General features: G+C 71.8%; 34 protein-coding genes. 5 read left to right on the top strand and 29 right to left on the bottom strand.

Features of this window, described 5'->3' with window-relative positions; genetic code table 11:
* Positions 1-27: 27 nt before the first annotated feature.
* The 5 genes from ACFVW8_RS21540 to ACFVW8_RS21520 form a co-directional block, all read right to left on the bottom strand.
* On the bottom strand, positions 28-1,533 hold the full coding sequence (locus ACFVW8_RS21540) for an MFS transporter (RefSeq protein ID WP_389692322.1): 1,506 nt from the start codon (positions 1,531-1,533) through the stop codon (positions 28-30).
* 202 nt (positions 1,534-1,735) lie between these two features.
* Positions 1,736-2,902, bottom strand: a complete 1,167-nt coding sequence (gene hsaA, locus ACFVW8_RS21535) for a 3-hydroxy-9,10-secoandrosta-1,3,5(10)-triene-9,17-dione monooxygenase oxygenase subunit (protein WP_389692320.1) — start codon at positions 2,900-2,902, stop codon at positions 1,736-1,738.
* 31 nt (positions 2,903-2,933) lie between these two features.
* Positions 2,934-4,517 (bottom strand): FadD3 family acyl-CoA ligase, encoded by a 1,584-nt coding sequence (locus ACFVW8_RS21530; RefSeq protein WP_389692318.1) that lies wholly within the window; start codon positions 4,515-4,517, stop codon positions 2,934-2,936.
* A 64-nt stretch (positions 4,518-4,581) separates the two neighbouring features.
* Complete coding sequence (locus tag ACFVW8_RS21525; RefSeq protein WP_389692316.1) at positions 4,582-5,376, bottom strand: SDR family NAD(P)-dependent oxidoreductase; 795 nt, start codon at positions 5,374-5,376, stop codon at positions 4,582-4,584.
* A gap of 106 nt (positions 5,377-5,482) precedes the next feature.
* Positions 5,483-7,048, bottom strand: a complete 1,566-nt coding sequence (locus ACFVW8_RS21520; RefSeq protein ID WP_389692314.1) for an FAD-dependent oxidoreductase — start codon at positions 7,046-7,048, stop codon at positions 5,483-5,485.
* 175 nt (positions 7,049-7,223) lie between these two features.
* On the opposite strand from ACFVW8_RS21520, the gene ACFVW8_RS21515 reads away from it, so the two are divergent.
* On the top strand, positions 7,224-7,835 hold the full coding sequence (locus tag ACFVW8_RS21515) for a TetR family transcriptional regulator (protein WP_389692312.1): 612 nt from the start codon (positions 7,224-7,226) through the stop codon (positions 7,833-7,835).
* Positions 7,836-7,863: 28 nt separating this feature from the next.
* Here the strand turns inward: ACFVW8_RS21515 and ACFVW8_RS21510 are convergent, their stop codons facing one another.
* From ACFVW8_RS21510 to ACFVW8_RS21440, 15 genes are all read right to left on the bottom strand, one after another.
* On the bottom strand, positions 7,864-8,805 hold the full coding sequence (locus tag ACFVW8_RS21510) for a 3-oxoacyl-ACP reductase (protein WP_389692310.1): 942 nt from the start codon (positions 8,803-8,805) through the stop codon (positions 7,864-7,866).
* Positions 8,806-8,975: 170 nt separating this feature from the next.
* Positions 8,976-9,764, bottom strand: coding sequence for a 2-keto-4-pentenoate hydratase (locus ACFVW8_RS21505; protein ID WP_389692308.1), 789 nt, complete (start codon positions 9,762-9,764; stop codon positions 8,976-8,978).
* Positions 9,757-10,629, bottom strand: coding sequence for a MaoC/PaaZ C-terminal domain-containing protein (locus ACFVW8_RS21500; protein WP_389692307.1), 873 nt, complete (start codon positions 10,627-10,629; stop codon positions 9,757-9,759). Before ACFVW8_RS21500 ends, ACFVW8_RS21505 begins: the two co-directional genes overlap by 8 nt.
* Complete coding sequence (locus ACFVW8_RS21495) at positions 10,626-11,807, bottom strand: lipid-transfer protein (protein ID WP_389692305.1); 1,182 nt, start codon at positions 11,805-11,807, stop codon at positions 10,626-10,628. The genes ACFVW8_RS21500 and ACFVW8_RS21495 overlap by 4 nt, the downstream gene beginning before the upstream one ends.
* The gene (locus ACFVW8_RS21490) at positions 11,804-12,250 is read right to left on the bottom strand and encodes a MaoC family dehydratase (protein WP_389692303.1); all 447 of its coding nucleotides are present in this window, start codon (positions 12,248-12,250) and stop codon (positions 11,804-11,806) included. Before ACFVW8_RS21490 ends, ACFVW8_RS21495 begins: the two co-directional genes overlap by 4 nt.
* Positions 12,247-13,365, bottom strand: a complete 1,119-nt coding sequence (locus ACFVW8_RS21485) for an acyl-CoA dehydrogenase family protein (RefSeq protein ID WP_389692301.1) — start codon at positions 13,363-13,365, stop codon at positions 12,247-12,249. The genes ACFVW8_RS21490 and ACFVW8_RS21485 overlap by 4 nt, the downstream gene beginning before the upstream one ends.
* Positions 13,365-14,360 (bottom strand): bifunctional MaoC family dehydratase N-terminal/OB-fold nucleic acid binding domain-containing protein, encoded by a 996-nt coding sequence (locus ACFVW8_RS21480; RefSeq protein WP_389692299.1) that lies wholly within the window; start codon positions 14,358-14,360, stop codon positions 13,365-13,367. Before ACFVW8_RS21480 ends, ACFVW8_RS21485 begins: the two co-directional genes overlap by 1 nt.
* Positions 14,357-15,523 (bottom strand): acyl-CoA dehydrogenase family protein, encoded by a 1,167-nt coding sequence (locus ACFVW8_RS21475; RefSeq protein ID WP_389692297.1) that lies wholly within the window; start codon positions 15,521-15,523, stop codon positions 14,357-14,359. The genes ACFVW8_RS21480 and ACFVW8_RS21475 overlap by 4 nt, the downstream gene beginning before the upstream one ends.
* Before the next feature lie 43 nt (positions 15,524-15,566).
* A complete protein-coding gene (locus ACFVW8_RS21470) occupies positions 15,567-17,222 on the bottom strand; it encodes an AMP-binding protein (RefSeq protein ID WP_389692295.1) in 1,656 nt (551 codons plus the stop codon).
* A gap of 210 nt (positions 17,223-17,432) precedes the next feature.
* Positions 17,433-18,194, bottom strand: a complete 762-nt coding sequence (locus tag ACFVW8_RS21465; protein WP_389692293.1) for an SDR family NAD(P)-dependent oxidoreductase — start codon at positions 18,192-18,194, stop codon at positions 17,433-17,435.
* Between the two features lie 14 nt (positions 18,195-18,208).
* Positions 18,209-18,856, bottom strand: a complete 648-nt coding sequence (locus tag ACFVW8_RS21460) for a PaaI family thioesterase (RefSeq protein ID WP_389692291.1) — start codon at positions 18,854-18,856, stop codon at positions 18,209-18,211.
* Positions 18,853-19,743: a MaoC/PaaZ C-terminal domain-containing protein gene (locus ACFVW8_RS21455; protein WP_389692289.1), complete on the bottom strand. Its 891-nt coding sequence runs from the start codon at positions 19,741-19,743 to the stop codon at positions 18,853-18,855. Before ACFVW8_RS21455 ends, ACFVW8_RS21460 begins: the two co-directional genes overlap by 4 nt.
* A gap of 2 nt (positions 19,744-19,745) precedes the next feature.
* Complete coding sequence (locus ACFVW8_RS21450; protein ID WP_389692287.1) at positions 19,746-21,932, bottom strand: acyl-CoA dehydrogenase; 2,187 nt, start codon at positions 21,930-21,932, stop codon at positions 19,746-19,748.
* A gap of 10 nt (positions 21,933-21,942) precedes the next feature.
* Complete coding sequence (locus ACFVW8_RS21445; RefSeq protein ID WP_389692285.1) at positions 21,943-23,103, bottom strand: steroid 3-ketoacyl-CoA thiolase; 1,161 nt, start codon at positions 23,101-23,103, stop codon at positions 21,943-21,945.
* A 118-nt stretch (positions 23,104-23,221) separates the two neighbouring features.
* Positions 23,222-23,965, bottom strand: a complete 744-nt coding sequence (locus ACFVW8_RS21440) for an SDR family NAD(P)-dependent oxidoreductase (RefSeq protein WP_389692283.1) — start codon at positions 23,963-23,965, stop codon at positions 23,222-23,224.
* 215 nt (positions 23,966-24,180) lie between these two features.
* Here ACFVW8_RS21440 and ACFVW8_RS21435 point away from each other — a divergent pair, with 215 nt between their 5' ends.
* Both ACFVW8_RS21435 and ACFVW8_RS21430 read left to right on the top strand, forming a co-directional pair.
* On the top strand, positions 24,181-25,341 hold the full coding sequence (locus ACFVW8_RS21435) for a Rieske 2Fe-2S domain-containing protein (RefSeq protein WP_389692281.1): 1,161 nt from the start codon (positions 24,181-24,183) through the stop codon (positions 25,339-25,341).
* A 35-nt stretch (positions 25,342-25,376) separates the two neighbouring features.
* Complete coding sequence (locus ACFVW8_RS21430; RefSeq protein WP_389692279.1) at positions 25,377-25,631, top strand: ferredoxin; 255 nt, start codon at positions 25,377-25,379, stop codon at positions 25,629-25,631.
* Between the two features lie 52 nt (positions 25,632-25,683).
* Here ACFVW8_RS21430 and ACFVW8_RS21425 read toward each other — a convergent pair whose 3' ends face one another.
* The 8 genes from ACFVW8_RS21425 to ACFVW8_RS21390 all read right to left on the bottom strand — a co-directional run bounded on the left by ACFVW8_RS21425 (position 25,684) and on the right by ACFVW8_RS21390 (position 34,997).
* The gene (locus tag ACFVW8_RS21425) at positions 25,684-27,165 is read right to left on the bottom strand and encodes an FAD-dependent oxidoreductase (RefSeq protein ID WP_389692277.1); all 1,482 of its coding nucleotides are present in this window, start codon (positions 27,163-27,165) and stop codon (positions 25,684-25,686) included.
* Complete coding sequence (locus ACFVW8_RS21420; protein ID WP_389692275.1) at positions 27,162-28,094, bottom strand: VOC family protein; 933 nt, start codon at positions 28,092-28,094, stop codon at positions 27,162-27,164. The genes ACFVW8_RS21425 and ACFVW8_RS21420 overlap by 4 nt, the downstream gene beginning before the upstream one ends.
* A gap of 55 nt (positions 28,095-28,149) precedes the next feature.
* Positions 28,150-29,334: an acyl-CoA dehydrogenase family protein gene (locus tag ACFVW8_RS21415; protein WP_389692273.1), complete on the bottom strand. Its 1,185-nt coding sequence runs from the start codon at positions 29,332-29,334 to the stop codon at positions 28,150-28,152.
* 8 nt (positions 29,335-29,342) lie between these two features.
* Complete coding sequence (gene dmpG, locus ACFVW8_RS21410) at positions 29,343-30,401, bottom strand: 4-hydroxy-2-oxovalerate aldolase (protein WP_389692271.1); 1,059 nt, start codon at positions 30,399-30,401, stop codon at positions 29,343-29,345.
* A 28-nt stretch (positions 30,402-30,429) separates the two neighbouring features.
* Positions 30,430-31,284, bottom strand: a complete 855-nt coding sequence (locus tag ACFVW8_RS21405) for an acetaldehyde dehydrogenase (acetylating) (RefSeq protein WP_389692324.1) — start codon at positions 31,282-31,284, stop codon at positions 30,430-30,432.
* A gap of 109 nt (positions 31,285-31,393) precedes the next feature.
* Positions 31,394-32,431 (bottom strand): 2Fe-2S iron-sulfur cluster-binding protein, encoded by a 1,038-nt coding sequence (locus ACFVW8_RS21400; protein ID WP_389692269.1) that lies wholly within the window; start codon positions 32,429-32,431, stop codon positions 31,394-31,396.
* Positions 32,428-34,134 (bottom strand): FAD-binding protein, encoded by a 1,707-nt coding sequence (locus tag ACFVW8_RS21395; protein WP_389692267.1) that lies wholly within the window; start codon positions 34,132-34,134, stop codon positions 32,428-32,430. The genes ACFVW8_RS21400 and ACFVW8_RS21395 overlap by 4 nt, the downstream gene beginning before the upstream one ends.
* On the bottom strand, positions 34,131-34,997 hold the full coding sequence (locus ACFVW8_RS21390; RefSeq protein WP_389692265.1) for an alpha/beta fold hydrolase: 867 nt from the start codon (positions 34,995-34,997) through the stop codon (positions 34,131-34,133). The genes ACFVW8_RS21395 and ACFVW8_RS21390 overlap by 4 nt, the downstream gene beginning before the upstream one ends.
* Positions 34,998-35,315: 318 nt before the next feature.
* Here ACFVW8_RS21390 and ACFVW8_RS21385 point away from each other — a divergent pair, with 318 nt between their 5' ends.
* A complete protein-coding gene (locus tag ACFVW8_RS21385; RefSeq protein WP_389692263.1) occupies positions 35,316-35,879 on the top strand; it encodes a flavin reductase family protein in 564 nt (187 codons plus the stop codon).
* A gap of 81 nt (positions 35,880-35,960) precedes the next feature.
* Here ACFVW8_RS21385 and ACFVW8_RS21380 read toward each other — a convergent pair whose 3' ends face one another.
* Positions 35,961-36,851, bottom strand: coding sequence for an IclR family transcriptional regulator (locus tag ACFVW8_RS21380; RefSeq protein ID WP_389692261.1), 891 nt, complete (start codon positions 36,849-36,851; stop codon positions 35,961-35,963).
* A 348-nt stretch (positions 36,852-37,199) separates the two neighbouring features.
* Here ACFVW8_RS21380 and ACFVW8_RS21375 point away from each other — a divergent pair, with 348 nt between their 5' ends.
* Positions 37,200-40,574 (top strand): pyruvate carboxylase, encoded by a 3,375-nt coding sequence (locus ACFVW8_RS21375; protein WP_389692259.1) that lies wholly within the window; start codon positions 37,200-37,202, stop codon positions 40,572-40,574.
* The last annotated feature ends 37 nt before the right edge of the window (positions 40,575-40,611 follow it).

Raw genomic sequence — 40,611 nt, 5'->3', positions numbered from 1 at the left:
CGCCGTACGGCGGGACGCCCGGCCGCCTCAGACGGCCGATCCCTTCACCGGGACGTCCGACCCGTCGCGGGCGGCCTCGGTCGCCCCGTCCTCGACGAGCCCTCCCCTGGCGGGCTCGCGGCCGTGCTTCATGCGCAGGGCGATCAGCAGACCGACCACGCCGACGATCGCGGCGACCACGTAGGCCTGGCTGTACGCGGCATCACCGAAGACGGCCGACGGCGAGCCGGACGGCGTCTCCCGGACATGCGCGGCCATGATCTCGCCGGTGATGGTGACGCTCAGTCCCGCGGCCAGCATCCCGATCATGCCGGCGACACTGTTGCCCGCGCCTCCCAGCCGTTCGGGCAGGGCGTCCTGCACCAGGTTGGAATTGGAGGAGTGGAGGAACCCGACCGCGCAACCGGCCGCGCAGCTCAGGAGGCCCACCTGCCACTGCACGGTGAGCAGCGTCGACGCGACGAGCATCACGCCCACGTACAGGACCCCGGACGTCATCAGGACCCGCCGGGCGCCGACCCGCTTCGCCAGGTAGCCGCCGAGAGGGCCCATGATCATGCCCATCAGCCCCATCGGCGCGGTCCACACCGCGAGCTCCAGCGCCGAGAGTCCGGAGCCGTAGGTGTTGCCCGGGACCTGCTCCGCCCGGAGCAGAATCGGGTTCATGTACGAGTGAGCGGTCATCATGTACGAGATCAGCCCGAACGCGAGCACGGTGCACACGAACGGCGCACCGGTCAGCACGCGTATGTCGACGAGCGGTTCGCTCACCCGGAGTTCCCGGATCGCGAAGGCCACCAGCAGTGCGACGCCGAGGCCCAAGAGCCCGAGCGTGGTACCCGAGGTCCAGCCCCAGCCGCTGCCCTCCCCGATGACGTAGATGATGACGGTGAGGGAGATGCCGAACAGCGCCGCGCCGGGGAGGTCCATCGAGGACTTCGTCCGCACAGCGCTCTCCGGCACCAGCCAGGCGTTCAGCGGCAGCAGCACACCCACGTAGATGATCATGAACCAGAACACGCTGCGGAAGCCGAAGGCGTCGATCAGCCAGCCGGCCGCGAAGGGACCCACGACCGCCCCCATCCCGACCCCGGTGGCGAGCGAGCCGAGCGCGATCGGGACGTACCTGCGCGGGATGACGTCGCGCACCAGGGCGTAGGAGATGCTCACCACGCCGACCAGGCCGCCCTGCAGGATCCGCCCGAGGATCAGCAGCGCGTAGACGTCCGTCGTCGCGCAGATGATGCCGCCCAGGATGAAGAGGCCGCCGAGGACCAGGATCGCCCTCTTCTTCCCGTACCGGTCGGCCACCTTGCCCGCCACCGGCAGGACCACCGCACCGGCGAGCGAGACCGACGACACCACCGCGGCGACGTTCGCCGTGCCGAAGTGCGTCGCGATCGCAGGCATCGCCGGGTACACCATCAAGATCTCGAACGTGGCGATCTCGGACAGCATGATGATCAACGCGCACACCACGATGATGCGCCTTGTGGGAAACACGCCCTTGGAAGGCGTCAAATCGAGTGCCATGCCAACCCCTGTCTTGACGGAAGAAGCAGACGACCGCGTGGGCCGCCGGGGACTGTCGGCGCGCTGTTCCTCGTACACCCTGCGCACACCGGGCGGGACACGGCTCCACGCATGGATACAGCCGGGACGGCATCCGGTTCGGGCAGAAGGGCCGTCGGTGGCCTCGCCGCACTCACGACATCGAGTTCCCCGCCGGGGCGCCTCAGACCAGGTTGTCCTCGACCGTCAGGCCGAAGGCACCGCGCCCGTACATGGCGAGGGCGCGTTCCACGTCGTTGGCGACGTGGACACTCCCCGCGTGGGCATCGCGCCAGGCGCGCTCGACGGGATTGCCGCGCCGCAGCGCGTTGCCGCCGGCGGTCTTGAAGAGGAGATCGATCGCGGCGACGGCCCGTTCGGTCCCCCGGACCTGGTCGCGGCGCGTACGCAGCCGCAGTTCCATGGGGATCTCCTTTCCGGCGACGGCGAGTTCGGACAGCTCGCGCATGTTCCGGTCCATCTGGAGCACGGTCGCGTCGATGTCGGAGGCGGCGCGCGCGATGGCGACCTGGGCGAACGGGTCCTCGGCGAAGCTGCCGCCGCCCAGGCTGAGCCGCACCCGCTCCTTCATGCGCGACACGTACGACGCATAGCCGCCGGAGACGGCCCCGAGCACCGGCGCGGTGACGGCACTGGTGAAGATCGCGCCGAACGGCAGCCGGTACAGGGGACCCGGGTTGACCTGCTGTCCCGGCACCTTCAGCTGCGCCTGCTCGTAGTTGCGGAGCACCCGGTGGGCCGGCACGAACGCGGACTCGATGACGATGTCGTTGCTGGCGGTTCCGCGCAGCCCGACCACGTCCCACATGTCCTCGATGCGGTAGTCGGTCCGGGGCACCAGGACGGTGAGGAAGTCCACCGGCCGTCCCTGCGCACCGACGACGAGTGCGCCGAGCAGTGCCCATGTGGCGTGCTCGCAGCCCGAGGAGAAGCTCCACCGGCCGGTGAGCTCGTAGCCCCCGTCGACGGGGGTGAGCCGGCCCACCGGGGCGTACGACGAGGAGATGCGGGTGTCCGGGTCGTCGCCCCACACGTCCTGCTGTGCCTGTTCGGGGAACAGGCCCAACTGCCAGGGGTGGACGCCCAGCACGGACGCCACCCAGCCCGTGGAGCAGCACACCGCGGAGATCTCCCGCACGACCCTGTAGAAGTCGACGGGGTCACCCTCCAGGCCCCCGAACCGGGCCGGTTGGAGCATCCGGAAGACACCGGCCCCCGCCAGCTCACGCACCGTGGCATCCGGGATGCGCCGCGCCTCGTCGGCGGCGGCCGCCCGCTTGCCGATGGCCGGCAGCAGACCGCGCACCGACTCCAGAACCTCGTTGTCCATCTGTGTCCGTACCTCCATGCCCCGGTCGGGCTCAGATCGTTCGCAGGGCGGACTTGTCCACCTTGCCGGTGGCGTTGCGCGGCAGTGTTCCGAGGACCACGACCTGGCGCGGGACCTTGAAGTTGGCCAGCCGCTCACGACAGTGGCCGATGAGTGCCTCGGGGTCGGGATCGGCGCCCGGACGCGGCGTGACGTAGGCGCGCCCGACCTCTCCGAGCCGTGCGTCGGGGATGCCCACCACGACGGACTCGGCTACGGCCTCGTGTCCGGCCAGCACCTGTTCGACCTCGGCCGGGTAGACGTTGAATCCGCCGACCACGAACATGTCCTTGAGCCGGCCGGTGATGACCAGGTTGCCGTGGGCGTCGAGATGGCCGACGTCCCCGGTGGCCAGCCACCCGTCCGCGTCGACGGCCTCGGAGTTCGCTGCCGGGTCGTCCATGTAGCCGAGCATCACGTTGTAGCCGCGTACCAGGATCTCGCCGTCCTGTCCGGTCGGCAGCGAGGCTCCGCCGGGCCCGCCCACCCGTACCTCGACACCGTCGATGGGGCGGCCCGAGGTCAGGGCGACGGTCTCGTCGTCGTCGGCGGTGGAGCACGCGGACACGGTGCCGCAGCTCTCGGTCAGTCCGTAGGCGGTGAGCACCTCGGGAAAGAGTTCGGCGCGCATCCGTCGGACCAGGGCGACCGGCACGACAGCTGATCCGGTGACCGCGAGCCGCAGGGAGGTCAGGTCGAAACGGTCCCGGCCGGGTGCGTCCAGCAGTTCGGTGTAGATCGTGGGCGGGCCTGGCAGGACGGTGATCCGTTCGGCCTCGACCGTGTGAAGCACCCGCTGTACGTCGAAGACCGGGTGCAGGATCATGGCCGCGCCCCGCAGCAGGCAGGCGAGTACCCCCGCCTTGTAGCCGAAGCAGTGGAACAGCGGATTGATGATCAGATAGCGGTCGTCGCCGGTCACACCGGTCCGGCTGCTCCAGGCCCGGTAGGTGGTGAGGTTTTGCCGGTGCGTGCTCAGAGCGCCCTTGGGGCGGCCGGTGGTGCCCGAGGTGAAGAGCAGGTCCGAGGGGTCGTCGGGATGCACGGCGGCAGCGCGGGCGGTGGCTTCCGCGTCGGGCACGTGAGCACCGTGCTGGAGGAATTCCTCCCAGGGCAGGCTCCCGGAGGAGGAGGTGGCGTCGAAGGTCACCACCCGCTCCAGCGGGGCCGGGGGGAGCGCCGCCCCTGCCTCGTCCCCGGTGGCCAGCATGGCGAGGTAGTCCTTGCCCAGGAAGCCGTTCTCGACGAACAACAGCCGTGCGCCACTGCGTTCCAGGAGCCAGCGCGCTTCGGCGCCCTTGTAGCGGGTGTTGACGGGAACGAGCACCGCACCTGCCGAGGTGGCGGCGAGCGCGGCGACCACCCAGTGGTGACTGTTGGGTGCCCACAGGGCGATCCGGTCGCCGGGCCGCGTGCCGAGGGCGATCAACGACTTCGCTGCCGAGTGGACCCGGTCGCGCAGCTGCGTCCAGGTCAGCCGGACGTCACCGTCCACGACCGCCTCCCGGTCGGGATGCCGGCCGGCGGCGAGACCGAGGGCGCCGGGGATCGTGAGGGGGTGCTCTGTCTCGCTCATCTGCTCTCCGGAAGAGTGCGGGCTGCGCTCAACACGCGCACGGTGGACGGCTGTCGATGCGGCGTCAGGAGGACGGCGGCAGCATCTTCCTGGACGCCTCGTGGGCGCCGAGGACCAGGTCGGCGCGGGGGAAACCACTGCGCTTCTCCGCAGCCGCCGCATTGCCGCCGGCGACCAGAACGGGGCCGTCGGCGAGGTGTTCCAGCCCCTCCCGGGCGACATCGTCCGGCTCCGCGACCCGAAGTCCGGGCAGGTCCATGCGCAGCCCGGCGCGCTCCATGGCGGGGGTCCGGGTCACGCCGAGGACGAGCTCCAGGACGTGCACTCCGTGCGGCCGGAGTTCCAGCCACAGCCCCTCGGCGAAGACCCGGCTGAAGGCCTTGGCCGCCGAGTAGACGCTGATCTGCGCCTGTCCGAGGTATCCGGAGAGCGAGCCGACGAGCATGATGCCGCCCCGGCCGCGTTCCTTCATCAGGGCGCCGAAGTGACGGGTGAGGGCGAGTTGCGCGGTGATGTTGAGATCCAGGACGCCCTGGACACGCGTCAGGTCGCCGGACACGAACTCGTGGCCGTAGCTGTTTGCTCCCGCGTTGAAGATCAGCAGGCCGACTTCGAGTCCGTCGGTGACCGCACGGACGGAGTCCAGGGCCCCGGGGTCGAGCAGGTCGAGTTCGAGTGTGCGGACCTCGACGCCCTTGGCGCGTACCTTCTCGGCGGTCTCGTTCAGGGGGCCCGGCTTGCGGGCGATGAGGAGCAGGTTGATCCCGGCGTCGGCGAGCTGGTGGGCGAACGAGGCGCCGACTCCCTCGGAACCTCCGGCGACGACCGCCCAGGGTCCATACGCGTTCTTGTCGATCATCGAGTACCTCTCTTGTCCTGGCCGCCGCGGTGCCGCGACCGTAGAGCGCTCCTGCGAGGGCACGTCCCGGGCATCCCACTGGCCGGGATGCCCGGGGCCGAACCGGTCAGCCGGCGTCGGCGGGCTGACCGGCCATGTGCCGGACGGCGAGTGAGGCGAAGACCATGGCGGTGCCTATGGGGACGCCGGGACCGGGGTACACGCGGCCGGTGAAGGACGCGCCGGTGTTCCCGGCGGCGTACAGACCGGTCAGCGGGCGGCCCTGCGTGTCCACGACGCGGGCGTCGGTGTCCGTGCGCAGGCCGCCCTTGGTGCCGAGGTCGGAGAGGACGAGGCGGGCCGCGTAGTACGGCGGCCGGTCGAGCGGGACCAGGCACGGGTTGGGCCCGGGGGCGCCCGTCCGGTCGGCGAAGAACAGGTCGTACGGGTCCTCGCCGCGGTGGTGGTCCTCGTCGGTGCCACCGGCCGCGAAGCCGTTGAAGCGGCCGACGGTCTCCGCGAGAGTGTCGGCCGGCACGCCGATGAGCCGCGCGAGCTCCGGGAGTGAGTCCGCCCGTACCCAGGTGCCGGCGGCCAGGCCGTCCGCGGGGTCGACGGGAGGAACCGTGATGGCGGGCAGGGCGCCGCCCCCGCGCGAGTCGAACACCAGGTGGATGGGCGAGTCCGCTCGCTGGGCGGCGGCGATAGCACGCCCCATGCGGTCGTACGGCAGTGACTCGTTGGCGAACCGGCGCCCGGAGCCGTCCACCATCAGGCCGCCGCGCAGCCCCAGGGTGAACGCGGCCGAACCGTCCGGCAGTTCGGTCCCCGGGCACCACCAGGCCTCGTCCATGAGGCCGGTGCCGGCACCGGCCTCGACAGCGGCACGCAGCAGTTCACCGGTGTTGGTACCGCGCGGCGCCATGCTCCAGGCCACGCTGCCGGGCACCCCGTGCTCGGCGCGCAGGGGGCCGTCGCCCTCGAAGCCGCCCGCTGCCAGCAGCACCCCGCGCCGGGCCCGCACCCGGACCGTGCCGTGCGGGGTCTGTGCCTCGACGCCGGTGATCCGGCCGTCCTCGGTGACGAGTCCGGTGACGTGGTGCTCGGTGCGGATGTGCGCGTTGCCGGTGCGGGTGGCCGCGAGGAGCAGGCGGCCGATCAGGGCGCGGCCCGCGGTCAGCGGTGCGCCGGCGGGGTGGCCCTGACCCGCGCGGTCCCGGTCGACCGCCGGACGCACCAGGGGCAGGAGCTCGCCGAGCAGCTCCGGCTCCAGGTCCAGCGGGACGAACGAGCGGCCGGCGTCCATGCGGCCGGGGGCAGCGACGTAGTCGGGGAAGGCGCGCCACTCGAACTCGATCGCCGGGTCGCCTTCGAGCCGGGCCACCAGTTCCGGTGCGTGCCGCAGGAAGGCGTCCCTGCGGGGCGCTTCGGCGTCGCCGGTGAGAGCTCGCAGATAGGCGTCGGCCGCTTCGGTGGAGTCGCCGAGCCCGGCGCGTTCCTGCACCTGGGTGCCGGGCAGCCAGCAGGCGGCTCCGGAGTAGGCGGAGGTGCCGCCGAGCAACGCCGTCCGTTCCAGTACGACGGTGTCCAGGCCGTCGTCCGCGGCCATCAGGGCCCCGGTCATCGCTCCCGCCCCGGATCCGACGACGATCACGTCGTGGGTGGCGTCCCAGTCCTGCCGGCCGTCCCGCATGTGTGGCCCCTCCTGCCGCTCGGTGGTGTGCGGCCTCAGCAGACCCTTCCCGGGCGAGTGCCGGCGGGGCCGGTCCCGCTGAGTGGTACGGCGGGACGAGCGCGCCTGACGCGGGGCCGGGCCCGGCGTATTGTCTGTGCAGCTGTAGACGCCACCGAGCTGCGGGAGAGAGAGCGTGCCCAGAATCGCCGAGGCCAGGGCCGGGGCCGAGCCCAGTTCCCCCCGGCAGCGCGCACGCCGTCAGAGCATCCTGAAGGTGGCGGCGGACGCCGCCGCCTCGACAGGTCTTGAGCGGGTGCAGATGCAGGAGGTCGCCAAGTCCGCAGGCGTGGCGATCGCCACCCTGTACCGGTACTTCCCGTCGAAGACCCATCTGTTCACCGCTTTGATGGCCGACCAGATCGAGGGGTTCGCGGCACGGGTGCCCGAGCGTCCGGCGGGCACTTCGCCCGAGGACGCCGTGTTCGAGACGCTGGGCAGCGCCACACGCAATCTGCTGCGCCGGCCGGCCCTCGCCACGGCGATGATCCAGTCGGCGAACGCCGCCCGCGCCTCCACCGTCCCCGACCTGGCGCGGATCGACTCGGGCTTCCTCGACCTGCTGCTGCGGGCCTGGGGTGTGCAGGAGGCCACGGACCACCACATCACCCGTCTGCGGCTGCTGATCCTGCTCTGGTACGGCGTGCTGCAGTCGCGGCTCAACGAGCGGCTCACGCCTCAGGAGGCGGATGCCGACCTGCGGTTGGCCTGCCACCTGCTGCTCGCCCCGGGGCCGGACGCCGGCTGAGCCTTCGCCGGCCGGGGCTGCGCATCGTTCACCGAGCCTGCTGCGTACCCGTCGTGTCGAGTCCGGCGATGCTGTAGGCGGCGTAGGTCCGGTGCGGGTCACGGCCGCGGAAGTACGTCGTCAGCTGCTCGTCGAGCTCGGCCGGGGTGAAGGTGCCGTCGGCGGCGGTGAACTTCTGTTCCACGGTGGGCGGGGCGAGCAGGGCGACCATGTCGCCGTACACGACGAAGACCTGCCCGTTGATCTCGTCGGCGGCCGGTGAGGCCAGGTGCCCGACGAGGGTGGCGACGCGCTCCGGGGCCATGATGTCCAGGCCGCCCGGCGCGGTCGCGCCCTCGCCGAAGGCTTCGGCGGTCATGGCGGTGCGGGCTCGGGGGCAGATCGCGTTGGCGCGTACGCCGTAGCGGGCCAGGCCCTGCGAGGTGGCCAGGGTCAGCGCGGTGATGCCGGCCTTGGCGGCTGAGTAGTTCGGCTGGCCGGGGGCCCCGAAGAGGAAGGCCTCCGACGAGGTGTTGATCACGCGGCCGTAGACCGGGGCACCGGACGTCTTGCTCGCTGCGCGCCAGTGCACGGCCGCGGCGCGGGAGACCGCGGCGTGCCCCTTGAGGTGGATGCGCAGGACGTCGTCCCAGTCGGGCTCGGTGAGGTTGAACAGCATCTTGTCGCGGAGGACGCCCGCGTTGTTGACGACGATGTCCAGGCTGCCGAAGCTCTCCACGGCGGCCTGGACCAGCCGGTCGCCCATGGACCAGTCGCCGACGTCACCGGTCACCGCGACCGCTCCCGTACCGAGGGCCTTGATCTCGGCGGCCACGTCGTCGGCCGCCGGGCCGATGTCGTTGACCACCACGTCGGCGCCGAGCGCCGCGAGTGCCAGTGCCTCGGCGCGGCCGAGCCCCGCCCCCGCACCGGTGACGACGGCGGTGCGCCCCTGAAGGGTCTTCACCGAGGGGGTGTGCGTCGCGCTCATGCTGCCTCATTCCGTGTTCCGTCGATCCGCTGGATATGCGGGCGCACCCCGGGAATCCACCGCCGGGGTGCGCCACACACGAAACTAGTATTGATTTCAGTTCTTGGCCGGGTGGTGTCCCGTTGAGTGGACGAAGCCTTGTCCGGTTGAGTGGATGAAGGCTTGTCCGTTCAGTGGACGAAGCCGACGGAGACGGACCCGAGCCCCTCGAACTCGGCCCGGTAGCTCTCCCCCGGCTTCACGTCGACCGCCTTCGTGCACGACCCCGGCAGGATCACGTGTCCGGCCTCCAGCCGCACCCCGAAGGACGCGACCTTGCGGGCCAGCCAGGCGACGGCCTCGGTGGGATCGCCGAGCACCGCGCTGGTGTTGCCCCGGGCGATCTCCTCGCCCTCCCGGTACAGGACGGCCTCGATGTCGGCCGGGTTCAGATCGCCCGGCCGCACCCGGGCGGAGCCGAGGATCACCCCGGCGGACGAGGCGTTGTCGGCGATGGTGTCGGCGAGGCCGATCCGCCAGTCCAAGATCCGGCTGTCGATGAGTTCGAGGCTCGGGACGATGTACTCGGTGGCCGCGAGGACATCCTCGGTGGTGCACCCCTCCCCCGGCAGGCTCCGGCCGAGTACGTAGCCGATCTCGACCTCGATCCGCGGGTAGCAGTAGCGGCCGGCCTCGACCGGGGTCTCCTGGGGCAGCACCATGTCGGAGAGCAGATGGCCGTAGTCCGGCTCGTCGACGCCCATCATCTGCTGCATGACCTTCGAGGACAGGCCGACCTTGTGCCCGCGGACGGTGCGGCCCTCCGCCAGTTGCCGGCGGATGTTGATCAGCTGGATCTCGTAGGCGTCGGCCGCGCCGATGGCCGGCCAGGTGGTGGCGAGCGGCTCCACCGGGCTGCGGTCGCTCTGGGCGGCCCACAGCACCGCGGCGGCCTCGGCGCGCTGGGCAGCATCAAGCATCGGGAGTCTCCGTCCGGTCGGGGGTGGTGGTACGGAAGCGGGCCCGGCCGCCGGTGAGCACCGCGCGGCCGTCCTCCGCCGTCGCCTCGAAGCGCACGGCACGGCCGCCGGGGGTGTCGTAGCCCGGGCTGTCGTGGCCAGGAGTGTCGTCCCAGCCGGTCAGGCCGAGCCGGTCGCCGGGGAACGCCGGTGCCGCGAACCGGGCATCCAGTTCCGCCAGTTCGGCCGGGTGCGCGCCGAGCGCGTCGGCCAGCGGCAGCAGGCTCGCGGCGAGCGTGCACAGCCCGTGCAGGAACGGCCGGTCCATCCCGGCGGCGTTCGCCGCTTCCGGGTCGATGTGCATGGCGTGCCGGTCGCCGAGCAGCCGGTAGAAGGCCGCCTGCCGGGCGTGCGTGGCCACGGTCAGGGCGTGTTCGGCCGGCCGGCCCGGGCGTCGCGGGGCGGACGCGCCGCGTTCGCCGCCGAAGCCCCCGCAGCCGGGCGCGAAGATCGACCAGGTGGCCGTGAAGTGCGTACAGGACACCTCGACGTCGAAGACGGCGGCGGCGCCCTTGTCCCGGACGGCGGAGACCCGCGCTGTGGTGTCCAGTTCACCGGACGGCCCCAACGGGCGGTGTACGAGGAGGCGTTGACTGCCGTGCACCGCTGTGGTGGTGTCGAAGGCGCCGAGCGCGCCGAGGGCGTCGGGCGCCCACTGGGCCAGGGTCAGCCCGAAGGTGGGCAGCACCCGCAGCCGCTCCTCGTACACGAGGTCGAGCCGGTCGGCGGGGGCGCCGACCGCTAGCGCGTAAAGGATCGCGTCCCGCTCGGTCCAGGAGACGGTACGGGTGCCGAGTCCGCGGCCCTCCCACGGGGATGCGGTCATCGGTCGGCTCCCAGGATCAGTCCGCTGGTGGGCACTCCGGTGCCGGCCGTGACCATGACGTGGTCGGCCCTGTCCGGCTGGTTCACCGAGGTGCCGCGGACCAGCCTGACCCCCTCGGCGATGCCGTTCATGCCGTGCAGATACGCCTCACCGAGCTGCCCGCCGTGGGTGTTGAAGGGCAGCCGGCCACCGAGCTCCAGGTGGCCGTCGGCGATGAAGTCCTTGGCCTCGCCGGGCTTGCAGAAGCCCAGTTCCTCCAGTTGCGGGAGGACCAGCGGGGTGAAGTGGTCGTAGAGCACGGCCGCGTCGATGTCGTCGGGGCCGAGTCCGCTCTGCGCGTACAGCTGCCGTCCCACCACACCCATTTCCGGGATACCGGTGATCGTCGGACGGTAGTAGCTGGTCATCATGTGCTGGTCGGCCGCGAGCCCCTGGGCCGCCGAGCGGATGACGGCGGGCGGGTGCGGCAGGTAGCGGGCGCGTTCGGCGGAGACGATCACCAGGGCCTGGCCGCCGTCGGTCTCCTGGCAGCAGTCCAGCAACCGCAGCGGTTCGGCGATCCAGCGGGAGTCGCGGTGGTCGTCGAGCGTGATGGGGCGGCCGTGGAACCATGCGGCCGGGTTGTTCGCCGCGTGCTTGCGGTCCACCACGGCCACGCGACCGAAGTCGTCGGTGGTGGCGCCGTACTCGTGCAGATAGCGGCGGGCGAACATGGCCACCCACTGAGCGGGCGTGCTCAGCCCGAAGGGCGTCATCCAGGCATACGCCGCCCGGTCGGCGGTCGTGTCCATGGGGCGGGCGGCCTGCCCGAGCCCGTAGCGCTCGCCGGAGCGCTCGTTGAACGCCCGGTAGCAGACGACCACATCGGCGACCCCGGTCGCCACGGCCATGGCGGCCTGCTGCACGGTGGCGCAGCCGGCTCCACCGCCGTACCCGATGCGGGAGAAGAACGTGAGGTCGCCCATTCCGGTGTTGCGGGCGACATGGTTCTCGGCATTGGTCTCCGCGGTGAAGGTGACCAGCCCGTCCACGTCGGACGGTCGCAGACCCGCGTCCGCGAGGGCGGCGAGCACGGCCTCGCAGGCGAGCTGGAGTTCGCTGCGCCCTGAGTTCTTGGAGAACTCGGTGGCTCCGATGCCGGCCACGGCCGCGGCCCCGGACAGCGCGACGGCGCTCATCGCTCCTCCCCCGGCAGCTGCACCGAGACGCTCCCGGTGACATGGGCACCGAGGCTGTTGGCACCCCGGACCGTGATCTCGACGCGGCGGTCCGCGTCCGACTTCGCCGTCACCGTGCCGGTGAGCACCATCGTGTCGCCGGGGTGGTTGGGTACGCCGAGCCTGATCCGGATGGCCTTGACGACACAGGCGGGTCCGGCCCAGCCGGTGACGTACCGGTCGACGAGGCCGTTGCTGGTCAGGATGTTCATGAAGATGTCCTTGGAGCCGCGTTCCCGGGCCAGTTCGGGGTCGTGGTGGACGTCCTGGTAGTCCCGGCTCGCGAGGGCGGTGGCGACGATCAGGGTGCGGGTGACCGGGATCGGCAGCTCGGGGAGTACGTCGCCGACGGCCACGGAGTCATAGGTGCGGGACAGCGGGAGGGTGCCGGGCGCCGTGGTCATGAGGCCACCGCCGGGCCGGTCAGCAGGGCCCCGAGGCGTTCCAGGTCCGCGCCCGCACCGCCCAGGGTGGTGGAGATCTGCTTGCCCCACAGGAAGTGGCGGTGCACCGGATAGTCGGTGTCGACGCCGATGCCCCCGTGCACGTGCTGGACCCGGTGCACGGTGTTCAGGCCCCCTTCGGTGGCCCACCACTTGGCGACCGTCGCGGCCCGGTCGGCGCTTCCTGCGTCGAAGGGCTCCGCCAGGGCGTCCACGGCCTGCCAGAGGGTGACCCGCATCGCCTCGATGTCGATGTAGCAGTCGGCGAGCTGGTGCTGAACGGCCTGGAAGGTGGCGAGGGGGCGGCCGAACTGCTCGCGCTCGCGCAGGTGCCCGGCCGCGTGGGCGAGCGCCCCGTCCGCCACACCGGTCTGGACGGCGGCCAGAGCGACGAAGGCGGTGCGCACGAGGTGCGCGGCGGCGCCGTCGCCCGGTGTGCCGACGGGCTCGGCCGGGGCGTCGTGCAGGGTGAGGTGGGCACTCATGTCGTGGCTGGTGGTCTCCGCGTACTCCCAGCTCACGCCCGAGGCGCCCGAGGCGACGAGGAAGAGGCCGGGCCCCGACTCGGTCGCGGCGGTCACGAGGACGTGCCCGGCTCCGGCGGGCGCGGGCACCACAGCCTTGACCCCGCTGACGCGCCATCCCGGACCGTCAGCGACCGCGAGCGTGCGGGGCGCCAGGGGCTCGGCGGGACCGAACTCCTCCAGGGCGACGGTCAGCCGCCCGGAGCCGTCCGTCAGGCCGGGCAGCAGCCGCGACCGCTGCGCCCCGCTGCCGTGCCCGGCCACGGTGAGCGCGCCGGTCAGCGCCGGCCACAGCGGCACTGGGGCCACGCGCCGGCCCTGTTCCTCCAGAAGGACGCAGAGCCCGGCCATGCCGAGGCCCGCCCCGCCGTCCTGTTCGGGCAGGACGGCGGCGAGCAGCCCGGCCGTGGCGAGGTCCGCCCACAGCTGTTCGTCGACGCGGCTCGCCGAGGTCTCGACCTCACGCAGCCGCTCGGAGGTGACGCGGTCGGTGAGGATCTCGCGGGCCAGGTCACGGACCGCTTCGAGCTCTTCTCCCAGGGAGAAATCCATCAGGGCGCCTCCGTCGGGGCGGGCCGGAACACCGGCAGGGTCAGTTCGGGGTCGGCGTCGAGCCAGTCGAGGACCACGGCCATGCCGATGGTCACGTCGTCGGGGGCGACACCGGTCAGGTTGGTGACGATCCGGGTGCCTTCGGCGAGTTCGACGACGGCGACCAGGTACGGCGATTCGAAGGCCGGGTGCCGAGGGTGGTGGTTCACGACGAAGCTGTACACCTGGCCGTGGCCGGCGGCCTCGACGGTGTCCCACTCCAGCGAGCCGCACTCGGGGCAGCACGGCCCCGGTGGGTGACGCAGCAGGGAGCAGGAGGCGCAGCGCTGGATGAGCAGCCGGTGCTGCCCCGCCCCCTCGAAGAAGAAGGCGTTGTCGCGGTTGACGGCAGGGCGCGGGCGGAGGGCGGGGGCGGGAGCCTTTGCCGGTGCGGCAGCCGCCGTTGGTGCCTTTTCGGGCGCGGGCCGGAATCTCAGGGTGCGCCACCGCTGGGTGGCGACCGTCTCGCCCTGCCCGTCGGTGTAGGTCTTGAGTGTGGTGACGAACCGTCCGGTCCCCAGGCCCGTCTTCTTCTCCGCCGAGACCGACTCGACGCTCTCGTGAACGGCTATGTGGTCGCCCGGGACCAGCTCCCGCAGGAAGGTGAACTCCGAGTCGGTCGCCACCACGGAGGTGTAGCCGCCCTCGTCGAGCAGCGCGACGAGCTCGTCGTAGCCGGTCGCGCCGCCCTCCGGCGGGGCGACCGTGGCCGCGTATCCGCGCATCGTCCACGCCTGGACCATCGACGCGGGCGCCACCACCCCCTCGCGGCCGGTGGCGCGGGCGGCTTCGGCGTCGGTGTACACCGGGTTGGTGTCCCCCATCGCCTCGGCCCAGTGCCGGATCATCGGCTGGTTGACGGGGTCCTGCGCCGGGGTGGGGTCCCGCAGTGCGCGCCCGGTGAAGGCCTGGAGCCGTTCCTCGTAACCCGGTTGAAGTCCTGAAACCCCGGTCATGCGCCACGCCCCTTGCGCGGCAGCCCGAGTCCCTGGGTCGCGACCATGTCGCGCAGGATCTCGTTGACCCCTCCGCCGAAGGTGTTCACGATGCCCTGCCGGGACAGCTGTTCGACCTGGCCGGCGAGGACGGCGCCCGGCGACTCGGGCCGGATGCGGCCCGCGGCACCGAGGATCTGGCTCAGCCCTCGCTGGACGGCGATGTGGGTCTCGGTGCCGTACGCCTTCGCGGCGCCCGCGTCGGCGCCGGTCAGTGTGTCGCCGGCGACAGCGGCGGTCATCTTCCAGTTCATCAGCCGCATCGCCTCCAGCCGGGCGTACGTACGCGCGAACTCCTGCCGCACCCACGGGATGTCGGCCGTGCCGTTCTCCCGGGCCCAGTCCAGGACCCGTTCCCACAGCTGGATCATGCGGCCGCCGAGGGCGGCGAGGCCGATGCGTTCGTGGTTCAGCTGGGCCGTGATCAGCCGCCAGCCGCCGTCCACCTCGCCGATCACGTCGGCGGCCGGGACGCGCACCCCGCTGTAGTACGTGGCGGTGACCCTCATGCCGCCGACGGTACGGATGGGGCTCCAGGAGAAGCCGTCGTCGGCGGTGGGCACGATCAGGATGGAGATGCCCTTGTGCTTGGGGGCGTCCGGATCGGTTCGGGCGGCGAGCCACACGTAGTCGGCGGTGTTGGCGCCGCTGGTGAAGATCTTGTTGCCGTCGACGACATAGCTGTCGCCGTCCCGGACCGCGCGGGTGGTGAGCGAGGCGAGGTCGGTGCCGGCCCCCGGCTCGGTGTAGCCGATCGCGAAGACGATGTCGCCGGAGAGGATGCCGGGCAGGAACCGCTTCCGGTGCTCCTCGGTGCCGTACGCCATCAGGGTCGGGCCGACGGTGTTGACCGTGACGAACGGGAAAGGCAGGCCCGCCCGTTGGACCTCGTCGAAGAAGACGTACTGGTCCTCGACCGACCGGCCCTGGCCGCCGTACTCGGTGGGCCAGCCGATACCCAGCCAGCCGTCGGAGCCGAGTCTCTTGACGACCTCACGGAAGCGGTCGCCGCCCACGCCCTCCTCGCCGACGCGACGGCGTTCGTCCTCGGGCATCAGGCCCGCGAAGTACGCCCGCAGTTCCCGCCGCAGCTCCTGGTGCGCGGCGCTCTCGCGCAGTTGCATGTGTGGTTCTCCTCGCTCGGTGCCGGCCGGACCTGACGTCGCTTCAGGGAAGAAAGCGTGCTCGTCCGTTGGCCTGGAACTCGCCGCGCAGCGCGGCCTTTTCCTCGTCGGTCATCGGCGTGTACGCGGGTTTGCCCCGGCCGGCCCAGCGGTAGACCGGGTCGCCGGTGCGCCAGCCGTCCAGTTGCATCTCCTTCTTGCGCAACTTGCCGGAGGCGGTGGTCGGCAGCGCGTGCGAGACCCGGACGAAGCGGGGTGCACCCTTGGTGCCCAGGTCCTCCTGACGGTCCAGGAAGCCGGGCAGGTCCATGTCCTCGAAGCGGGTGCCGGCGGCTATCTCGACGGCGGCCATGACCTGGTCGCCGGAGCGCGGATCGGGCACGCCGAAGACTCCCGCGGCGATGACGCCGTGGTGCCTGCGCAGGATGCGTTCGGTGAGCAGGGCGGAGATGTTCTCGCCGTCGACGCGTATCCAGTCGCCGGAGCGGCCGGCGAAGTAGAAGAAGCCGGCCTCGTCCACGTATCCGAGGTCACCCGTCCAGTACCAGCCGTGCCGGACGCGTTCGGCGTTCGCCGCCTCGTTGTTGTAGTAGCCCTCGAAACGGGCGGCGCCCTCGGTGTCGACGATCTCCCCGATGGCCTCCTCCGGATTGCGCACCCGGCCGTAGGAGTCGAGCACGGCGGGCGGGCAGGTGGTCCGTTCCGTGGGGTGCACGATGCGAACGCCGTCCCGTGCCGGCCTGCCGAGCGCGCCCGTGGGCGCGCCGGACACCCGTTTGAGCATGCCCGCGCCCTCGCTGGAGCCGTAGCCCTCGACGAGGCGGCAGCCGAAGCGGTCCAGGAAGCGGGCGGCGTCCTCGGGCGAGGCCTCGGTCCCGAAGCCGTGGGTGAGCCGGTTGCCGGCGTCACCGGGGGCCTCGGGGCGGGCCAGGATGTAGCCGATCGCCTTGCCGACGTACGTGAAGTAGGTGGCGCCGAAGTAGGTGACATCGGGCAGGAACCCGGAGGCGGAGAACCTGCGGGTGAGGGCGATCGTGGAGCCCGCGGAGAGTGCGGGCGCCCACAGGGCCATCAGCGCGTTGCCGTGGAACAGCGGCATCGGGCAGTAGCAGATGTCCTCGCGGGAGATGTCGTACTTGGCGCTGTTGGTGGCGCCGAGCGCGGCGAGCCGGCCCTGCGAGCAGATCGCCGCCTTCGACACGCCGGTGGTGCCCGAGGTCAGGAGCAGCAGCATCCGGGTGGTGGCGGTGACGTCCGGGTCCGGCACTGGCTTGCGGTCGTACCGGACGACCCGGTCCGGGTAGTCCGGTGCGTCGACGACGAGGAAGCGGTCCGCTTCCACGCCGATGTCCAGTCCGTCGAGCAGGGCGGCGCCCGCCCGGTCGGTGACGATCACCTGGCAGTCGGTGTGCCGCACCTCCCGCTCCAGTTCGGCGCCCCGGCGGGTGGGGTTGATACCGACGACGGTCGCGCCCGCGAGGGCGGCGGCGCCCAGCCAGAAGACGTACTCGGGTTCGTTGTCGAGGAGTACGCCGATGTGGAACGGTCCTTCGGTGCGCAGTTCCCGGGCCCAGGCGGCGCGGGCCGCGCTCTCCTCGACCACCTCCCGCCAGGTCCAGGACCGGTCACGGGTCAGCAGGCCCGGGTGGTCGTCCCCGGCCCGGGCGAGCAGCTGGTCGGCAATCGTCTTGTGTGGCAACGTCGGTCCCTCTCACCCGGTGGCCGGGTCTGCCGGTGTCCGTACGGGGGCGGGTCGCGCGGCACGTCCGTGACGGTGGCGGCGCTTCCCGTGATGGCCTCGGCGCGTGTCGTGGTGACGGTGGCGCCCGGCGTGGCGACGCTAGCGGTGGGCGGGACGGCCCGGACCGGACCGTCCCGCTGACCGGGAGGGGCCCACCGGCAGGCCGTGTCAGCCGAAGTTGGCCTGGCCGCCGTCGAGGGGCACCGTCGCGCCCGTCAGGTAGCGGGCGTCCGGCCCGCACAGCATGGCCACGGCCCGCCCGATGTCCTGCTCGCAGTCGCCCACGTACCCGAGCGGGATGGACGCGCAGAATGCGGCGGCCTCCTCCGGGTGGGCGGCCTGCCAGCCCGCGTAGGCCGGCGAGACGGCGTGCGGGGCGATCGTGTTGACCCGGATGCCGTCGCGGCCCCATTCGTTGGCGGCGGTCCTGGTCAGGGAGCGCAGCGCGGACTTGGCCGCCGCGTACGCCCCGTACGTACTCAGGTCCCAGCGGACCATGGCGGACGTGACCAGGTTGATGACGGAGCCGCCGCCGTCGCGCCTCAGGTACGGGTGCGCGGCCTTCATGAAGGCGAACGCCGCGAACGGGGCGCTGTTGAAGCCCCGTTGGAACTCCTCGTCGCTCAGCGAGAGGAGCGGTCCGTAGCATCCGGAGTAGGCGTTGTTGACCAGGATGTCGATGGAGCCGAAGCGCTCGGCGACGTCCTCCACCACGGAGGGGATCCGGTCGGTGTCGAGGACGTCGAGGACGAACGGCTCGGCTTCCACTCCCCGTTCGCGCAGCAGCTCACAGGTCGTTTCCAGCTTCGCCGCGGTCCGCCCGACGGCGGCCACCGAGACCCCGTCGGACGCGAGGGCCAGTGCGATGCCCTGACCTACGCCCTGGCCCGCACCGGTGATGACCGCGACCTTGCCTTCCAGGTGGCCCATCACTCCGCCCTCCGTCAACTCGGCCTGGGTAGTTGCTTGTTGATGAACAGGCCCTCGGCGGTGACACAGACGCGTCCGCCGACCCGGATCTCGCCGACCGTGCGGATCCGCGAACCGTCCACCGAGATCTGGCGTCCGGTGACCGTCAGCGGCTCGAACAGCGGGGTGGGCCGCAGATAGCGCAGAGTCAGCTCCGCGGTCATGCCGGAGGGGCCGCCCCAGTGGTTGGCCACACCCAGCGTGTGGTCGAGGAGCAGCGCCGATATCCCGCCGTGCACATGGCCGGGCGGGCCCTGGTAGGGCAGGTCGAGCGTGACGACGCCTTCGATGGAACCGTCGTCCTTGCCGTGAAGGTGCAGGGGCGGTGCCAGGGCGTTCTGCGGGCCGGTGACGGGGTCGTACCGGGTGACGCCCTCGCCCTGCCACATCTCGACGAGACGTTGTTGCGTGGGGAGCGCCTTTTCGGCCAGCCCGTCCGCGACGGCGTCGAGTCGGGCGGCGATCTCCTCCATGTCGGCGCCGGTTGCGTCGCCCGCGCGCAGCAGGGCCGTGACCACCCGGCGGGCGGCGGCGACGGCCGCGTCGACCCCGTCCTTGTTCGCTTCCGCGCTCAAGCGGGGGCCGGTGGCCGGTGCGGTGTTCTCGTCGCAGGGGCTGCTCATGCCGTCACCGTCGCCGTGGCGTGGGTGAGCACGGGCGCACCGTCGCGCTCGGGACAGGCGGCGTGCAGCACGAGCTGCTCCGTACCGTCGGCGGCCGCCTCCTGGCGCCATACGGAGGTGGCGAGCGACTCGCCGGGGACGAGCGGTCCGGCGAAGCGCACGGTGAGTCCGGTGAGCCGGGTGACGTCGCCGTCGAGCAGGCCGTCGACGAGCGCCTTGCAGACCAGCCCGTAGGAGGCGAGCCCGTGCAGGATCGGCCGGTCGAAGCCGGCCGCCCGCGCGAAGGCCGGGTCGGCGTGCAGCGGGTTGAGGTCGCCGTTGAGCCGGTACCACAGGGCCTGCTGGGGGGTGGTGGCGGACGTGAGCACAGTGTCGGCGGGACGGTCCGGTGCCACCCACTCCTCCCCCGGACCCGGCTCTCCGCCGAAGCCGCCCTCGCCGCGGGCCCAGATGCGGGTGGTGGAGGTCCACAGCGGTTCGCCGTCGGCGTCCGTGGCCGCGGACTCCAGGACGATGAGGGCGGCCTTGCCCTTGTCCCAGACCTCCGCGACACGTGAGCTGAGCGTGGCGGTGCCCGATGCCGGCAGGGGACGGTGGATCTGGAGGCCCTGGCCGGCGTGGAGGACAGCCCGCAGGTCGATGTCGATGCCGGGCAGATGGAAGCCCGGCGGGGCCGCCTCACCCGCCGAGATTCCGGAGCCGGCCACCATGGCGAAGGTGGGCAGCACGCCGAGGGCGTTCTCGTAGGTCAGGTGCAGCTCGGGCCCGGTGGCCGCGTCGGCTCCCGCGCCCAGGCTGAGGTGGTAGAGAAGCACGTCGCGGGTGGTCCAGTGGATCTCTTGGACCGATGGATCCGCGGTCAGCGCCTTGTCGCGGTCGATGGGCATGGTCAGCCTTTCTCGGTGGGCTGGGGATCACGGGGCAGGCCGAGCATGCGCTCGCCGATGATGTTCAGCTGGACCTCCGTCGTACCGCCCGCGATGGACAGGCAGCGGGCGTTGAGGAACTGCCAGGTGGCGTCGAGGCGTTCACCCTCGCCGGTGAGGGCTGCGGAGCCCTGCCAGTCCATGCAGGTCTCCCAGACCCGCTGCTGGTGTTCGACGCCGAGCAGTTTGGCGACGGACGCCTCGGCGCCGGGCTGCTGTCCGGAGACGCTGCGCAGGGTGGTGCGCAGGGCGAGGACGCCGCCGGTCTGGGCGTCGCAGAGGTGGCCGCCGAGCGTGGTGAGCTGTTCGTCGTCGAGGCCGTCCGATGCGGCGGCGATCTCCAGCAGGGCCTCGGCGCCGGAGCCGATCGAGTCGTGTGAGAGGGCGACGCGTTCGTTGGCGAGCGTGGTCCGGGCGAGCTTCCAGCCGGCGCCCGGCGCCCCGACGAGCAGGGCGTCGGGGACGAAGACCTCGTCGAGGAAGACCTCGTTGAACTCGGCGTCCCCGGTGATCTGCCGCAGCGGCCGGATGTCGATCCCGGGGCTCGCCATGTCGAGGAGGAAGTAGGAGATGCCCTTGTGCTTGGGCGCGTCGGCATCCGTGCGGGCGAGCAGGACGCCCCAGTGGGCATCGCGGGCCATGGACGTCCACACCTTCTGCCCGGTGATGCGCCAGCCGCCGTCCACCTTCTCGGCGCGCGTGGTGAGCCCGGCGAGGTCGGAGCCCGCGCCCGGTTCGCTGAACAGCTGGCACCAGCGGATGTCGCCGCGCAGGCTCGGCGCGAGGAAGCGCTCCTGCTGGGCGGGGTCGCCGTGGGCTATGAGCGTGGGGACGACCCAGCCGCCGATGATCATGTCGACGGGGGTGAGGTCCGCGGCCTCGAGCTCCTGGGCGATGACGAGCTGGTCCACCGGGCCTGCGCCCTTGCCCCAGGGGGCCGGCAGGTGCGGTGCGGTGTAGCCGTGGTCGGCGAGGTGAGTGAGGCGGTCCTTGCCGTCCAGGGCGGCGGCTGCCCGCAGTTCGGCGCCGATGTCCGTGCGTACGGCTTCGGCCTCGGCCGGCAGCTCGACGCTCAGGGTGCGGCGGGCGCCGTCCAGGGTGAGGCGGGCGACGCGGCGGCGCCAGGCCGCGGCCGGGCCGAGGGCGATCCGCAGGGTCTGGGCACGGCGCAGTGCGAGGTGCGCGTCGTGCTCCCAGGTGAAGCCGATGCCGCCGAGCACCTGGATACAGTCCTTGGCGACGGAGAACGCGGCGTCGACGCCGACCGCTCCGGCGACCGCGGCGGCCAGGGACGCCTCCGTCCGGTCCACGACGTCGTGCGCGCGGGCGGCGTCCCAGGCGCAGGCGCGGGCCTGTTCGGCCTGGGCGAGCATGCGTGCGCAGCGGTGCTTGACGCCCTGGAACTGGCCGATGCGGCGGCCGAACTGCTCCCGCACCCGGGCGTATTGCGCGGCGGTCGTCACGCAGCGGTCGGCGAGCCCGGCGGCCTCGGCGGCGAACAGCGTCGCGGCGAGGTCCAGGGGCGTGCGCGGGTCGAGGTCCAGCAGATCGGTGGCGGGGACCGGCACCGACCGCACGGTCACCCGGGACGAGCGCCGGGTCAGGTCGTGGCTGCGGACGTCGGTGGTGTCCACGGCGGCGCGGGGCAGCACCAGCCAGGTGATCCGGCCGCCGTCGGAGGCGGGCAGCACGAACACGTCGGCGAGGTGTCCGCCGATCACGAGTTCCGAGGTGCCGGTGACCGTGACCGTGCCGTCAGCGGCGCGGGCCAGGGCGAGGGTTCCGGGGGCGAGCCCCACCGCCCCGAGGGTGGTGCCGGCGGCGAGCGGGGAGAGACAGGTCCGGTGTCCGGCGGCGTGCAGGACGGCCGAGGCGAGGGTCGTCGGCAGGAACGGGCCCGGGGCCGTGGCCCGTCCCAGCTCCTCGGTGACGACGGCGAGTTCGACGAGTCCGTACCCGGCTCCGCCGTCCTCCTCCGGCAGGTGCAGCCCGAGCAGGCCCTGTCCGGCGAGGCCGCTCCAGTGGGCGGGGAGGGTCTCCTTGTCGGCGTCGGCCGCCGCACGGAGGGTGTCATCGGTGATGTGCCGTGTCGCGAAGGCGCGGACGGCGTCGCGCAGGTCCAGGTGTTCCCGGGTGAGTCCGATGGTCATGGCGCGCCCCTCAGATGCGTTCGATGACGGTGGCGGTCGCGTGCGCTCCGCCGGCACACATGGTGATCAGCGCGGTGGACTTGCCCGTGCGCTCCAGTTCGTACAGCGCCTGGGTGATGAGCCGGGCACCGGTGGAGCCGACGGCGTGACCGAGCGCGATGGCGCCGCCGTTGACGTTGACCTTGTCCATGTCCGCCTTGTGGACCTGCGCCCAGGACAGGACCACGGAGGCGAAGGCCTCGTTGATCTCGACGAGGTCGATGTCGCCGAGGGTCATCCCTGCGGTACGCAGGACCCGTTCGGTCGCGGCGACGGGTCCGTCGAGGTGGTAGTACGGGTCGGAGCCGACCATGGTGGAGGCCACGATCCGGGCGCGGGGGCGCAGCCCTTCGCGGGCGGCGCGCTCCCGGCTCATGAGCAGGACGGCGGCGGCGCCGTCGCTGATCTGGGAGGAGTTCCCCGCGGTGTGGATGCCGTCGGGGAGTACGGGCCGCAGGGTGGCCAGCGCCTCGGGGGTGGTGTCGCGCAGGCCCTGGTCACGGCAGACGAGAGCAGTCTCGCCGGTGGGCCCCTCGGGGCCGATGACGGGGGCCACGACGTCGACGATCTGGCCGTCGAAGCGTCCCTCGGCCCAGGCGCGGGCCGCCTTCTGCTGGGAGGCGAGGCCGAGGGCGTCCGCGTCGGCCCGGGTGATGCCCCGGTTGCGGGCGATGCGTTCGGCGGCGGTGAACTGGTCGGGCATGTCCAGCTCCCAGCCCTCCGGCGCCGGGGAGCCGTTGCCGGGAGTGAGCGCGGCGCCGAGGAAGACGCGGCTCATGGACTCGACGCCGCAGCCGATGCCGGTCTCGATGGCGCCGGAGGCGATCAGGCCCGCGACGAGGTGCACGGCCTGCTGCGACGAGCCGCAGGCGCAGTCGATCGAGGTACAGGCGGTGGTGTACGGCAGTCCGGCGTACAGCCAGGCGTTGCGCGTGACGTTGTTGGACTGCTCGCCGGCCTGGGTGACACACCCTCCGATGACCTGCTCCACGGTGTCGGGGGCAAGGCCGGCCCGCTCCAGCAGGCCCTTCTGGGCGAGCCCGAGAAGCTCTGCCGGGTGGAGTCCGGACAGCACACCGCGGCGCCGGCCGACCGGTGTCCGCGCGGCTTCGACGATGACGGCCTCGGTCATGGCTCTCCCAAAGGTGTGAGGGGCCCGGGGGTCCGGGACACTGAGAGACCAAAACTAGAATTCGTTCTCGAAACAATCAAGGGTCAGTCCCGCTCAGTGGCCTCACGCACCCCGGACGTCAGATGTGGGACCCGCCGTCGGCCCGCAGCTCGGCTCCGGTGAGGTAGCCCGCGTCCCGCGACGCCGCGAAGGCGATCACCCCGGCGATCTGCTCGGGCCGCGCGGCGCCGAACGGGGCGCGGATCCGCGCGTAGTATGAGGCGTCGAGGTCCGGCGGCAGCACGTGCGGCCCGACCAGGGGCGTGGCGACAGAACCGGGCGACACGGGCACGACCCGGATGCCCCGGTGCGCGACCTCGGCGGCCAGGGACAGCGTGAAGCCGAGGACCGCCCCCTTGGACGCGGCGTACGCGCTCATGTACGGGTTCCCGTGTGCCGCCGCCGACGACGCCACGTTGACGATGACCCCGGAGCCGTCCGGAAGATGGCGCAGCGCCTCCCGGCAGAACAGAGCCGTCCCCACCGTGTTGACCGCGAAGAGCCGCTCCATGTCGGCCACCGTCAGCCGGTCGATCGGCGTCGTCCGGTGGATCCCCGCGACGTTGACCAGGACGTCGATGCCACCGAGGCCCTCGGCGGCGGCCCGTACGCATCCGACCACCGCATCCTCGTCCGAGACGTCGGCGACGTGGGTCACGATCCGCCCCGGCCCGGCCGCCGCCGCGGTCTCCGCCAGGCCGTCGTGCGACAGGTCGACGCCGAACACGGCCGCCCCCTCGGACACCAGGCGCAGCGCCGTGGCCCGCCCGATGCCCGAGCCCGCCCCGGTGAGCAGGACCTTCACGCCGTCGAATCGATTCATCAAGGGCTCCTTCGCCATGTCTTCCGGTGGACGAACCGGCGACCGTACGCACGGCCGACCGCACCGCGAAACCTCAGTCCCACCGACCGGGACCGGCCCTCGACGGGCCTCCGGGGGCCGGTTCCGGTCAGTGGGACTCCCCCGGCCGGGCGCCTGCCTCCGGGCCTACCGTCCGGGAACCTGGAAACCATGCGTCCTTAAGGGGATGAGAGAACGTGAGCGCAGTCGAGTCAGCACCCGACGACGTCAGGGCCATCGAAGCCGCAGCGGCACCCACACGCTTCGCGCGCGGCTGGCACTGCCTGGGCCTCGCGGAGAAGTACAAGGACGGCAAGCCCCATTCGGTGCAGGCGTTCGGCCAGAAGCTCGTGGTCTTCCAGGCCGGGAACGGCACACTCAGCGTGCTGGACGCCTACTGCCGGCACATGGGCGGGGACCTCTCACAGGGCAGCGTCAAGGGCGACGAGGTCGCCTGTCCGTTCCACGACTGGCGCTGGGGCGGTGACGGCCGCTGCAAGCAGATCCCGTACTCCAGGCGGGTGCCGCTACGCGCCCGCACGGCATCCTGGCCTACGCTGGACCAGGACGGCATGCTCTTCGTCTGGAACGACCCGGAGGGCAATCCCCCGCCCGCGGACGTGACCGTCCCCCGGATCGAGGGCGCCACGAGCGACGAGTGGACCGACTGGCTCTGGTACGAGACGACCATCGACGCCAACTGCCGCGAAGTCGTCGACAACGTCGTGGACATGGCCCACTTCTTCTACGTCCACTACTCGTTCCCCACGTTCTTCAAGAACGTCTTCGAGGGCCACACCGCCACCCAGCACATGCAGGCGACCGGCCGCCCCGACGCCCGCCCCCAGGAACAGGGCGACAAGCCCAGGACCACCGGCAGCAACTCGATCGCCGCGTACCACGGCCCGTCGTTCATGATCGACGACCTGACGTACCAGTTCGAAGCCGGCGACCAGCAGGTAGTTCTGATCAACTGTCACTACCCGGTCGACGCCAACCGGTTCGTGCTGCAGTACGGCATCGTCGTGAAGCGCTCGCCGTCGATGGAGGGAAGCCAGGCCGACGATCTCGCCGCGGGAATGGCCCAGTTCATCAAGCTCGGCTTCGAGCAGGATGTCGAGATCTGGCAGAGCAAGGCACGGATCGACAACCCCCTGCTCTGCGAGGAGGACGGCCCGGTCTATCAACTGCGGCGCTGGTACGAGCAGTTCTACGTGGATGTGGCCGATGTGAAGCCGGAGATGACCGACCGCTTCGAGTTCGAGCTGGACACCACGCGGCCCGTCGAGGCGTGGCAGAAGGAGGTCGACGCCAACCTCGCCCGCAAGGCTGCCGCCGCCGAGGGCAGGCCGGTCTGATGCGGGCCGACAACCGGCTCACAGACAGCGCACCCATGCGGCCCCTGGCGTGCGACCGGTGCGCAGCGCGGGTGCTCGTACGCAAGAGCAGCTGGCAGCAGACGAGTGTCCAGTGGGACCGCCGGGCGATGGCCCTCTGCGCGGAGCGCGACCGGGCCGACGGGTCCGGCGCGGCCTTCGAGGGCTGCGGATCGCTGCGGGAGACGATCCGTGAGGCCGCGGTGCGGGGCACGGTCGAGCTCGTGGGCGACCACGCGGACGGGCCGGCGCCCGGCGGCCGACCCCTCTGAAGCACGTCGAAGGAGGCCGGGTACGCGTACCCGGCCTCCTTCGTGCCCGGGCTCAGGCGCCGCCCGCCGCGGCCACTCCCGCGCGCCGCCCGAAGAACGTCCCGTCACCGAGCGAGGTACCGCTGACGTACCCCTCGCCGTGGATGCCGGAGGCGGCCCGCCCCGCGGCGAACAGCCCGGGAACCGGGTGGCCGGACACGTCGAGCACCGCACCGTCCACGGTGGTGTGCAGCCCGCCCAGGGTGAACCCCGCAGCGCCCGTTCCGGCGCCCGCGGCGGGGCGGCCGCCCCGGTGGAAGCCGGCCCGCGGGTCGACCGCGGCGAACGGCCCCGTCAGCGGCCGCAGCCAGCGAGGATCCTTGTGGAAGTACGGGTCCTGTCCGCCCGCCGCGTGTGTGTTGTACGTGCCGACGGTGGACTCCAGGGCGCCCTCGGGCATCCCGAGTTCGCTCTCCAGCTCCGCCAGGGTCTCCGTGACGAACCGCGGCACCACGCCCCAGCGCTCGGCCTCCGGAATCGCCTCGTACCCCTCCTCGTCGATGATCACCCAGTAGGGGGCGGGCTGCGTCAGCACAGCCGCCACGCTGAACAGGCCGGGGTAGACGTCCTCGTTGATGAAGCGCCGGCCGTGGGCGTTGACCAGCATGCCCCGGGTGACCATCGCGGGCAGCGCGGTCAGGGCCAGCTCGACCACACCCATCCGCCGGGTGGCGGCGCCCAGCGCGGCGGCCATCCGGATGCCGCTGCCGTCGTCCAGACCGTCGCTGACCTTGTCGTGGCCGATGAGGTGCGGGGCGTGGTCGGCGAGCATCTCCTCGTTGTCGGCGAACCCGCCGGTGGTCAGCACGACCCCCTTGCGGGACCGGAACGCGAGGTCCTGGCCGTGCCGGCGTGCGGTGACCCCGACGACCCGGCCGTCGTCGTCCACGATCAGCGCGGTGGCCAGGGTGTCGGCGTGCACGGCGGCGCCTGCCTCCCGGGCCGCGCCGACGAGCTTCTCCATCACCAGCCAGCCGCCGAAGCCGTCGGTCGCACAGCGGTGCCCGCGCGGTGCGGGCCGGGCGATCTCGTTGTACGGCCAGGCGTTCTCGCCCAGCCACATCAGCCCGTCCTTGGTGGTCGGCATCCAGGTCGGCGCGTCCCACAGGGTCGACTCGAAGGTCAGCCCCCGGTCCACGAACCACTGGAAGTGGCCGGCACTGCCCTCGCAGTACAGCCGCAGCTTCTCCTCGTCAGCATGTGGCCCGAGCGCGGCAACGAGATAGGCGAACATGTCGTCCGCGCTGTCCTCGAAGCCGCACGCCCGCTGCACCGGCGTACCACCGCCGAGATACAGCTCGCCACCCGACAGGGCGGAGGACCCGCCGGGCCCCCCGGCCCTCTCCAGTACGAGGACGTCGGCACCCGCCACCGCCGCCTCGTACGCGGCGGCGGCACCCGCGCATCCGAAGCCGACGACCAGCACGTCGGCCTCCCCGTCGTAGTGGCCGACGGTCCTGGCGGGGACGGGTGTCACCTGCCGGGTGGTGCTCATGCGGCCGGCCCGGGCGGGACGAAGGCGGCCAGCGGCTCGGATCCGGACCAGTCGTGGCCCCAGTAGCTGTCGGCGGTGATCTCTTCGGCCGTGTAGTGCGTCTCGTCGACGCGCATCCCTTCGCAGCCGTACTCGATGTCCCAGCCGCCCGGCGCCCGGACGTAGAACGAGACCATCTTGTCGTTGGTGTGCCGGCCCAGCGTGGAGGAGAGGGAGAATCCTTGCCGGGTCACGTTGTCGAGGGCACGGCCCACCGCGTCCAGGGTGTCCACCTCCACCATGAGATGGACGAGTCCGGGCTCCTCGCCGTGCGGGGCGGGGCAGACGGCGAGGCTGTGGTGGCGCTCGTTGACCCCCATGAAGCGCACCCGGCGGGCCGGGCCGTCGGACGGCTTCCCGCCGCCGAGCCGAATGGAGCCGCGGGGCAGGAAGCCGAGCACCTCCGTGTAGAAGGCGACCGTGTCGTCCGGGCTGGTGGTGGGCAGGACGACGTGTCCCATCCCCTGGCCGTCCGTGACGAATCGCTGGCCGAGCCCGGTCAGCACCGGGCTGTGGTCGAGGATCGGAGCGAAGAACACCTCGACAGGCACGCCGGCCGGGTCCTCGAAGACGATGCCCTGCTCCACGCCCCGGTTGTCCGCCTCCTCCCGGCCGAGCGGCTTCACCGCCGTTCCGGAGGCCTCGACGGCGCGGCCGACGGCGGCGAGGGCGAACTGGTCCCGCACCTCCCAGCCGATCGACAGCACCCGGTCGCTGTCGCCCGGCAGGACGACGAGCCGGGAGCGCCGCTCGTCCATACGCAGGTACAGACCGTCGGGGTCCGGCCCCGTCCCCTCGGCGAATCCGAGGGCGTCCACGGCGAGTTCACGCCAGCGGGCGATGTCACGGGTCTGGACCCGGAGGTATCCGAGTCCGCGGATCTGTGTCATGGGTGTTCCTCTCTGAGCCGGCTGATGTGAGGGAGAAGGCGGCGGGCCGGGCGCTCTAGATCATGGAGCGCATCGGGCCGTGCGGCGGCTCGATGCCGATCTCGGTCAGGGCCGAGGCGTGGAAGACCGAGCCCGGCACATGGATGGCGTGCGCGAGGCCGGTGTGCGCGTCGCGCCAGAAGCGCTGGATCGGGTTGTCCAGCCGCATCGCGTTGCCTCCGGAGCGGGCGACGATCTCGTCGACTGCTCGGACCGCGCGCCAGGCGGCCGCCGCCTGGGTGCGCCGGCCCACGGCCCGTCGCTCGAAACTGATCTCCTGTCCGGCCTCGACGGCGTCGTGGAGCCGGCAGATGTTGTCCAGCAGCGCCGCGCGGGATGCCGCGATCTCGGCCGCTGCGTCGCTGATGGCGTAGAGGACGTACGGATCGTCCTTCACCGCCTGACCGGTGATCTGCACCCGGCTGCGCTGGTAGTCGAGGTGGTGGGCGAGGGCGCCCTCGCAGATCCCGATCACGGCGGCGGTGATGCCGAGCGGGAACGCGGCCGAGAACGGCAGCCGGTAGGCGGGGTTGGCCAGCCCGGACTCGGCGGCCAGGGAGCCGTCCACCACCTTGGCGTACTCGATGACCCGGTAGGCCGGAACGAAGGCGTCCTTGACGATGACGTCCTTGCTGCCGGTGCCGCGCAGTCCGACCACGTCCCACGAGTCGTCGACGATCTCGTAGTCGGCGCGGGGCAGGATGACGTGCACGGACTGCGGGGGGCTGGTCCTGTTCCCGTCGCCGTCGGCGAGGAAGCCGCCGAGGAAGATCCACCGGCAGTGGTCGGTACCGGAGGAGAACTGCCAGCGGCCGTTGAAGACATAGCCGCCGTCGACCGGCCTGAGCAGGCCCATCGGCGCGTAGGGCGAGGCGATCCAGGTGTCGGGGTCCTCGCCCCAGATCTCCTCCTGGACCCGCGGATCGGCCATCGCCATCTCCCACGGGTGGACACCGACGACGCCGGCGACCCAGCCCGTGGCCCCGTCGAGGGAGGCGATCCTCATGACGGTCTCGGCGAACTCGCGCGGATGCAGTTCGAGGCCGCCGTGGGTCTTCGGCTGAAGCATGCGGATCGCCCCGACGTCCCGAAGGATCTTCGCCGCCTGGTCGTCGAGCCTGCCGAGCGCCTCGTTGGCGGGACCCAGGGCGCGGATCTCGTCGGCCCGCGCCTCGACGGCGTCGAGTACCGGATTGGACATGGCAGTTCTCACTTTCCGGGGGAGTTCTGGGCGGCGGCCGTGGCACCGTTCTTCGCCGCGAGGGCGACCGCGATCTCGATGAGCTGGTCCTCCTGGCCGCCGACGAGCTTGCGGCGGCCGGCCTCCATGAGGATCTCCGCGCCGGACACCCGGTACGTGGCGGCCTGGCGGGCGGCGTGCTTCAGGAAGCTGGAGTAGACGCCCGCGTATCCCATCGTCAGGGAGAGCCGGTCGAGCAGGCACTCACCGTCCATGACGGGCCGGACCACGTCCTCGGCCGCGTCGATGATCTTCAGTACGTCGATGCCGGTACGGATGCCGAGCTTCTCGGCGACAGCGGCGAAGCCCTCGACGGGTGTGTTGCCCGCGCCCGCTCCGAACCGGCGGGTCGATCCGTCGATCTGGGTGGCCCCGGCACGCACCGCGAGCACCGAGTTGGCGACGCCGAGACCCAGGTTCTCGTGGCCGTGGAAACCGACCTGGGCGTCGTCGCCGAGTTCGGCGACGAGGGCGGCGATGCGGTCGCCGGTCTCCTCCATGACGAGGGCGCCCGCCGAGTCGACCACATAGACGCACTGGCAGCCGGCGTCGGCCATGATGCGGGCCTGCCGCGCCAGGGCCTCGGGCGGGCTGCTGTGCGACATCATCAGGAAACCGACGGTCTCCAGGCCCAGTTCGCGGGCGAGGCCGAAGTGCTGGACGGAGATGTCGGCCTCGGTGCAGTGCGTGGCGATCCGGCAGATCGAGGCACCGTTGTCGGCGGCCTCGCGGATGTCGTCCTGGAGGCCGAGGCCGGGCAGCATCAGGAACGCGATCTTCGCGTGTCGCGCGGTCTTCACCGCGGCCTTGATGAGCTCCTGCTCGGGGGTGTGGCTGAAGCCGTAGTTGAAGGAGGACCCGCCGAGGCCGTCTCCGTGGGTGACCTCGATGACGGGCACACCCGCGGCGTCGAGGGCGGCGACGATCGACGTGACGTGGTCGACGGTGAACTGGTGCTGCTTTGCGTGCGAACCGTCCCGCAGGGACGAGTCGGTGACGCGGATGTCCAGCTCGGGGCTGTAGGGCATGGCTCGTGTACTCCTCGGTGAGCGGGGATCAGGCGCCGGCGCGACGGGCGGTGATCCGCTGGGCGAAGCCCTCGCCGACCCGGGTGGCGGCGGCGGTCATGATGTCGAGGTTCCCGGAGTACGGCGGCAGGAAGTCGCCCGCGCCCTCCACCTCGATGAACACCGCGACCCGGGCGAACCCGCCGCTGACCGTGGTCGGTTCGTCGAACTGCGGCTCGGTGCGCAGCCGGTAGCCGGGCACGTACGCTGCGACGGCGGCGACGGTCTCGTGGACCGAGGCGACGACGGCGTCCCGGTCGACGTCGGCGGGGACGGCGCAGAAGACGGTGTCCTGCATCAGCATCGGCGGCTCGGCCGGGTTGAGGATGATGATGGCCTTGCCCCGGGCTGCACCGCCGATCGTCTCGATGCCCCGGCCGGTGGTGAGCGTGAACTCGTCGATGTTGGCGCGGGTGCCGGGCCCGGCGGACGGTGAGGCGACGCTCGCGACGATCTCCGCGTAGGCGACCTCGGTGACCCGGGAGACGGCGTGCACGATCGGGATGGTGGCCTGTCCGCCACAGGTGATGAGGGAGACGTTCGGCGCGTCCAGGTGGTCACCGAGGTTGACTGCGGGCACGACGGCCGGGCCGATCGCGGCCGGCGTCAGGTCGATGGCCCGGATGCCCAGTTCGGCGTACTTGGGGGCGTTGGCCCGGTGGACGTACGCGGACGTGGCCTCGAAGACGAGGTCGGGCCGCTCCTTGCGGGAGAGCAGGGCGTCGACGCCGTCGGCGCTCGTGTGCAGGCCGTGGTCCGCGGCGCGCTTGAGGCCGGGGCTCTCGGCGTCGATGCCGATCATCCAGCGCGGCTCGATGGACTGGGAGCGCAGGAGTTTGTACATCAGGTCGGTGCCGATGTTGCCGGATCCGACGATCGCGGCGGTCGCCTTGGTCACGGTTCGAACCTCATCCGGGTCGAGTGGGTACGGGGAGCGGTCGGGGGTGCGGTGGTCAGCCGTCGTAGGTGATGTGCAGCCGGTCGCTGACCGGGCGGGCCTGGCAGGCGAGGATCAGCCCGTCGGCGAGGTCCTGCGCGTCGAGCACCTCGTTGCGTTCCATGGCCACCTCCCCCTTGAGAAGGACACAGGCACAGGCGCTGCAGCTGCCCTCGCGACAGGAGTAGGGGGCGTCCAGTCCGGCGGCGAGCAGTACGTCCAGCAGGGGTGTGTTCCGCGGCCAGTCGACGGTGCGGTGCGTCCCGTCCAGTTCGACCTCGGCCGTGCTGACGGGTGTGGAGGCGTCCTGCTCCGGGGCCGGCTCGCGCTCGGCGAAGGGGTCGCCGGACAGCGAGGTGAACCGCTCCACCGTGATCAGGTGCGGCGGCACGCCGAGGCCGCCGAGCACACCGGTGGCCAGATCCATGAAGGGCCCGGGCCCGCAGACGAAGGCAGGGCGCCCTGTGTACGGACCCGCCAGCGCCCGCAGCCCGGCCGCGGTGGGCCGGCCCTGGACGGACTCCAGCCAGTGCAGAACGACGAGGCGGTCGCCGTACTCCTGTGCCAGTGCGGTCAGTTCGTCCCGGAAGATCACGGACCGCTCGTCGCGGTTGGCGTAGACGAGGGTGACCGTGCCGCTGCCCGCGTGCAGGACGGACGTCAGGACCGACATCACCGGGGTGATTCCGCTGCCGGCGGCGAGCAGCAGGAAGTCGCCTTCGAGCGAGCTGGGGGTGAAGGTGCCCGCGGGCCGCAGCACCTCCAGTGTGTCGCCCTCGGTGACGTGGTCGCAGATCCAGTTCGAGGCATAGCCTCCCTCGGTGCGCTTGACCGTGACCTTCAGATGCCGGTCGCGCACCGGGGAACTGCACAGCGAGTAGCACCGGGCGGCCCCGCCGGGGCGCTCGGTCGGCACTCTGACGGTGAGGAACTGGCCCGGTGCGTAGCCGAAACTGTCCTGCTGCCCCTCGGTGGGCTCCAGCACCAGCGAGTGCGCGTCGGCGGTCTCGCGGATGACCTCGACGACGCGCACGGTCAGCGGAGCGGGTCTCACGACGGGCCTCCGGTGGTGCCCGTCTGCCGGGACCGCGTCGCGCGGGCGGCGGCCGCGTGCCTGGCCGCGATGTAGCCGAACACGATGGACGGGCCGATGGTGGCGCCCGGTCCCGCGTACTCGTTGCCCATCACGGATGCGGAGGTGTTGCCGGTGGCGTACAGACCGGCGATGGCGGAGCCGTCCTCGCGCAGCACCTGGCTGTGCTCGTCGCAGACGAGGCCGCCCTTGGTACCGAGGTCGCCGACCTCGATCCGGACCGCGTAGTACGGGGCCTTGTCGAGCTCGTCGAGGTTGGGGTTCTTCAGCGTCGGGTCGCCGTAGTAGCGGTCGTAGGCGCTGTCGCCACGCCCGAATTCGGGGTCCTTGCCGGACCTGGCGAAGCCGTTGAACCGTTCGACGGTGCCGGCGAGCTCGTCCTCGGGTACGCCGATCCTGCGGGCCAGCTCCGTGATGCTGTCGGCGCGGTGCACGGTGCCGTTCTCGTAGAACGCCTTCGGGAACGGCATGCCGGGCAGTATCTGGGCGAAGGGGTAGCGGGCGCGGGCCTTGGAGTCCATCACGAACCATGCCGGCGTGTGCCCGCCTTCGAGCTGGTCGTGGACGAAGTTGACGTAGGGCGAAGACTCGTTGGTGAAGCGCCGGCCGTTGCCGGAGACGATCACCGACGGGGGGATGCACCGTTCGGAGACCAGTGGGATCGTCGCGCCGGCCGGATGGTGCACGGACGGCATCCACCAGGCGTCGTCCATGAAGTCGAGGGCCGCGCCGAGGGCCTCACCGGCGGTGATGCCGTCGCCGACGTTCTCGGCGACTCCGGCGGTGTGGATGTCCCGGCCGCCCTCCGGCAGGTACTTCTCGCGCATCTCACGGTTGTGGTCGAACCCGCCGGTGGCCAGGAGGACACCGTGCCGGGCGCCGACACGCACGGCCTTCCCGTCACGCTCGACGACGATGCCGAGGACCTTGCCGCTCGGGTCGGTGACGAGTTCGGTCATCGGGCTCCTGAGCCACAGGGGGATGCCGGCGTCCTTGAGAGCCATGCGCAGCCGCGCGACCAGCGCCCGGCCGCCGGTCGCCATGTGGCGGCGGCGGATCATGTTGGACGACACCCGCCAGGCGGCGGTCAGGGAGGCCCGGCGTCCGCGCCAGGTCCGCTTGACCATGGCGAGGTCCCGGTAGTCCTTGGCGGTGATCCACAGACCGAGGGGGCCCTTGAGGCTGTTGGGGCGCTGGTGCTTCTCGTCCTCCCCGAGCTTGCGGGTGTCGAAGGGCAGCGCCTCGATGGAGCGGCCGAGCGGGCGGCCGCCCTCGTACTCGGGGTGGTAGTCGGCGTAGCCCTTGACCCAGAAGAACCGCATCCAGCGGCTCCTGCCGAGCAGTTCCATCGCGGCCGGCCCCTGCCCGACGAACGCGTCGAGACGCGCCCCCGGCACCCGGCTGCCGGTGAGCCGGTCGAGGTACTGGCGGATGGAGGCGGGGCTGTCGTCATGGCCCTTGGCCCGCAGGGTGGGGTTGTTGGGGATCCAGATGCCGCCGCCGGAGATGCCGGTCGAGCCGCCGTACTTCTGGCCCTTCTCGACCACGACGGTGGTCAGACCGCTGTCCGCGGCGGTCAGCGCGGCGGCCATGCCGCCTCCGCCACTGCCGACCACGACGAAGTCGAACTCCTCGTCCCAGGCGCCCCGGGCCTCGGCGCTCACGCCGCGTCCTTGCGGGTGAGGAAGGCGAGAACGGCACTCTCCCAGGCGGCCTTCTGTTCGATCATCACCCAGTGCCCGCAGTCGGGAAACACGTGCAGCTCCGCGTCCGGAATGGTACGCATCGGCAGGATCGACATGTCGACAGGACTGACCCGGTCGTCACGGCCCCAGGTGAGCAGGGTCTTCGCCCGGAGACGGTGAAGCAGGGCCCAGTACGGGGCCTCGTCGGACGCGGCAGCGGCGGCGGCACCGGCCGCGAACGCCTCGCTGCCGTACATCCGGCGGGCGGCGGCGAGAGTCTCCGGGTCGGTGGCCTGGGCCCACCGCTCCTCGATGAGCTCCTCGGTCACCAGGGACCGGTCGTACACCATGGAGTTCAGCCAGCGGACCAGTCGCTCGCGGGACGGGGAGTCGGTGAACTCGGTGAGCAGCCTGATGCCTTCGCCGGGCCCGGGGCTGTACAGGTTCCGGCCGATGCCGCCGATCGTCACCAGGCGGCGCACCCGGTCGGGGGCGGCGAGGGCGAACCGGGTGCCGACGATGCCGCCCATCGAGTTGCCGATGATGTCGACCCGGTCCAGCCCGAGCCCGTCCAGGAAGCGGGTCACGGACGAGGCCGCCGTCACCATGGGGTGGCCGCCGGCCGGGTCGCTGACCCCGAATCCGGGGAACTCCAGGACGAGGCAGCGGAAGTGCTCGGCGAACGCGCCCAGGTTGTGCCGGTAGTTGCGCCAGCCCGTGACCCCGGGGCCGGATCCGTGCAACAGGAGCAGGGGCGGCCCGTCTCCGGCCTCGTGGTAGCGCAACACACCCTGATCAGTGGCGAGTTCGCGCAATGTGGAGTCGTGGCTCAGCTCCGTCATCATCCCTGCCTCGGTTGGCCTCGGTATGCGGTGGACCTGATGTCCCGACGGGCCCGGACGCTCGCCGGCCGTGGGTGGTCCATGAGTGCCGTGTAAACGGTTCCTGGACGGTAACCACGGTGCGCGGGACCGCGCGGCGGACGTCTCGGTCAGCGGGATGTCCGCGTTCCCGGGGCTGCCGGGGGCTTCCGGCGGCCCGTGACCGGCGTCGTTCCACTGATCGGGAACACCTTCCCGGCGCTCCGGGCGGGTGCCCTAGCTTCAGCCCCCTGCCCGGTCCCGGACAGACCACCGACCCGTCCCCCAGAGGTGCACCCCATGACCGCAGAGTCCCTGTCCGCGCCGGAGACATGCGAGGAGACGGAGCCGACCGCCCTGCGGATGCGGCGCACCATGGGGGACTTCGCCTCCGGGGTCACGGTGGTGACGGGCACCGGCCAGGACGGCGTTCCGGCCGGTTTCGCCTGTCAGTCGTTCGCCTCGGTCTCGCTCGAACCGGCCCTGGTCCTGTTCTGCGCGGACCACAGGGGACGCACCTGGCCGAGGATCCGGGAGTCGGGGCGGTTCGCCGTGAACATCCTGGCGGAGGAACAGACGGATCTCTGCGGCCGGTTCGGGTCGGGCAGGGGCCGCAAGTTCGAGGGGCTGGACTGGGAGGTCTCCCGTTGGGGGACGCCGTCACTGCCCGGCGTGCTGGCCCGGGTGCACGCGGACGTATACGACGTGCACGGTGCGGGCGACCACGACGTGGTGGTGGGCCGGGTCCTCGCCCTGGAGACCGTCACCGACGGCCGGCCGATGCTCTTCTTCCGCGGCGGCTTCGGCGTCGGGAGCCCGGCGGCGGCGCCCGGGCCCTGGGGCTGGGGCGACCACTGGGGCTGAGAGGCTGCCGGGTGGCCGCTGAGACGCGAAGCGCAACGGGGCTCCGTCGTACGCCCGGCGGCCGGTGCGCCGCGCCCTTCTCTACTGCCAGTCGCCGTACTGCCCCGCGGCGAGCAGACGGTCCATGGCCTGCGGGGACCATGTCTCCTCCGGTACGGCCGCGGGCCGGCGCACCGGCCTGACCGCCGTGTCCCGCTCGGGGAACAGGTCGCTCGACACCTGCCGGGCCGCGTCCACCACCAGCGGCGCCACCTTCTCCAGCGGGGAGCCGGCGTCTCCCGCGAGGGAGATCGCTGCGGCCGGCCCCTCGGGGCCGCGGACCGCTGCGGCGACACAGGCGATGTCCGGGAAGCACTCGCCGCGTTCGAAGGCGAGGCCGTGGCGGCGCCGGATGCGGTTGAGTTCCTGGTGCAGGGTGCCCAGGTCGGAGATGGTGTGCTGGGTCAGCCGGCCGATGGCACCGGCCGCCCTGGCCTCGACGTCCTCCGGTTCGAGCCACGCCAGCATGGCCTTGCCGAGCGCGGTCGAATGGGCGGGGGCCCGGCCGCCGACGCGGGAGGGGACGGCTGCGGCGAACCGGCCGCCCACCTTGTCCAGGTAGTGCACCTCGGCCCCGTCCAGCACGGCCAGATGGACGACGAGGCCGGTCTGTATCTGCAGGTGGTGCAGCCGGGCTGCGGCAGCCTCACGGATCCTGCCGTGCGCGCCGTCCCCGCCGCCGAAGCCGAGGGCGCGGCGCCCGAGCCCGTAGCCGTGGCCGGTGTGTTCGAGCCAGCGCAGCCGCACCAGCTGGTCGAGGATCCGGTGCGCCGTCGACCTGGGCAGATGCGTGGACCGGGCGACTTCCTCCAGGGACAGCCGGACTGCCCGGCTCTCGAAGACGTCCATGATCAGCGTTACCCGCTCGACCATCGACGGTGGCAGCTCGCGACCCGGCACATGTACGTGGGGAGCATCATGGACAGCCGTCATGGGAGCCTCCAGCCGCAGACTGAAATGAATTCTTGTTTTCCGGAATGTAACAGCGCCCCCCGAGTCCAGTGAAGACATGCGCACGTGCTGTTTTTCGCCGACGGAAGGCCGACGGGCGGCCGACGAACCGCCATGAACCGGAAAAACACGGGTGCGCGGTACGTGACGCAGGCCATCTCGTGTGTCCGCGATCTCTGGGTAGGTCTCCGGTACGGTGTCGAACGCTTCGGACCCGAGAAACCACGGAGCACTTCGCCACCGCCGAGTGACCGCGGGACGCCGGCCGGCGTATCCGTGCGACATCGCCCGTCCTGACGCCACGCGCTCGTGACACGACTGGGGAGTTTGATGTTCGACAAGGTATTGGTCGCCAACCGTGGGGAGATCGCGATCCGCGCGTTTCGCGCGGCGTTCGAGCTCGGAATCTCCACGGTGGCCGTGTTTCCCCACGAGGACCGCAACTCCCTGCACCGGGCCAAGGCCGACGAGGCCTACCGGATCGGGGAGCCCGGACATCCCGTGCGGGCCTATCTCTCGGTCGACGAGGTCATCGAGGCCGCCCGGAAGGCGGGCGCCGACGCGATCTACCCGGGCTACGGCTTCCTGTCGGAGAACCCGGACCTGGCCGCCGCGTGCACCGAGGCCGGCATCACCTTCGTCGGACCGCCGGCGGCGGTGCTCAACCTGACCGGGAACAAGTCCCGTGCCGTCGCCGCCGCCCACGAGGCCGGCGTACCGGTGCTGAAGTCCTCCGCCCCCTCGGAGGACGTGGACGCACTCGTCGCCGCCTCCGGTGACATCGGCTTCCCGGTCTTCGTCAAGGCCGTCGCGGGCGGCGGCGGCCGCGGCATGCGCCGGGTCGCCGAGCCGGCAGAGCTGCGCGAGGCCATCGACGCGGCGATGCGCGAGGCCCGGTCCTCGTTCGGTGACGCGACCGTCTTCCTGGAGCAGGCGGTGATCAACCCCCGCCATATCGAGGTGCAGATCCTCGCCGACGCCGACGGCAATGTGGTGCATCTCTACGAGCGGGACTGCTCGTTGCAGCGCCGCCACCAGAAGGTCGTCGAGATCGCGCCGGCCCCGAACCTCGACCCGGCCCTGCGGGACCGGATCTGCGCCGACGCCGTCGCCTTCGCGCGCCACATCGGTTACGTGAACGCGGGCACCGTCGAGTTCCTCGTCGACGAACGCGGCAACCACGTCTTCATCGAGATGAACCCGCGCATCCAGGTCGAGCACACCGTGACCGAACAGGTCACCGGCCGCGACCTGGTGATCGCGCAGCTCCGGATCGCCGCAGGCATGACGCTGCCCGAACTGAACCTCTCCCAGGACGACATCACGCTCAACGGCACCGCGATGCAGTGCCGCATCACGACGGAGGACCCGGCCAACGGCTTCCGGCCGGACACCGGCACCATCTCCGCCTACCGCTCCCCCGGCGGTCCCGGAGTCCGGCTGGACGGCGGCACCGTCCACACCGGCGCGGAGGTGTCCGCCCACTTCGACTCCATGCTGGTCAAGCTCACCTGCCACGGGCACGACTTCACCAACGCGGCCCGACGGGCCCGCCGGGCCATCGCGGAGTTCCGCATCCGCGGCGTGGCGACCAACCTGCCCTTCCTGGGCGCCGTGCTGGACCAGCCGGACTTCCGGGCCGGACACATCACGACGAGTTTCATCGAGGAGCACCCGGAGCTGATCCGGGCCCGTCCGTCGGCCGACCGCGGCAGCCGCATGCTGGGCTATCTCGCCGAGACCACCGTCAACCGCCCCTACGGGCCCCGCCCCGCCGTGATCGACCCGGCGGACAAGCTGCCTGTCCTTCCGACGGGGACGCCGCCGGCCGGGTCGCGGCAGCGACTGGCTGCCCTCGGGCCGGAGGCCTTCGCCGCCGAGCTGCGCGCCCGGTCCGCCGTCGCCGTCACCGACACGACGTTCCGCGACGCCCATCAGTCGCTGCTCGCCACCCGGGTACGGACGCGCGACCTGCTCGCCGTCGCACCGCACGTCGCCCGGACCGCCCCCGAGCTGCTGAGCCTCGAGTGCTGGGGCGGCGCCACCTACGACGTGGCACTGCGCTTCCTGGCCGAGGACCCGTGGGAGCGGCTCGTGAAGATCCGGGAGGCCGTGCCCAACATCTGCACCCAGATGCTGCTGCGCGGCCGCAACACGGTCGGCTACACGCCCTACCCGACCGAGGTCACCGAGGCCTTCGTCGCCGAGGCGGCCAACGCCGGAATGGACATCTTCCGGATCTTCGACGCCCTCAACGACGTGTCCCAGATGCGCCCGGCGATCGACGCCGTGCGCGCGACGGGCACCTCGGTCGCCGAGGTGGCGCTCTGCTACACCGCCGACCTCTCCGACCCCGGCGAGAGCCTGTACACGCTGGACTACTACCTGCGTCTCGCCGAGCAGATCGTGGACGCGGGCGCCCACGTCCTCGCCATCAAGGACATGGCCGGGCTGCTGCGTCCGCCGGCCGCGCGCACCCTGGTCACCGCCTTGCGCGAGCGGTTCGACCTGCCGGTCCACCTGCACACCCACGACACCCCCGGCGGGCAGCTGGCCACGCTGATCGCCGCCATCGACGCGGGAGTCGACGCGGTGGACGCGGCAGTCGCCTCCATGTCCGGTACGACCAGCCAGCCCTCGCTGTCCGCGCTGGTCGCCGCCACCGACCACACCGACCGCGCGACGGGCCTCTCACTGCAGGCCGTCGGCGACCTGGAGCCGTACTGGGAGGCGACCCGGAAGGTCTACGCCCCGTTCGAGTCCGGGCTGGCCTCGCCGACCGGCCGGATCTACCACCACGAGATCCCCGGCGGGCAGCTGTCCAACCTGCGCCAGCAGGCCATCGCGCTGGGCCTGGGCGACCGCTTCGAACTCATCGAGGACTGCTACGCCGCGGCCGACCGGATGCTGGGCCGGCTGGTGAAGGTGACGCCGTCGTCCAAGGTGGTCGGCGACCTGGCGCTGCATCTGGTGGGCGCGGGCGTCGAGGCGGCGGACTTCGAGTCCGACCCCGGCAAGTTCGACGTACCGGACTCCGTGATCGGCTTTCTGCGCGGTGAGCTGGGCGACCCGCCGGGCGGCTGGCCCGAGCCGTTCCGCACCCGCGCGCTGCAGGGCCGCCCGGAGAAGGCCGAGGCCCCGCATCTCTCGGACGAGGACCGCGAAGGTCTGCAGCAGTCGCCGCGCGCGACGCTGAACCGGCTGCTCTTCCCCGGCCCGACCAAGGAGTTCGAGGCCCACCGCGAGGCGTACGGCGACACCTCCGTCCTGCCGACCCGGGACTTCCTGTACGGCCTTGAGACGGAGACCGAGCACACGGTCACGCTCGACCCCGGTGTCACGCTGCTGATCGAGCTGGAGGCCATCTCGGAGGCCGACGAACGCGGTTTCCGCAGCGTACTGGCCACGCTCAACGGACAGTTGCGACCGGTGTCGGTGCGGGACAAGGCCGTAGCCACCGAGGTCAAGGCCGCCGAGAAGGCGGATCGCGGCAACGAGGGCCATGTCGCCGCGCCGTTCGCCGGGGTCGTCACCCTCCAGGTGGAGGAGGGCGCCTCGGTGTCGGCCGGTCAGACCGTCGCCACCATCGAGGCGATGAAGATGGAGGCGTCGATCACCGCCCAGTCCGCCGGGGTCGTGCGACGCCTGGCGATCGGCCGGGTCCAGCAGGTCGAGGCAGGCGATCTGCTCATCGAGATCGGCTGAGCCACCGGACGGGCTCCGGCCCCGGACAGCACTGCGT

Source organism: Streptomyces sp. NPDC058221, assembly GCF_042882365.1.
In the GTDB taxonomy this organism is placed as follows: Bacteria; Actinomycetota; Actinomycetes; order Streptomycetales; family Streptomycetaceae; genus Streptomyces.
The sequence above is the reverse complement of the archived record's forward strand: the minus strand, read 5'-3'. Positions and strand labels throughout refer to the sequence as shown.

What these genes read in the sequence shown, in the direction of transcription:
- ACFVW8_RS21540 (WP_389692322.1), bottom strand. Translation starts at nt 1,533, where the DNA reads ATGGCACTCGATTTGACGCCTTCCAAGGGCGTGTTTCCCACAAGGCGC.
- hsaA (WP_389692320.1), bottom strand. Translation starts at nt 2,902, where the DNA reads ATGGACAACGAGGTTCTGGAGTCGGTGCGCGGTCTGCTGCCGGCCATC.
- ACFVW8_RS21530 (WP_389692318.1), bottom strand. Translation starts at nt 4,517, where the DNA reads ATGAGCGAGACAGAGCACCCCCTCACGATCCCCGGCGCCCTCGGTCTC.
- ACFVW8_RS21525 (WP_389692316.1), bottom strand. Translation starts at nt 5,376, where the DNA reads ATGATCGACAAGAACGCGTATGGACCCTGGGCGGTCGTCGCCGGAGGT.
- ACFVW8_RS21520 (WP_389692314.1), bottom strand. Translation starts at nt 7,048, where the DNA reads ATGCGGGACGGCCGGCAGGACTGGGACGCCACCCACGACGTGATCGTC.
- ACFVW8_RS21510 (WP_389692310.1), bottom strand. Translation starts at nt 8,805, where the DNA reads ATGAGCGCGACGCACACCCCCTCGGTGAAGACCCTTCAGGGGCGCACC.
- ACFVW8_RS21505 (WP_389692308.1), bottom strand. Translation starts at nt 9,764, where the DNA reads ATGCTTGATGCTGCCCAGCGCGCCGAGGCCGCCGCGGTGCTGTGGGCC.
- ACFVW8_RS21500 (WP_389692307.1), bottom strand. Translation starts at nt 10,629, where the DNA reads ATGACCGCATCCCCGTGGGAGGGCCGCGGACTCGGCACCCGTACCGTC.
- ACFVW8_RS21495 (WP_389692305.1), bottom strand. Translation starts at nt 11,807, where the DNA reads ATGAGCGCCGTCGCGCTGTCCGGGGCCGCGGCCGTGGCCGGCATCGGA.
- ACFVW8_RS21490 (WP_389692303.1), bottom strand. Translation starts at nt 12,250, where the DNA reads ATGACCACGGCGCCCGGCACCCTCCCGCTGTCCCGCACCTATGACTCC.
- ACFVW8_RS21485 (WP_389692301.1), bottom strand. Translation starts at nt 13,365, where the DNA reads ATGGATTTCTCCCTGGGAGAAGAGCTCGAAGCGGTCCGTGACCTGGCC.
- ACFVW8_RS21480 (WP_389692299.1), bottom strand. Translation starts at nt 14,360, where the DNA reads ATGACCGGGGTTTCAGGACTTCAACCGGGTTACGAGGAACGGCTCCAG.
- ACFVW8_RS21475 (WP_389692297.1), bottom strand. Translation starts at nt 15,523, where the DNA reads ATGCAACTGCGCGAGAGCGCCGCGCACCAGGAGCTGCGGCGGGAACTG.
- ACFVW8_RS21465 (WP_389692293.1), bottom strand. Translation starts at nt 18,194, where the DNA reads ATGGGCCACCTGGAAGGCAAGGTCGCGGTCATCACCGGTGCGGGCCAG.
- ACFVW8_RS21460 (WP_389692291.1), bottom strand. Translation starts at nt 18,856, where the DNA reads ATGAGCAGCCCCTGCGACGAGAACACCGCACCGGCCACCGGCCCCCGC.
- ACFVW8_RS21455 (WP_389692289.1), bottom strand. Translation starts at nt 19,743, where the DNA reads ATGCCCATCGACCGCGACAAGGCGCTGACCGCGGATCCATCGGTCCAA.
- ACFVW8_RS21450 (WP_389692287.1), bottom strand. Translation starts at nt 21,932, where the DNA reads ATGACCATCGGACTCACCCGGGAACACCTGGACCTGCGCGACGCCGTC.
- ACFVW8_RS21445 (WP_389692285.1), bottom strand. Translation starts at nt 23,103, where the DNA reads ATGACCGAGGCCGTCATCGTCGAAGCCGCGCGGACACCGGTCGGCCGG.
- ACFVW8_RS21440 (WP_389692283.1), bottom strand. Translation starts at nt 23,965, where the DNA reads ATGAATCGATTCGACGGCGTGAAGGTCCTGCTCACCGGGGCGGGCTCG.
- ACFVW8_RS21430 (WP_389692279.1), top strand. Translation starts at nt 25,377, where the DNA reads ATGCGGCCCCTGGCGTGCGACCGGTGCGCAGCGCGGGTGCTCGTACGC.
- ACFVW8_RS21425 (WP_389692277.1), bottom strand. Translation starts at nt 27,165, where the DNA reads ATGAGCACCACCCGGCAGGTGACACCCGTCCCCGCCAGGACCGTCGGC.
- ACFVW8_RS21420 (WP_389692275.1), bottom strand. Translation starts at nt 28,094, where the DNA reads ATGACACAGATCCGCGGACTCGGATACCTCCGGGTCCAGACCCGTGAC.
- ACFVW8_RS21415 (WP_389692273.1), bottom strand. Translation starts at nt 29,334, where the DNA reads ATGTCCAATCCGGTACTCGACGCCGTCGAGGCGCGGGCCGACGAGATC.
- dmpG (WP_389692271.1), bottom strand. Translation starts at nt 30,401, where the DNA reads ATGCCCTACAGCCCCGAGCTGGACATCCGCGTCACCGACTCGTCCCTG.
- ACFVW8_RS21405 (WP_389692324.1), bottom strand. Translation starts at nt 31,284, where the DNA reads ATGTACAAACTCCTGCGCTCCCAGTCCATCGAGCCGCGCTGGATGATC.
- ACFVW8_RS21390 (WP_389692265.1), bottom strand. Translation starts at nt 34,997, where the DNA reads ATGACGGAGCTGAGCCACGACTCCACATTGCGCGAACTCGCCACTGAT.
- ACFVW8_RS21385 (WP_389692263.1), top strand. Translation starts at nt 35,316, where the DNA reads ATGACCGCAGAGTCCCTGTCCGCGCCGGAGACATGCGAGGAGACGGAG.
- ACFVW8_RS21380 (WP_389692261.1), bottom strand. Translation starts at nt 36,851, where the DNA reads ATGACGGCTGTCCATGATGCTCCCCACGTACATGTGCCGGGTCGCGAG.
- ACFVW8_RS21375 (WP_389692259.1), top strand. Translation starts at nt 37,200, where the DNA reads ATGTTCGACAAGGTATTGGTCGCCAACCGTGGGGAGATCGCGATCCGC.